This is a genomic window from Methylobacterium sp. E-025, assembly GCF_022829705.1.
GTDB lineage: Bacteria > Pseudomonadota > Alphaproteobacteria > Rhizobiales > Beijerinckiaceae > Methylobacterium.
Genome location: NZ_JAKSYR010000045.1, coordinates 1 through 54,278, shown reverse-complemented (window position 1 = coordinate 54,278; position 54,278 = coordinate 1). Strand labels below are relative to the sequence as shown.

General features: G+C 71.4%; 58 protein-coding genes (1 of these 58 running past the window's edge). 32 read left to right on the top strand and 26 right to left on the bottom strand.

The annotated features are described in order from the left end of the window. The 10 genes from tsf to MKK64_RS03930 all read right to left on the bottom strand — a co-directional run. Nucleotides 1-248, bottom strand: the 5' portion of a protein-coding gene (tsf, locus tag MKK64_RS03975; protein ID WP_147727745.1) for a translation elongation factor Ts. Its footprint begins 673 nt before the window's first position; the window shows 248 of its 921 coding nt (coding positions 1-248); it begins with the start codon at nucleotides 246-248; its stop codon lies off the left edge, out of view. Nucleotides 249-369: 121 nt separating this feature from the next. Next, nucleotides 370-1,437, bottom strand: a complete 1,068-nt coding sequence (locus MKK64_RS03970) for a 30S ribosomal protein S2 (RefSeq protein WP_147727746.1) — start codon at nucleotides 1,435-1,437, stop codon at nucleotides 370-372. A gap of 201 nt (nucleotides 1,438-1,638) precedes the next feature. Beyond that, nucleotides 1,639-2,382 carry a pseudouridine synthase gene (locus MKK64_RS03965; RefSeq protein WP_243932311.1) on the bottom strand — a complete coding sequence of 248 codons (744 nt, stop codon included), beginning with the start codon at nucleotides 2,380-2,382 and terminating at the stop codon, nucleotides 1,639-1,641. Further along, the gene (locus tag MKK64_RS03960) at nucleotides 2,379-3,299 is read right to left on the bottom strand and encodes a class I SAM-dependent methyltransferase (protein ID WP_147727748.1); all 921 of its coding nucleotides are present in this window, start codon (nucleotides 3,297-3,299) and stop codon (nucleotides 2,379-2,381) included. Before MKK64_RS03960 ends, MKK64_RS03965 begins: the two co-directional genes overlap by 4 nt. Nucleotides 3,300-3,472: 173 nt before the next feature. Beyond that, nucleotides 3,473-4,468, bottom strand: coding sequence for a GTPase Era (gene era / locus MKK64_RS03955; RefSeq protein ID WP_147841983.1), 996 nt, complete (start codon nucleotides 4,466-4,468; stop codon nucleotides 3,473-3,475). Continuing rightward, nucleotides 4,465-5,271, bottom strand: a complete 807-nt coding sequence (gene rnc, locus MKK64_RS03950) for a ribonuclease III (protein ID WP_147841982.1) — start codon at nucleotides 5,269-5,271, stop codon at nucleotides 4,465-4,467. The genes era and rnc overlap by 4 nt, the downstream gene beginning before the upstream one ends. An 8-nt stretch (nucleotides 5,272-5,279) precedes the next feature. After that, complete coding sequence (lepB, locus tag MKK64_RS03945) at nucleotides 5,280-6,077, bottom strand: signal peptidase I (protein WP_243932310.1); 798 nt, start codon at nucleotides 6,075-6,077, stop codon at nucleotides 5,280-5,282. Between the two features lie 126 nt (nucleotides 6,078-6,203). After that, on the bottom strand, nucleotides 6,204-6,617 hold the full coding sequence (gene acpS / locus MKK64_RS03940) for a holo-ACP synthase (protein WP_147725737.1): 414 nt from the start codon (nucleotides 6,615-6,617) through the stop codon (nucleotides 6,204-6,206). Beyond that, the gene (locus tag MKK64_RS03935; protein WP_147841980.1) at nucleotides 6,614-7,375 is read right to left on the bottom strand and encodes a pyridoxine 5'-phosphate synthase; all 762 of its coding nucleotides are present in this window, start codon (nucleotides 7,373-7,375) and stop codon (nucleotides 6,614-6,616) included. Before MKK64_RS03935 ends, acpS begins: the two co-directional genes overlap by 4 nt. A gap of 232 nt (nucleotides 7,376-7,607) precedes the next feature. Continuing rightward, nucleotides 7,608-7,871: a hypothetical protein gene (locus MKK64_RS03930; protein WP_243932309.1), complete on the bottom strand. Its 264-nt coding sequence runs from the start codon at nucleotides 7,869-7,871 to the stop codon at nucleotides 7,608-7,610. Nucleotides 7,872-8,395: 524 nt separating this feature from the next. On the opposite strand from MKK64_RS03930, the gene rpsF reads away from it, so the two are divergent. From rpsF to MKK64_RS03900, 6 genes are all read left to right on the top strand, one after another. Continuing rightward, nucleotides 8,396-8,866 (top strand): 30S ribosomal protein S6, encoded by a 471-nt coding sequence (rpsF, locus tag MKK64_RS03925; protein ID WP_147725734.1) that lies wholly within the window; start codon nucleotides 8,396-8,398, stop codon nucleotides 8,864-8,866. Between the two features lie 3 nt (nucleotides 8,867-8,869). Then, nucleotides 8,870-9,136, top strand: coding sequence for a 30S ribosomal protein S18 (gene rpsR / locus MKK64_RS03920; protein ID WP_147725733.1), 267 nt, complete (start codon nucleotides 8,870-8,872; stop codon nucleotides 9,134-9,136). A 139-nt stretch (nucleotides 9,137-9,275) separates the two neighbouring features. Next, nucleotides 9,276-10,328, top strand: a complete 1,053-nt coding sequence (locus tag MKK64_RS03915) for a hypothetical protein (RefSeq protein WP_243932308.1) — start codon at nucleotides 9,276-9,278, stop codon at nucleotides 10,326-10,328. A gap of 50 nt (nucleotides 10,329-10,378) precedes the next feature. Then, complete coding sequence (rplI, locus tag MKK64_RS03910; RefSeq protein ID WP_147725731.1) at nucleotides 10,379-10,951, top strand: 50S ribosomal protein L9; 573 nt, start codon at nucleotides 10,379-10,381, stop codon at nucleotides 10,949-10,951. A gap of 272 nt (nucleotides 10,952-11,223) precedes the next feature. After that, entirely contained in the window at nucleotides 11,224-12,711 is a 1,488-nt protein-coding gene (locus MKK64_RS03905) for a replicative DNA helicase (RefSeq protein ID WP_147725730.1), read from the top strand. A gap of 115 nt (nucleotides 12,712-12,826) precedes the next feature. Next, complete coding sequence (locus MKK64_RS03900) at nucleotides 12,827-13,534, top strand: DUF29 family protein (protein ID WP_279593024.1); 708 nt, start codon at nucleotides 12,827-12,829, stop codon at nucleotides 13,532-13,534. A gap of 33 nt (nucleotides 13,535-13,567) precedes the next feature. Here MKK64_RS03900 and MKK64_RS03895 read toward each other — a convergent pair whose 3' ends face one another. Next, on the bottom strand, nucleotides 13,568-13,885 hold the full coding sequence (locus tag MKK64_RS03895; protein ID WP_243932306.1) for a cupin domain-containing protein: 318 nt from the start codon (nucleotides 13,883-13,885) through the stop codon (nucleotides 13,568-13,570). A 106-nt stretch (nucleotides 13,886-13,991) separates the two neighbouring features. On the opposite strand from MKK64_RS03895, the gene alr reads away from it, so the two are divergent. The 7 genes from alr to MKK64_RS03860 all read left to right on the top strand — a co-directional run bounded on the left by alr (nucleotide 13,992) and on the right by MKK64_RS03860 (nucleotide 21,557). Continuing rightward, entirely contained in the window at nucleotides 13,992-15,167 is a 1,176-nt protein-coding gene (gene alr, locus MKK64_RS03890; protein ID WP_243932305.1) for an alanine racemase, read from the top strand. Nucleotides 15,168-15,213: 46 nt separating this feature from the next. Continuing rightward, a complete protein-coding gene (gene radA / locus MKK64_RS03885; RefSeq protein ID WP_147725726.1) occupies nucleotides 15,214-16,653 on the top strand; it encodes a DNA repair protein RadA in 1,440 nt (479 codons plus the stop codon). 219 nt (nucleotides 16,654-16,872) lie between these two features. Beyond that, the gene (locus MKK64_RS03880; RefSeq protein ID WP_147841975.1) at nucleotides 16,873-17,478 is read left to right on the top strand and encodes a CvpA family protein; all 606 of its coding nucleotides are present in this window, start codon (nucleotides 16,873-16,875) and stop codon (nucleotides 17,476-17,478) included. A gap of 186 nt (nucleotides 17,479-17,664) precedes the next feature. Then, nucleotides 17,665-19,143 (top strand): amidophosphoribosyltransferase, encoded by a 1,479-nt coding sequence (gene purF, locus MKK64_RS03875; RefSeq protein WP_147841974.1) that lies wholly within the window; start codon nucleotides 17,665-17,667, stop codon nucleotides 19,141-19,143. 10 nt (nucleotides 19,144-19,153) lie between these two features. Beyond that, entirely contained in the window at nucleotides 19,154-19,903 is a 750-nt protein-coding gene (locus MKK64_RS03870; protein ID WP_243932304.1) for an SDR family NAD(P)-dependent oxidoreductase, read from the top strand. Nucleotides 19,904-19,941: 38 nt separating this feature from the next. After that, complete coding sequence (locus MKK64_RS03865; protein ID WP_243932303.1) at nucleotides 19,942-20,349, top strand: dihydrofolate reductase; 408 nt, start codon at nucleotides 19,942-19,944, stop codon at nucleotides 20,347-20,349. Between the two features lie 86 nt (nucleotides 20,350-20,435). After that, the gene (locus tag MKK64_RS03860; RefSeq protein WP_243932302.1) at nucleotides 20,436-21,557 is read left to right on the top strand and encodes a carboxylate-amine ligase; all 1,122 of its coding nucleotides are present in this window, start codon (nucleotides 20,436-20,438) and stop codon (nucleotides 21,555-21,557) included. Between the two features lie 24 nt (nucleotides 21,558-21,581). Here the strand turns inward: MKK64_RS03860 and der are convergent, their stop codons facing one another. The 3 genes from der to MKK64_RS03845 all read right to left on the bottom strand — a co-directional run bounded on the left by der (nucleotide 21,582) and on the right by MKK64_RS03845 (nucleotide 24,461). Then, nucleotides 21,582-22,925, bottom strand: a complete 1,344-nt coding sequence (gene der, locus MKK64_RS03855) for a ribosome biogenesis GTPase Der (protein ID WP_147725718.1) — start codon at nucleotides 22,923-22,925, stop codon at nucleotides 21,582-21,584. A gap of 124 nt (nucleotides 22,926-23,049) precedes the next feature. Beyond that, entirely contained in the window at nucleotides 23,050-23,760 is a 711-nt protein-coding gene (locus MKK64_RS03850) for a tetratricopeptide repeat protein (RefSeq protein ID WP_243932301.1), read from the bottom strand. A gap of 95 nt (nucleotides 23,761-23,855) precedes the next feature. Beyond that, nucleotides 23,856-24,461 (bottom strand): NnrU family protein, encoded by a 606-nt coding sequence (locus MKK64_RS03845; protein ID WP_147728307.1) that lies wholly within the window; start codon nucleotides 24,459-24,461, stop codon nucleotides 23,856-23,858. Nucleotides 24,462-24,623: 162 nt separating this feature from the next. Here MKK64_RS03845 and MKK64_RS03840 point away from each other — a divergent pair, with 162 nt between their 5' ends. Next, the gene (locus tag MKK64_RS03840) at nucleotides 24,624-25,787 is read left to right on the top strand and encodes a hypothetical protein (protein WP_243932300.1); all 1,164 of its coding nucleotides are present in this window, start codon (nucleotides 24,624-24,626) and stop codon (nucleotides 25,785-25,787) included. Nucleotides 25,788-25,850: 63 nt separating this feature from the next. Continuing rightward, on the top strand, nucleotides 25,851-26,162 hold the full coding sequence (locus MKK64_RS03835; RefSeq protein ID WP_147844272.1) for a cupin domain-containing protein: 312 nt from the start codon (nucleotides 25,851-25,853) through the stop codon (nucleotides 26,160-26,162). A 64-nt stretch (nucleotides 26,163-26,226) separates the two neighbouring features. Here MKK64_RS03835 and MKK64_RS03830 read toward each other — a convergent pair whose 3' ends face one another. Further along, complete coding sequence (locus MKK64_RS03830) at nucleotides 26,227-26,676, bottom strand: hypothetical protein (protein WP_147844273.1); 450 nt, start codon at nucleotides 26,674-26,676, stop codon at nucleotides 26,227-26,229. 10 nt (nucleotides 26,677-26,686) lie between these two features. Further along, complete coding sequence (locus MKK64_RS03825; RefSeq protein ID WP_243932299.1) at nucleotides 26,687-27,265, bottom strand: hypothetical protein; 579 nt, start codon at nucleotides 27,263-27,265, stop codon at nucleotides 26,687-26,689. Nucleotides 27,266-27,610: 345 nt separating this feature from the next. Between MKK64_RS03825 and glyA the strand changes: the two genes are divergently transcribed. The 5 genes from glyA to MKK64_RS03800 all read left to right on the top strand — a co-directional run bounded on the left by glyA (nucleotide 27,611) and on the right by MKK64_RS03800 (nucleotide 31,579). Further along, a complete protein-coding gene (glyA, locus tag MKK64_RS03820; protein ID WP_243932298.1) occupies nucleotides 27,611-28,915 on the top strand; it encodes a serine hydroxymethyltransferase in 1,305 nt (434 codons plus the stop codon). Nucleotides 28,916-29,052: 137 nt separating this feature from the next. Further along, nucleotides 29,053-29,565 carry a transcriptional regulator NrdR gene (gene nrdR / locus MKK64_RS03815; protein ID WP_147858293.1) on the top strand — a complete coding sequence of 171 codons (513 nt, stop codon included), beginning with the start codon at nucleotides 29,053-29,055 and terminating at the stop codon, nucleotides 29,563-29,565. Further along, nucleotides 29,562-30,677, top strand: coding sequence for a bifunctional diaminohydroxyphosphoribosylaminopyrimidine deaminase/5-amino-6-(5-phosphoribosylamino)uracil reductase RibD (gene ribD, locus MKK64_RS03810; RefSeq protein WP_409567860.1), 1,116 nt, complete (start codon nucleotides 29,562-29,564; stop codon nucleotides 30,675-30,677). The genes nrdR and ribD overlap by 4 nt, the downstream gene beginning before the upstream one ends. A gap of 3 nt (nucleotides 30,678-30,680) precedes the next feature. Further along, entirely contained in the window at nucleotides 30,681-31,310 is a 630-nt protein-coding gene (locus tag MKK64_RS03805; protein WP_243932297.1) for a riboflavin synthase, read from the top strand. Continuing rightward, nucleotides 31,307-31,579 carry a hypothetical protein gene (locus MKK64_RS03800; RefSeq protein WP_243932296.1) on the top strand — a complete coding sequence of 91 codons (273 nt, stop codon included), beginning with the start codon at nucleotides 31,307-31,309 and terminating at the stop codon, nucleotides 31,577-31,579. The genes MKK64_RS03805 and MKK64_RS03800 overlap by 4 nt, the downstream gene beginning before the upstream one ends. 60 nt (nucleotides 31,580-31,639) lie before the next feature. Here the strand turns inward: MKK64_RS03800 and MKK64_RS03795 are convergent, their stop codons facing one another. From MKK64_RS03795 to MKK64_RS03780, 4 genes are all read right to left on the bottom strand, one after another. After that, nucleotides 31,640-32,062 carry a PaaI family thioesterase gene (locus tag MKK64_RS03795; RefSeq protein WP_243932295.1) on the bottom strand — a complete coding sequence of 141 codons (423 nt, stop codon included), beginning with the start codon at nucleotides 32,060-32,062 and terminating at the stop codon, nucleotides 31,640-31,642. Nucleotides 32,063-32,120: 58 nt separating this feature from the next. After that, complete coding sequence (locus MKK64_RS03790; RefSeq protein WP_243932294.1) at nucleotides 32,121-33,065, bottom strand: prephenate/arogenate dehydrogenase family protein; 945 nt, start codon at nucleotides 33,063-33,065, stop codon at nucleotides 32,121-32,123. Further along, a complete protein-coding gene (locus MKK64_RS03785) occupies nucleotides 33,058-34,173 on the bottom strand; it encodes a histidinol-phosphate transaminase (protein ID WP_147841311.1) in 1,116 nt (371 codons plus the stop codon). Before MKK64_RS03785 ends, MKK64_RS03790 begins: the two co-directional genes overlap by 8 nt. Nucleotides 34,174-34,273: 100 nt before the next feature. Next, nucleotides 34,274-35,152: a chorismate mutase gene (locus tag MKK64_RS03780; protein ID WP_147727141.1), complete on the bottom strand. Its 879-nt coding sequence runs from the start codon at nucleotides 35,150-35,152 to the stop codon at nucleotides 34,274-34,276. Nucleotides 35,153-35,393: 241 nt separating this feature from the next. Between MKK64_RS03780 and MKK64_RS03775 the strand changes: the two genes are divergently transcribed. The 3 genes from MKK64_RS03775 to MKK64_RS03765 all read left to right on the top strand — a co-directional run bounded on the left by MKK64_RS03775 (nucleotide 35,394) and on the right by MKK64_RS03765 (nucleotide 39,177). Further along, complete coding sequence (locus tag MKK64_RS03775; protein WP_187274668.1) at nucleotides 35,394-36,599, top strand: homoserine O-acetyltransferase; 1,206 nt, start codon at nucleotides 35,394-35,396, stop codon at nucleotides 36,597-36,599. Further along, nucleotides 36,596-37,306, top strand: coding sequence for a methionine biosynthesis protein MetW (gene metW, locus MKK64_RS03770; protein ID WP_147727140.1), 711 nt, complete (start codon nucleotides 36,596-36,598; stop codon nucleotides 37,304-37,306). Before MKK64_RS03775 ends, metW begins: the two co-directional genes overlap by 4 nt. A 179-nt stretch (nucleotides 37,307-37,485) precedes the next feature. Continuing rightward, nucleotides 37,486-39,177, top strand: a complete 1,692-nt coding sequence (locus tag MKK64_RS03765; protein ID WP_147727139.1) for a methyl-accepting chemotaxis protein — start codon at nucleotides 37,486-37,488, stop codon at nucleotides 39,175-39,177. A gap of 87 nt (nucleotides 39,178-39,264) precedes the next feature. Here MKK64_RS03765 and MKK64_RS03760 read toward each other — a convergent pair whose 3' ends face one another. Beyond that, nucleotides 39,265-40,275: an alpha/beta fold hydrolase gene (locus tag MKK64_RS03760; RefSeq protein WP_405043834.1), complete on the bottom strand. Its 1,011-nt coding sequence runs from the start codon at nucleotides 40,273-40,275 to the stop codon at nucleotides 39,265-39,267. Between the two features lie 345 nt (nucleotides 40,276-40,620). Between MKK64_RS03760 and MKK64_RS03755 the strand changes: the two genes are divergently transcribed. Together MKK64_RS03755 and MKK64_RS03750 are read left to right on the top strand one after the other, a co-directional pair. After that, on the top strand, nucleotides 40,621-41,940 hold the full coding sequence (locus MKK64_RS03755; protein ID WP_243932323.1) for an MFS transporter: 1,320 nt from the start codon (nucleotides 40,621-40,623) through the stop codon (nucleotides 41,938-41,940). A 76-nt stretch (nucleotides 41,941-42,016) separates the two neighbouring features. Further along, entirely contained in the window at nucleotides 42,017-42,814 is a 798-nt protein-coding gene (locus tag MKK64_RS03750) for an SDR family NAD(P)-dependent oxidoreductase (RefSeq protein WP_147858299.1), read from the top strand. Nucleotides 42,815-42,929: 115 nt separating this feature from the next. On the opposite strand, the gene MKK64_RS03745 is transcribed toward MKK64_RS03750, so the two are convergent. Beyond that, on the bottom strand, nucleotides 42,930-43,286 hold the full coding sequence (locus MKK64_RS03745; protein WP_147727136.1) for an SWIB/MDM2 domain-containing protein: 357 nt from the start codon (nucleotides 43,284-43,286) through the stop codon (nucleotides 42,930-42,932). A 215-nt stretch (nucleotides 43,287-43,501) separates the two neighbouring features. Between MKK64_RS03745 and MKK64_RS28040 the strand changes: the two genes are divergently transcribed. The 3 genes from MKK64_RS28040 (at nucleotide 43,502) to MKK64_RS03735 (ending at nucleotide 44,749) form a co-directional block, all read left to right on the top strand. Continuing rightward, nucleotides 43,502-43,624: a hypothetical protein gene (locus tag MKK64_RS28040; RefSeq protein WP_279593021.1), complete on the top strand. Its 123-nt coding sequence runs from the start codon at nucleotides 43,502-43,504 to the stop codon at nucleotides 43,622-43,624. 117 nt (nucleotides 43,625-43,741) lie between these two features. Then, nucleotides 43,742-44,224, top strand: coding sequence for a DUF2721 domain-containing protein (locus MKK64_RS03740; protein WP_147841307.1), 483 nt, complete (start codon nucleotides 43,742-43,744; stop codon nucleotides 44,222-44,224). Nucleotides 44,225-44,314: 90 nt separating this feature from the next. Next, entirely contained in the window at nucleotides 44,315-44,749 is a 435-nt protein-coding gene (locus MKK64_RS03735; RefSeq protein WP_243932293.1) for a PRC-barrel domain-containing protein, read from the top strand. 3 nt (nucleotides 44,750-44,752) lie between these two features. Here the strand turns inward: MKK64_RS03735 and MKK64_RS03730 are convergent, their stop codons facing one another. Next, nucleotides 44,753-45,190, bottom strand: coding sequence for a hypothetical protein (locus MKK64_RS03730; protein ID WP_243932292.1), 438 nt, complete (start codon nucleotides 45,188-45,190; stop codon nucleotides 44,753-44,755). 363 nt (nucleotides 45,191-45,553) lie between these two features. Between MKK64_RS03730 and MKK64_RS03725 the strand changes: the two genes are divergently transcribed. The 3 genes from MKK64_RS03725 to MKK64_RS03715 all read left to right on the top strand — a co-directional run bounded on the left by MKK64_RS03725 (nucleotide 45,554) and on the right by MKK64_RS03715 (nucleotide 49,635). After that, on the top strand, nucleotides 45,554-46,234 hold the full coding sequence (locus MKK64_RS03725) for a PRC-barrel domain-containing protein (protein ID WP_405043835.1): 681 nt from the start codon (nucleotides 45,554-45,556) through the stop codon (nucleotides 46,232-46,234). Beyond that, complete coding sequence (locus tag MKK64_RS03720; protein ID WP_405043836.1) at nucleotides 46,231-47,580, top strand: MFS transporter; 1,350 nt, start codon at nucleotides 46,231-46,233, stop codon at nucleotides 47,578-47,580. Before MKK64_RS03725 ends, MKK64_RS03720 begins: the two co-directional genes overlap by 4 nt. 288 nt (nucleotides 47,581-47,868) lie before the next feature. Beyond that, complete coding sequence (locus MKK64_RS03715) at nucleotides 47,869-49,635, top strand: ABC transporter ATP-binding protein (RefSeq protein WP_147844649.1); 1,767 nt, start codon at nucleotides 47,869-47,871, stop codon at nucleotides 49,633-49,635. Nucleotides 49,636-49,708: 73 nt separating this feature from the next. Here MKK64_RS03715 and MKK64_RS03710 read toward each other — a convergent pair whose 3' ends face one another. The 3 genes from MKK64_RS03710 to MKK64_RS03700 all read right to left on the bottom strand — a co-directional run bounded on the left by MKK64_RS03710 (nucleotide 49,709) and on the right by MKK64_RS03700 (nucleotide 52,815). Further along, on the bottom strand, nucleotides 49,709-50,389 hold the full coding sequence (locus tag MKK64_RS03710) for a glutathione S-transferase family protein (protein ID WP_243932320.1): 681 nt from the start codon (nucleotides 50,387-50,389) through the stop codon (nucleotides 49,709-49,711). A gap of 93 nt (nucleotides 50,390-50,482) precedes the next feature. Continuing rightward, on the bottom strand, nucleotides 50,483-51,973 hold the full coding sequence (locus MKK64_RS03705) for a M48 family metalloprotease (RefSeq protein ID WP_243932319.1): 1,491 nt from the start codon (nucleotides 51,971-51,973) through the stop codon (nucleotides 50,483-50,485). Nucleotides 51,974-51,981: 8 nt separating this feature from the next. Further along, the gene (locus MKK64_RS03700; protein WP_243932291.1) at nucleotides 51,982-52,815 is read right to left on the bottom strand and encodes a thermonuclease family protein; all 834 of its coding nucleotides are present in this window, start codon (nucleotides 52,813-52,815) and stop codon (nucleotides 51,982-51,984) included. Nucleotides 52,816-53,504: 689 nt separating this feature from the next. On the opposite strand from MKK64_RS03700, the gene MKK64_RS03695 reads away from it, so the two are divergent. Then, nucleotides 53,505-54,278 (top strand): PAS domain-containing protein (locus MKK64_RS03695; protein WP_243932290.1); only part of this gene is annotated, 774 nt, incomplete at its 3' end.

The following is a 54,278-nucleotide window of genomic DNA, read 5'->3' as shown; positions in this document are numbered from 1 at the left end:
ACGAAGTCGGTCTCGGAATTCACCTCGACGATGGCGGCGTGGTGTCCGGAGGACTCCACGGCGACGAGGCCCTCGGCGGCGACGCGGCCGGCCTTCTTGGCGGCCTTGGCGAGGCCCTTGGTGCGGAGCCAGTCGACGGCGGCCTCGAGGTCGCCCTGCGTCTCGTTGAGCGCGCCCTTGCAGTCCATCATGCCCGCGCCGGTCTTCTCGCGGAGTTCCTTCACCATCGCGGCGGTGATGTTGGCCATGGCCGGTCCTTTCGTCATCTCAGATGAGAGGAGCCCGACGTCCAGGGGTGAACGCCGGGCCCGAATGTGGTGGTGCGGATCACGGCGCCCCGGATGGGGCCGCCGCGATCCCGGCGGGCGATCAGGCAGCGGCCTGGGCCTCGACGAAGCCGCGGGCCTGGGCGACCCAGCCGTCGCGGCCGAAGCGGTCGTTGAGCTTCAGATCGGCGTCGACCTTGGCGACGTCTTCCGGGCTCATCGCGGCGATCTGCCAGTAGTGGTAGATGCCGGCGTCGTTGAGCTTCTGCACGATCTGCGGGCCGGCGCCGTGGAGCTTGGACAGGTCGTCCGGCGCGCCGCGGGGGGCGGCGAGCAGCTCGAAATGCTCGGTCGACTCGGCGAGCATCGCGACGTCGGCCGGATCGAGGGCCCCCGACTCCACCGAGACGGCGGCGGCCTCGTCCGACGGAAGCTCCTCGGCCATCGGCTCCTCGGAGGCGCCGAGGTCGACGCCCGACGAGCCCTGGCCGCGCGAGATGCCGTCGATGGCGGCGCGGGCGATCAGGTCGCAGTAGAGCGCGATGGCGCGGCCGGCGTCGTCGTTGGCCGGGACGACGTAGGTGATGCCGTCCGGGTTGCAGTTGGTGTCGACGATGGCGGCGACCGGGATCCCGAGGCGCTGGGCCTCCTTGATCGCGAGCTGCTCCTTGTTGGTGTCGATCACGAACAGCAGGTCGGGCACGCCGCCCATGTCCTTGATGCCGCCGAGCGCCTTCTCGAGCTTGTCCTTCTCACGGGACAGCATCAGGCGCTCCTTCTTGGTGAGGCCGGGGCCGCCGGTGTCGAGGGTCTCGTCGACCTTGCGCAGGCGCGAGATCGAGCCGGAGATGGTCTTCCAGTTGGTCAGCATGCCGCCGAGCCAGCGGGAGTTGACGTAGTACTGGGCCGAACGCTTGGCGGCCTCGGCGATCGTGTCGGCCGCCTGGCGCTTGGTGCCGACGAACAGCACGCGGCCGCCCTTGGCGACCGTGTCGCTCACCGCCTGCAGCGCGGTGTGCAGCGCCGGCACCGTCTGGGCGAGGTCGATGATGTGGATGTTGTTGCGGGTGCCGAAGATGTAGGGCTGCATCTTCGGGTTCCAGCGGTGCGACTGGTGCCCGAAATGGGCGCCGGCCTCGAGGAGCTGGCGCATGGTGAAATCGACGGCCATGAGTCTTTCGCTTTCTTTCCGGTTTATGCCGCCGCGGAGGTAGCGACCGGCCGACGGATCGGCCGATCACCGGAAACGCCCCATTCAGGCATGGGGCCGGCTCCGCGTGTGGAATGGGCGGGGCCTTAGCAGATGTTGGCCGCCAGGGCAACGGTATCGCCGGGGCGCCGGAAACCCCAGGCAGCGAACTCGAGGCCGGGATTAGGCGGCGGAAAAGACGTTCGCCACGTCCGCCGCGTCCATCACCCGATACGCCCCCGCCGGCAGGTCCGCCGGCAGGGCGAGGCCGCCGATCCGGTCGCGATGGAGCGCGGTGACGTGGTTGCCCATCGCCGCGAACATGCGGCGGACCTGATGATAGCGGCCCTCGTGCAGGGTCACGGTGGCATGCGTCGCGTCCTCGGCGGAGAAGCCCACCGGCAGGAGCGGCTTGTCGTCGTCCTCCAGCATCAGGGTCCCGGCGGCGAGGATCGCGCCCTCGTCGCCCTTCAGCGGGCGGTCGAGCGTCACGCGGTAGCGCTTGGCCACGTTGGCCTTGGGCGCGATGATCCGATGCAGCAGCGCACCGTCGTCGGTGAGCAGCAGCAGGCCCGAGGTCTCCTTGTCGAGGCGGCCGACGGTGGAGAGCGCCGGGTCGCGGCGGCGCCAGCGCTCGGGCAGGAGCCCGTAGACCAGCGGGCCGGCCTCCTTGTGCGAGCAGGTGACGCCGAGCGGCTTGTGCAGCATCAGCGCGAGGCCGGGGGGCGGGTCGATGCCCGCGCCGTCGACGGCCAGACGCGTGGGCAGGTCCGGCGTCACGGCGATGCGGGCGTCCGCGTCGGCGAGGGCCGCGCCGTCCAGAACGATGCGTCCGGCCCGCGCCAGGGCGGCGATCTCGCGGCGCGAGCCGTAGCCGAGGTTGGCCAGCAGCTTGTCGAGCCGGGCGGTCGGGGCCTTGGCGCTCATTTGCGCGCCTCGAACACCTTGTAGCCGTGGGCGGACGCCTTCACCGTCACGGCCTTGAAGGCCTCGGCGAGCACGCGCTCGTAGGGCAGGTGCGCGTTGGCCGTCAGCCACAGGCTGCCGCCGGGGCGCAAGGCCTCCGCGGCACGGCGGATGAAGACCTGCCCGAGCTTCTGGTCCTCGGCGCCGCCGTCGTGGAACGGCGGGTTGGTCACCACGAAGTCGAGGCGCGTCAGGCCGGGATCCGCCGCGCGGATGTCGGCCCAGCGGATGGTGCTGCGCGGGTCGCCGACGTTGCGGCGCGCCATCTCGACGGCGCGGCGGTCGATGTCGATCAGCGTGAGCGCGGTGACGGCGGGCGAGGCCAGCACCGCGCGCGCCAGGATGCCGAGGCCGCAGCCGAAATCGGCGCCGCCGCCCTTCAGCGCCGGCAGGGTCGCGAGCAGAAGCGCGCTGCCGGGATCGAGCCGGTCCCACGAGAAGATGCCGGGCTGCGTGCACAGGGAAAGGTTGTCGATGTGGCGCGGCGCCCCCTCCTCCAGCGCGGCGGCCAGCGGCAGGTCGCCCTCGGGCCGGACGACGCGGCAGATCCGGTGATGGCGACGGGCCTCCTCGGCGCTGGTGCAGCCGAGATCCGTCAGCTCGCGCGCCAGCCGCGCGCCGCCCCGATCCTTCGGGGCCATCGCCAGGAGCTCGCCGCCGGGCCGCAGCGCCCGCAGCGCCTGCGCCAGCACGAAGCGGCGTTCCACGGTGCCGGGCGGCGCCAGCATCCGAACCTGCGCGAGGCTCGCATCCGCGCAATCCTCCAGCCGGGCGGACCCGGGAACGAGGGGCGAGAGCTGGACGGCGTCCGGTGGAACCTCGGCGAGCTCGGCCGGCGGCAGGCCGTAGACGGCGTCGGAGATGGCGGTTTCGGGCATGGGTGACGGGAATTTCGGGACCGGGCCGCCGAAGCGGCCTTGGAGGATGGGGAAACGCCGCGCCTTGGGCGACCCCGCGCGAGCGGTTCGGGGGGGCGGCCGGATCGGCACGGGGAGCACGGCGCATCAACACGCGGTTTCGCGCGATTCGAGAAGCCGGAAACCGAAACGGATCAGCCGCGCGGGAATTCCAGGCCCATCTCGCGGTAGCGGGCCGGGTCGTCGGCCCAGTTCTCGCGCACCTTCACGTGCAGGAACAGGTGGACCGTGGTCTCGGCGACCTCGGCGATCTCGCGGCGGGCCGCCGTGCCGATCGCCTTGATGGTCTGGCCGTCCTTGCCGAGCACGATCGAGCGCTGGCTCTCGCGCTCGACGAAGATGGTCTGCTCGATCCGCACCGAGCCGTCCTTGCGCACCTGCCACTGGTCGGTCTCGACGGTGGAGCGGTAGGGCAGCTCCTCGTGCAGCCGATCGTAGAGCTTTTCGCGCGTGATCTCGGAGGCGAGCATGCGGATGGGGGCGTCCGAGACCTGGTCCTCCGGGTAGAGCCAGGGGCCGGAGGGCATCAGCTTGGCGAGCGCCTGCTTGAGCGTGGCAATGCCGTCGCCGTTCAGCGCCGAGATCATGAAGGTGTCGGCGAACGGGATGCGCTTGTTCAAGTCCTCGGCGAGCGCGAGCAGCTTCTCGCGCAGGATCAGGTCGATCTTGTTGAGGATCAGGATCTTGTGGCGGCGCACGTCCGGCAGGCGCGCCAGGATCGTCTCCAGCTCCTCGTCGATCCCCTTGCGCGCGTCGACCAGCAGGCAGACCGCGTCGGCGTCCGCCGCCCCGCTCCAGGCGGAGTGGACCATCGCCCGGTCGAGCCGGCGCTTGGGCTGGAAGATGCCGGGGGTGTCGACCAGCACCACCTGGGCCGAGCCCTCGATCAGGATGCCGCGCACCAGCGCCCGCGTGGTCTGGACCTTGCGCGAGACGATCGAGACCTTGGTGCCGACGAGGCTGTTCAGGAGCGTCGACTTGCCGGCGTTCGGCACGCCGATCAGCGCCACGAAGCCGGCCTTGGCATCGGCCGGGGTGCCCGGCAGCAGGCTCGGGGGGGCGCGCTCCGGCACCGCCTCGAATTCGTCCCGCGGGCCGTCCTCGGGTTCGTCGTGGGGCATCGCGCTCATGTCCGGTCCTCGCTCGGCCGCTCGCCGGCCCCCTGGCCGGCATCCCGCCCTGCCCCGTCTCCGCCCGGGCCGGCGCCGTCGCCGATGCCCTCGCGCGCCAGCACGGTGCGGGCGGCGTCCTGCTCGGCGAGGCGCTTCGACGGCCCCTCGCCGACCCCCGGCTCGAGCCCTTCGACGCGGGCGGCGATGCGGAAATGCGGCGCGTGGTCGGGGCCGGAGCGCTCGACGACGTCGTAGGCCGGAATCGCGAGGCCGCGGCCCATCGCCCATTCCTGCAGCGCCGACTTCGCGTCGCGGCCGCGCGGCGCGCCGGTCGGCTCGGCCGGGCGGAAGGCGGATTCGATCAGCGCCCGGGCGGCCTCGTAGCCGGCATCCATGTAGACCGCGCCGAGGATCGCCTCGCAGACGTCGGCCAGGATGGTCTGGTTGCGGCGGCCGCCGCCCAGCACCTCGCCCTGCCCGAGGACGAGGTGCGGGCCGACGTCCCAGGCGGTGGCGACGGCGGCGCAGGTCTCGCGCCGGACCAGCCCCGCCAGCCGGCGCGAGAGGTCGCCCTCGTCGGCCTGCGGAAAGGCGGCGTAGAGCCGATCGGCGATGGCGAGGCCGAGGACGCGGTCGCCGAGGAATTCGAGGCGCTGGTAGCTGCCGGCGCGGCCCGCCGCCTTGCTCACATGCGTCACCGCGCGGGCGAGCAACGACGGATCGGCGAAGCTGTGGCCGATGCGCGCCTCCAGCACCGACAGGTCGGGCTTCGGGCGGGTGATGCGCCGTGCGCGGGCGGAGGGGCGCGCCTCGTCGGGCAAGGCGGGGGTCAGTGGATCGTCGAGAACAGGCGGCCCCAGCGCACGTGGGCCGGCCAGTTCCAGATCTGCCAGGCGGGCGTGCCCTCGTCGATCGAGAAGAAGATCATCTCGGCGCGGCCGACGAAGTTCTCGAACGGCACGTAGCCGACGTTGGCGAGGTCGCGCGAGTCGGTGGAGTTGTCGCGGTTGTCGCCCATCATGAAGAAGTGCCCCGGCGGCACGGTGTAGAGCTCGGTCTTGTCCCAGAACCCGTTGTCGCCGTCGCGCTCGATCGTGTGGTGCACGACGCCGTTCGGCAGCGTCTCGTTGTACTGCGGCACCTTGGTCGCCTGGCCGTACGGGTCGATGGTCTCGTAATCGGCGATGCGCTCGCGCTTGACCGGCTTGCCGTTGATGTTAAGCACGCCGTCGATCATCTGGATCTTGTCGCCGGGCAGGCCGATCACCCGCTTGATGTAGTCGGTGGCGTTGTCCTTGGGCAGCTTGAACACCGCGATGTCGCCGCGCTTCGGCTCGGCGGCCCAGATGCGCCCTTCCGCCTTGGTCGGCAGGTATTCGCTCAAGGGCAGCGAGTACTTCGAGTAGCCGTAGGAATATTTCGACACGAACAGGTAGTCGCCGATCAGCAGCGTCGGGATCAGCGATCCCGAGGGGATGTTGAACGGCTGGAACAGCAGCGTGCGCACCACCAGCGCGATGAGCAGCGCCTGGATCCCGACCTTCAGGGTCTCGCGGATGCTGGCCCAGGTCCCCGGTTGCGCCCGGACCTCGTGTTTGCCGTCCCGATCCAAGCGCGCGCGTTCCATCTGTCGATCCGTCTGGGACGAGGCCGACGGCCCGCGCGGGCGCTGCCCGCGGCGCCCCACCGTGTCCGTTGCGTCGCGGCGGTCTAGACCAAGCCGGGTTCCCCCGCAACGCGGCGGGAGGTGGCGTCAACCCCGCCCGGTGCCCTCCGGCACGGCCTCGATGATCACGAAAGCTTGTGCCATCGGCGGGTCGTCGGTGAGGGTGACGTGCAACCGCGCCGCGTGCCCGGCCGGCAGCATCGCGGCCAGCCGGTCCAGGGCTCCGCCGGTGAGATGCAGCGTCGGCTGCCCGCCGGGCAGGTTCACGACCTCCATGTCGCGCCAGAACACCCCGTGCGCGAGGCCGGTGCCGAGCGCCTTGGCGCAGGCCTCCTTGGCGGCGAAGCGCCTTGCGTAGGACGGCGCGCGGGCCGCCTTTCGGTCGCACCGGGCCCGCTCGCCGTCGGTGAACACCCGGTGCGTGAAGCGCTCGCCGAAGCGCGCGAGCGAGCGCTCGATCCGGCGGATGTCGCAGAGGTCGGAGCCGATCCCGAGGATCATCGGCCCCGGCTCCCCGCCCGGGCCGCCTCCATCGCCGCACGCATGTCGCGGATCGCCCGGGGCAGCCCGACGAAGATCGCGTCGGCGATGAGCGCGTGGCCGATGTTGAGCTCGCGGATCTCCGGGATCCGCGCGATCGGCCCGACGCTGTCGGTGGTCAGCCCGTGGCCGGCATGGATCTCCAGCCCGAGCCCCTGCCCGTGCTCGGCGGCACGGACGATCCGGGCGAGCTCGTGCGCGGTCGCGGCCGCATCGCCCGCGACCGCGGCCTCGCAGTAGCTGCCGGTATGGAGCTCCACGACCGGCGCGCCGAGCGCGTGGGCCGCCTCCATCACCGCCGCGTCCGGCTCGACGAACAGCGACACCCGGATGCCGGCCTCGGCCAGCGCGCGGATGCGAGGCGCGAGGTGATCGCGCCCGCCGACGATGTCGAGGCCGCCCTCCGTGGTGCGCTCCTCGCGCTTCTCGGGGACGAGGCAGGCGGCATGCGGCTTCAGCGTGCGGGCGAGCGCCACCATCTCGTCGGTCGCCGCCATCTCGAAGTTGAGCGGCACGGTCAGCGTCCGGGCGAGCGCGGCCATGTCGGCGTCGCGGATGTGCCGCCGGTCCTCGCGCAGGTGGGCCGTGATCCCGTCGGCACCGGCCTCCACCGCCAGCAGCGCCGCCCGCACCGGGTCGGGATAGCTGCCGCCGCGGGCGTTCCGGACGGTGGCGACGTGGTCGATGTTCACGCCGAGGCGGAGAGGATGTGCCGACATGCGCCGATCTTTTCGCGTGGCTTCGAGGTGATCGCGTCGTGCTTAGCCCAGATCGGGCCGCCCTGGCGCCTCGCCGCCGCGAGAAATCGCCCGACCCGTGCTGTTTCGAAGGCGACGCGGCGCGGGTCGGATGGTCGCGGCCTCCTGCGAAGGGCCCTCGAACGCGGAAAGGCCGGGCACGACGGCCCGGCCTCCCTTCGACGAAGCCCGAAGGCTCGTCCGTCGTTGGTGCTCAGCGGACCGGGTTGGCGCCGGCGTTGCCCGGAACCGTGCGGGCGCCGTCCTCGCGGCCGGCCGGCATCGCGTTGGCGGCGCCCGGAGCGGTGCCGGTTGTGGCCGGCATGTCGCCCCGCATCGTGCCGCCCTTCTCCATCGTCTTCTTGGACGGGCTCTTCACGCTGCCGGGATTGTTCATGTTGCCGGTCGCGGACTGCGCGAACGCCGCACCCGAGAGTGCGAGCACGAGCGCCGTGGCGGAGATGAGTGTCTTACGCATGGGACGGATCCTTCGTGTGGTCGGTGTGGGAGGAGGAACGTCGCGGCCCGGGGATGGTTCGGAGAAACTTCGCGCGGCCGACCTCCCGATGCGTGCGAGCCGCGCCCAGGGGCCTGGTCCCGTTGCGCTTTCCGGGGAACGGAAATCGTCGCCGCCCTCCGGAAGCGCGTCGCGGCGTTCGATCGCCAGCACGCAGGCGACGGGACGGCCCGACGTGCCCGGCCGTGCGATGCAGCCTTGCGATTCAGCCTTGCGATTTTTCCCGAAACCGACTATCCGCCGCCACTCGCGTTCGCTCCGGCTGGGGGCTGAACGGACGGTGCCGTTCGCGGCACAGGCTTTTTTCCGCGTCGCCTGGCGACGATCGAACGAGCCGTCGTCCCGTGTCTCCGCCTTCGATCAACCGCTCGGGCCCGTTGAAACGGCTCGGAGGGCTTGGCGCCGGGCGATCTCGCGAACCGAACCGGCCCGGAACTCATCGTGCATCTGCATGTCCGGGCCTCATTCAAGCTGAAGGGCCCGTAATGCCTCTCTACGAGCACGTATTCCTGGCACGCCAGGACGTGACGTCCCAGCAGGTCGAGACGATGATCGAGACCTACAAGGGCGTCATCGAACAGAACGGCGGACGTTTCGAGAAGATCGAGATGTGGGGCGTCAAGTCCCTCGCCTACCGGATCAAGAAGAACCGCAAGGCGCACTTCACCCTGCTCAACATCGACGCCCCCCCGGCCGCCATGGCCGAGATGGAGCGCCAGATGCAGATCTCGGAAGACGTGCTGCGCTTCATGACCATCCGCGTGGAGGAGCTCGAGCACGAGCCGTCCGCGATGATGCAGAAGCGCGACCGCGACGACCGCAAGGATCGCGAGCGCGGCCGTCGTCGCGACGACGAGGGCTTCGGTGGTGGCGGCGGCTTCGGCGGCGACCGCGACCGTGGCGACCGCGGCGACCGCGGCGACCGGCCCGAGCGCAACTTCGGCGGGGAGAACTAAGCCATGGCATTCGGTGCAAGTGCTGGTGGAGCCGCCGGCGGCGGTGGCCGTCGTCCGTTCTTCCGTCGTCGCAAGACCTGCCCCTTCTCCGGCGCCAACGCGCCGAAGATCGACTACAAGGACGTGAAGCTGCTGTCCCGCTACGTCTCGGAGCGCGGCAAGATCGTCCCGTCCCGCATCACCGCGGTCTCGGCCAAGAAGCAGCGCGAGCTCGCCCAGGCGATCAAGCGCTCGCGCTTCCTCGGCCTGCTCCCCTACGTCATCAAGTAGGCTCTTCGGAAACCTGCCGGCCCTGGTCCGCCAGGGTCGGCCACCATCCTTCGGGCGACGGTCTCCGCCGCCCGATCGTTGGGGCGCCTCGCCTCTAACCCCGCCCGCACTCCTGCGCGGCGGCGGGACAGCGGATCTCATGGTTCAGAACCTCGGCATCGGCATCGGCGCGGGCCTCGTCTCGGCACTCCTGTTCGGGATGCTGCTGAAGGCCACCCCGCTCGCGATCGTCCTCTATCTCCTGGCGCCCCTGCCGATCCTCATCGTGGGACTCGGTTGGAATTCCCGCGCCGCGCTCGCGGCGGCGGCTTCCGGCAGCCTCGCGCTCGCCCTCGTCGTCTCCCCCTATCTCGGCCTCGGATTCGCCGCCTACCTCGCCGTGCCGGCGTGGTGGCTCGCCTATCTCGCCCTGCTCGGCCGGCCGAACGCCGACGGCAGCCTCGAATGGTATCCGACAGGTCGCCTCCTCGGCTGGACCGGCGCGACCGCGGCGCTGGCCTTCATCGCCATCGCCGTCCTGTCCGCGCCGAGCCACGAGGCATTCGAGGGACAGCTGAAGAGCCTGGCCGGCACCATCGTCCGCGCCCAGATGCGTGGCCTGCCGAGCGCGCCGGCCAAGCCCGATGCCGCCCGCCCGGACGCCAACGAGCCCGTCGCTGACAAGCCCGTCGGCGAAAAGCCGGCGGCCCCCGAAAAGCCCAGCGACGCGGCCGATGCCACGCCTGCGGGATCCGAGGCGCATGACGACCTGGTCGATGCGCTGGCGCGCACCGTGCCGGCCTTCGCCGCCAACGGGCTCGCCCTGCTCCTGACCTTCTACCTCTGGGCCTCCGCCCGCATCGTCCAGCTCTCGGGCCGCCTGCCGCGGCCCTGGCCGGACATCCCGTCGACCGTGATGCCGCGCGCCATGCTCGGGCTGCTCGGCCTCGCCGTGATCCTCGCCTTCGCGCCGGGCTACGCGGGCGTGCTCGGCACGGCCCTGGTCGGCTCGGTGAGCGCGGTCTTCGCGCTGCAGGGGCTCGCCGCCTTCCACGACCGCAGCCGCGGCCAGCCGGCGCGCGGCATGATGCTGTTCGGCCTCTACCTGATCCTGTTCTTCACGCAGGGCATCGCCCTGATCGTGCTCACCCTGTTCGGCCTCGCCGACACCGCGCTCAACTGGCGCCGTCGCCCCGACGGCGCGACCCCTTGAGACCCCGGCCGGCCCTCATCGGCGGCCTTACCTGAAGAAGGACGAAGACCATGGAAGTGATCCTGCTGGAGCGCGTCGCCAAGCTCGGCCAGATGGGCGAGACCGTGAACGTCAAGCCGGGCTTCGCCCGCAACTTCCTCCTCGCCCGCGGCAAGGCGCTGCGCGCGACGGAAGGCAACAAGAAGCACTTCGAGACCCAGCGCGCGCAGCTCGAGGCGAAGAACCTCGACCGCAAGAAGGACGCCGAGGCGGTCGCCGAGAAGCTCGACGGCCAGACCTTCGTGCTCATCCGCCAGTCGGGCGAGTCGGGCGTGCTCTACGGCTCGGTCTCGACCCGCGACCTCGCCGAGGTTGTGACCAAGGAAGGCTTCACCGTCGAGCGCGGCCAGTTCACCCTGAACCAGCCGATCAAGACGCTCGGCCTGCACGTGATCCCGGTGGTGCTCCACCCCGAGGTCGACGTGAAGGTCACCGTCAACGTCGCCCGCAGCCCGGAAGAGGCCGAGCGTCAGGCCCGCGGCGAGTCGGTCACCGAGCGCGAGGCGTTCAACCTCGACGACCTCGGCCTGGAGGTCGGCATGGCGCTGGCCGAGGCCGGCGAAGGCGCCGACGACCGCGGCTGATCGCATCGCCCTGCCCCCTCCCCACGCGGGAGGGGCGGGCTGTGAATGGCGGTGACAGCGGGGAAGGCGGCCCGGGAGGGTTGACGCGTTCCTCGTTTGTTCCAAGATGGGCGCCCGTTCCTCGCACCGAGGGGCGGGCGTCCTCGCGTTCCGGGCACGGTGACGCGGACGCCGGCGGCTAAGCATCGGTCAACCCGACTGGTGCCATGGTCGTCGGATCATGTCTGGGATGCGGCGCCGGCCCGGCCCGCATCGATTCGGAGCGACCGCCGATGGCCCTGCCCAATGCCCTAGCGGCCAAGCTCGAAGCCGTGCAGGCGGAGTACCGCGTCGCGCCGCACAACATCGACGCGGAGCAGGCGCTGCTCGGCGCGATGCTGGTGAACAACGACGCCTACTACCGCGTCTCGGACTTCCTGCTGCCCGAGCACTTCATGGAGGACGCCCACCAGCAGATCTTCCAGGTGGCGACCTCGCTGATCAAGGCGGGCAAGCTCGCGACCCCGATCACCCTGAAGACCTATCTCGGCGACGCCGATTTCGGCGGCCAGACGGTGATGCAGTACCTCGCGCGGCTGGCGGCCGACGCCACCACCGTCATCAACGCCGGCGAGTATGGCCGCACGATCTACGACCTCGCGATCCGCCGCCGGCTGATCACCATCGGCGAGGACCTCGTCAACGGCGCCTACGAGGCCCCGGTCGAGCAGGCCCCGCGCGACCAGATCGAGGACACCGAGCGCCGGCTCTACGAGCTCGCCGAGGCCGGCAAGTACAGCGGCGGCTTCCAGAAGTTCTCGGACGCGCTCACCGCCGCCGTCGACATGGCGGCCAAGGCGTATCAGCGCGAGGGCAAGCTCTCGGGGCTGGCCACGGGGCTCTCCGACCTCGACGCCAAGATGGGCGGCCTGCAATCCTCGGATCTGATCATCCTCGCCGGCCGCCCGGCCATGGGCAAGACCTCGCTCGTCACCAACATCGCCTTCAACATCGCGAAGGCCTACCAGGGCGAGAAGCAGGCCGACGGCACGATCAAGACCAAGAACGGCGGCATCGTCGGGTTCTTCTCGCTCGAGATGTCGGCCGAGCAGCTCGCCACCCGCATCATCGCCGAGCAGTCGGGCGTGCCCTCCTACAAGATCCGCCGCGGCGACATCCGGCCGGAGGACTTCTACAAGATCACCGACGCCGCCCGCGACATGCAGACGATCCCGTTCTACATCGACCAGTCGGGCGGCATCTCGATCGCGCAGCTCGCCGCCCGCGCCCGGCGCCTCAAGCGCCAGAAGGGCCTCGACGTGCTGATCGTCGACTACCTCCAGCTGCTGGCGGGCTCCGGCAAGCGCTCGGACAACCGCGTGCAGGAGATGACCGAGATCACCACCGGCATGAAGGCGCTGGCCAAGGAGCTCTCGGTTCCGATCATCGCCCTGTCGCAGCTGTCGCGTCAGGTCGAGAACCGCGACGACAAGCGCCCGCAGCTCTCGGACCTGCGCGAATCGGGCTCGATCGAGCAGGACGCCGACGTGGTGATGTTCGTGTTCCGCGAGGAATACTACGTCAACAACAAGAAGCCCCGCGAGGGCACGGAGGAGTTCTTCGCCTGGGAGGCGGAGATGAACCGCGTCCACGGCAAGGCCGAGGTGATCCTCGGCAAGCAGCGCCACGGCCCGACCGGCACGGTGGAGCTGCAGTTCGACGCCAACATCACCCGGTTCTCGAACCTCGCGCAGAGCGACCGGCTGCCCGAGCAGATGTGATAGGGTGCGCGCTCCGCCCGATCGGAGACGCCCCATGGCGCTGGCGAAGCAGGCTCGGCCCCGCGAGACGACCACCCTGAACGACGTGTTCGAGGCCTAGCGCGGCCTCGTCGGGCTGATCCTCGCCGACCCTGCCACCGACGGAGTGATGGCCCAGATCCTCCGCGATGAGGATTGGACCCATCCGCTCCATCGCGGCGTGTTCGAGGTCGCGGGCGCCCTCGTGGCGGCCGGCGAGGCGATCACCCTCGCGGCCGTCCTGCCGCGGGTCGCCGACGTGGGGCCGGACGGAACGCCGGCCGAGGCCTATCTCGCGGCGCGGATCGCGGGCGCGCCTGCGGCATCGGAGGCCGAACCGCTCGCGCGGCGTCTCGCTGCCGCGGCCGACATCCGCGACCGCCCCGACCCCTATCTCCGCGACGTCTACGCATGGGCCTTCGCGCAGGCCGAGCGTCTCCGGCGCGGACAGTTCTCGTCCCTCGACGCACTCAACCTGGCCGAGGAGATCGAGGACTCGGGCACCGAGATCTACAACCGTCTGGAAAGCGCGCTCCGCATCACGCTGATCCATCTGCTGACATGGGATTTTCAGCCCGAGAAGCGGACGCGAAGCTGGGCGCTGTCGATCCGGACCGGGCGCCGGGCCGCAGTGAAGCTTCTCGAACGCAACCCCGGCCTCACGAGCCGCCTGTCCGGTGCCATCCGGGAAGCCTACGACGACGCCCGGATCGAGGCCGCGGGCGAGACCGGCCTCGACGAAACGGTCTTCCCCGATGCCTGCCCCTATTCCCACGAGGCGATCATGACCCGCGCGATCGCCTAGCCGCCCGAGCCGGAGGCGGGCTAGGCGCCGACGCTAGAGCGTCACCAGCGCGCCGGGCTGCTTGACCTCGATCTCGACGAAGGCGATCGGGTGGTCCGAGCCGTTCATCACGTCGTGGCGGATGCCCGCCGGGCGGCTGTAGGCCTGCCCCGCGGCGAGCGCGGTCTCGCCGACCTGCTCGCCGTCATGGACCCGGAGCGTTCCGGCCACCAGCATCACCACGAAGTAGGGCCAGCCGTGCTCGTGCCATCCGGTCACGGCGCCGGGGGCGAAATCCCAGCGGGTGATGCGAAGCGTCGCGTCGTCCAGCTGGACGGTGGGAATCGCCGGGATCGTGCAGGCGAACGCCATTGGCTGTCTCCTCGGAAGGCTGCGCGCGCCGCAAGCCCCGTGTTGCAGGTTTCGCGTCGCAGGTCCTGCGTTGCAGGCCCCGTGCCTTCCGGCCGCTGGCGCGGTAATGGCATGCCCTGACCCGTCAGGCTGCGCGGACGGCGACGCACGCGCGGCGGAACATCGGAGCCCGACGATTTCCCGAGACAGCACCGTCGCGACCGACGCCATCGGGCACGGCGCCCGCCTCATCGTCGATCTCGGCGCCATCGCGGAGAACTGGCGCCGCCTCTCGGCGGAGGCACCGGGCCGCGCCTGCGCCGCGGTGGTGAAGGCCGATGCCTATGGCTGCGGCGCCGAGCCGGTCGCCCGGGCGCTCTGGGCGGCGGGCTGCCGCACGTTCTTCGTCGCGCATCTCGGCGAGGCCGCACGCGTGCGGGGCGCGCTGCCCGAGGCCGCGATCTACGTCCTGAACGGGCTCTCCCCCGGCTCCGCCCCGGCCTATTTGGCGATGGACCTGCGCCCCGTCCTCGGCTCGGTCGAGGAGGTGTCGGACTGGGCGGCGGCCTCGCGCGGGATGCGTGCGGCCGCGCTCCACGTCGACACCGGCATGAACCGTCTCGGGCTCGCCGTCCCGGAGGCGCTGGCGCTTGCCGGCGATCCACGGATCGGGGCCGCCGGCATCGACCTCGTGATGAGCCACCTCGTCAGCGCCGAGCTGCCCGACGAGGCGGTCAACGCCCGGCAGATCGCCGACTTCGCGACGGTGCGGGCGGCGTTTCCCGGCATTCCCGGCTCGCTCGCCAACTCGTCGGGCATCTTCCTCGACGGGGCGACGCATCACGACCTGCTGCGGCCCGGCTACGCGCTGTTCGGCGGCAACCCGACTCCCACGCGCCATGCCAACCCGATGCGGCCGGTGGTGCGGCTGGAGGCGACGATCCTGCAGATCCGGCAGGTCGCCGCCGGCGCGCAGGCCGGCTACAACGGGTGCTGGACCGCGCCCGCGCCCCGGCGCCTCGCGACGCTCTCACTCGGCTACGCCGACGGCTATCCCCGGGCCGCGAGCGGGCACGGCCACGCGCTCGTCGCCTGCATTCCCTGCCCGATCCTCGGCCTCGTCTCCATGGACCTGATCATCCTCGACGTCACCGAGGCGGCGGACGCCCGGCGCGGCACCATCGCCACGCTGATCGGCGATGGGCTGGACGTCGACACGGTGGGACGCGCCGCCGGCACGATCGGCTACGAGATCCTGACGGGGCTGGGTTCTCGTTACGTTCGCACGTATATCGGGGCGTGACGCCGTCCGCCCGGAGCGGATCCGGCCCCGAACCCGCTGCGAGCGCATGGCAAAGATCCACCAGACCTTCATCTGCCAGGCCTGCGGCGCGGTCTACAACCGCTGGCGCGGGCGCTGCGAGGCCTGCAATGGCTGGAACACGATCGTCGAGGAGACGCCCGGGGGCTCCGGCCCGCAATCGGGCCCGGCCGCGACCCGGCCCGGCCGGGCCCGCGGGCGGGTGTTCCCCCTCGAGGGCCTGACCGGCGAGGCGCGGGAAGCGCCGCGCATCCCCTCCGGAATCGGCGAGCTCGACCGCGTCACCGGCGGCGGCTTCGTGCGCGGCTCGGTGATCCTGCTCGGCGGCGATCCCGGCATCGGCAAGTCGACCCTGCTGATGCAGGCCTCGGCCGCGATGGCGAAGACCGGCGAGCGCGTCGCCTACATCTCCGGCGAGGAGGCGGTGGGGCAGGTGCGCCTGCGCGCCGAGCGCCTCGGGCTGTCGGGCCACCCGGTGGAGCTGGCGGCCGAGACCAACGTCGAGGACATCGTCGAGACCCTGTCGCAGGGGCGCCCGCCGGCGCTGGCGATCATCGATTCGATCCAGACCATGTGGACCGAGACCGTCGAATCGGCGCCCGGCACGGTCACGCAGGTGCGCTCCTCCGCCCAGTCCCTGATCCGCTTCGCCAAGACCACGGGCACGGCGGTGATCCTCGTCGGCCACGTCACCAAGGACGGGCAGATCGCCGGCCCGCGGGTGGTCGAGCACATGGTCGACGCGGTGGCCTCGTTCGAGGGCGACCAGGGCCACCATTTCCGCATCCTGCGGGCGGTGAAGAACCGCTTCGGGCCGACCGACGAGATCGGCGTGTTCGAGATGACCGACATGGGGCTGGCCGAGGTGCCGAACCCCTCGGCGCTGTTCCTGGCGGGACGCGACCACCAGGCCGCCGGCACCGCGGTCTTCGCCGGCATGGAGGGCACGCGGCCCCTGCTGGTGGAGATCCAGGCGCTGGTCGCGCCCTCGTCGCTCGGCATGCCGCGCCGGGCCGTGGTCGGCTGGGACCCGAACCGGCTCTCGATGGTGCTCGCGGTGCTCGAAGCCCACGGCGGCATCCGCCTGGGCACGCACGACGTCTATCTCAACGTCGCGGGCGGCCTGCGCATCTCCGAGCCCGCGGCGGATCTGGCGGTGGCCGCCGCCCTGGTCTCGTCGCTGTCGGGCGCGGTGCTGCCGCCGGAAACCGTGTATTTCGGCGAGATCGGCCTGTCCGGCGCGATCCGGCCGGTGGCGCAGGCCGGCGCGCGCCTCAAGGAGGCGCAGAAGCTCGGCTTCGCCAAGGCGATGACGCCGCAAGGGCGCGGCGAGACCACCGACCGCGCGCTCGCCACGGAGTCGCTGCGCCACATCGCCGACCTCGTGGCCGGCATCGCCGCGAACGGGCCGCGCCGGGTCGCCTCGGGCAAGCGCCGCCATGCGGCCCACGACGAGGATGCGGATTAGGCGACCGGCTGGGCGCGGTTCTCAGGACGACCTGTGCGGCGCCGGCGGCTTGGGAAGGGCGGTGAAAGCCCGTCTGCAACCGGCGGGTTCCGGCGGCCGGCAGTCGCCACCGAGGGTGACGGCCGAGTTTGACCGCGATATAAGGCGCCCGCGGTCCAGGGGAGCCGCAGACCGCATCGCTTTCGTCGTGGCATCTCCCCATCCGATCCGAACCCGCAGATGCCGTTTTCCGTCCTCGATCTCGTGGTGCTCGGCATCGTCGTGGTGTCCGCCCTGCTGGCGGCCGTCCGCGGCGTCACGCGGGAGGTGCTGGCGATCATCGCCTGGGTCGCCGCCGCCGCGGTGGCGTGGTCGCTCTATCCGATGCTGCTGCCGACGGTGAAGCAGCACGTGACCAGCGACACCGTCGCCCTCGTCGCCTCGATCGCGGCGATCTTCCTCGGTACGCTGATCGTCGTCTCGATCATCACGGTGAAGATCTCCGACGTGGTGCTCGATTCGCGCATCGGCGCGATCGACCGCTCCCTCGGCTTCCTGTTCGGCGCCGCCCGCGGCTTCCTGATCTGCGTGATCGGCTGGGTGTTCCTGTCCTGGCTGGTGCAGGGCAAGGTCCCGACCTGGGCCGCCGAGGCGCGCACCCGGCCGATGCTGGAGAAGTCCGGCGACGCGCTGGTGGCGCAGCTGCCCGAGAATCCGGAAGGCTTCCTGAAGCAGTTCAAGAAGCCGAAGGTCGACACCCCGCAGAACGAACCTGTGGATGCACCGGCCGAGACCGAGGTGCCCCCGCGCCAGACCACGCCGGCCGTGCCCGCGCCGCGGCGCTGAGGGCGCGCGAAAGAAGGCCGGCTCAGCATATGTTGCCGCGGTGACCCTGACCTGCGTTCGATCCGGCTTGGTTGCGATGCCGCGAGGCCTCAGATAACGCCTTGACGACGGCGCCGCGGGGCCGGCCGCGCGGACGCGGTCCGGGCAGCTTGCGGGCGGACGGCAACCAGGGATCGACCTCAGGCCATGTCACACCGCGCCGCAACCGTGGATTCCGTGTTCGACCCCGAGACCGACGGCGATACGCTCCGCGAGGAATGCGGCGTCTTCGGCATCTTCGGGCATCCCGACGCCTCGGCGATCGTCGCGCTCGGGCTGCACGCCCTGCAGCACCGCGGCCAGGAGGCGGCGGGCATCGTCGCCTTCGACGGCGAGGTCTTCCATTCCGAGCGGCGCCCCGGCCTCGTCGGCGACTCGTTCTCGGACGGCGGCACGATCGCCCGGCTGAAGGGCCGCGCCGCGATCGGCCACGTGCGCTACTCGACCACCGGCGGCACCATCCTGCGCAACGTCCAGCCGCTCTTCGCCGAGCTCGCCGGCGGCGGCCTGGCGGTGGCGCATAACGGCAACCTCACCAACGCGCTCTCGATCCGACGCGATCTCGTGCGCGACGGCGCGATCACCCAGTCGACCTCCGACACGGAGGTGATCCTGCACCTGGCCGCGCGCTCGCGAAAGCCGCGGATCGTCGAGCGCTTCATCGACGCGCTGCAGGCGATCCAGGGCGCCTACGCCATCGTCGCGCTCACCAACAAGAAGCTGATCGGCGCCCGCGACCCGCTCGGCATCCGCCCGCTGGTGCTCGGCGAGCTCGACGGCCGCTACATGCTGGCCTCGGAGACCTGCGCGCTCGACATCATCGGTGCGAAGTTCGTGCGCGACGTCGAGAACGGCGAGGTCGTGGTGATCTCGGAGGACGGCATCGAGTCGATCCGCTTCGCCGACAAGGTGCCGATGCGGCCGTGCATCTTCGAGTACATCTACTTCGCCCGGCCGGATTCGGTGGTGAACGGCAAGAGCGTCTACGCCGTGCGCAAGAACATCGGCGTCGAGCTGGCCCGCGAGGCCGCGGTGCCGGCCGACGTGGTGGTGCCGGTGCCCGATTCCGGCGTGCCGGCCGCGCTCGGCTTCGCACAGCAGACCGGCATCCCGTTCGAGATGGGAATCATCCGCAACCACTATGTCGGCCGCACCTTTATCCAGCCGACCCAGTCGGTGCGCGAGCTCGGCGTGCGGATGAAGCATTCGGCCAACCGGGCGGCGATCGAGGGCAAGCGCATCGTGCTGGTCGACGACAGCCTGGTGCGCGGCACCACCTCGGTGAAGATCGTGCGGATGATGCGCGAGGCCGGCGCGGCGGAGGTGCACTTCCGCATCGCGAGCCCGCCGATCACCTATCCCGACTTCTACGGCATCGACACGCCGGAGCGCGAGAAGCTGCTCGCCGCCACCCACGACCTCGAAGGCATGCGCCGCTACATCGGCGCGGATTCGCTGGCCTTCCTCTCGATCCCCGGCCTGTACCGGGCGATGGGCGAGGCGGAGCGGATCGAGGCCTGCCCGCAATACACCGACCATTGCTTCACCGGCGACTACCCGACCGGCCTGACGGACCTCGCCATCGCCGGGCCGAAGCGCCTCGCGATGCTGGCCGAAGCGGACTGACCCCTCGCGCATGACCGACACGAAGACCTCACTCGACGGACGCGTCGCCGTCGTCACCGGCGCGTCCCGCGGGATCGGCCGGGCCGCCGCGCTGGCCCTGGCGGAGGCCGGCGCGCACGTCATCGCCGTGGCGCGCACGCAGGGCGCGCTGGAGGAGCTCGACGACGCGATCCGCAGGGTCGGCTCGACCGCGACCCTCGTGCCCCTCGACCTGACCGACTACGACGGCGTCGACCGGCTCGGCGCGGCGATCAACGAGCGCTGGAAGCGCCTCGACATCGTCGTCGGCAATGCTGGCATCCTCGGCAATCTCATGCCGATCGGGCACATCACCCCGAAGGTCTGGGGCCAGGTGATGGACGTCAACGTCACCGCGAACTGGCGGCTGATCCGCTCGTTCGACCCGCTGCTGCGGATGTCGGATGCCGGCCGGGCGATCTTCGTCACCTCCGGGGCGGCGGGCAAGTGCCGGGCCTACTGGGGGCCCTACTCGGTGTCGAAGGCGGCGCTCGAGGCGCTGGTGCGGACCTACGCCGCCGAGAACGAGACCACCAACGTCCGGGCGATGCTGCTCAATCCCGGCCCCCTGCGCACCGACATGCGCCGCGCGGCGATGCCGGGCGAGGACCCGGAGACGCTGAGGACGCCGGAAGACCTCGCCCCGCATTTCGTGCGGCTGGCGAGCCCCGCCTCGAGCGAAACCGGGCTGATCTACGACTTCCCCACCGACCGCACCGTGAGCCCGCAAGCGCCGCGCTGAGCGGTCGGGGCCGAGCCCGCACTTTTCCGGATATCCTGATGATCGACGTGCGCTGCATCTGCGCGATCGGCCAGCGCGGCCAGCTCGGGCTGAACGGCCAGCTCCCCTGGGAGGGCAACACCGACCCGCTCTTCGTGGAGGACGTGACGCGGTTCTTCGCGCTGACCATGGGCCATGTGCTGATCGCCGGCCCGAAGACGGTGGCCTCGGTGCCGGCCTTCGCGTTCAAGGACCGCACCATCGACGTGATCCGGTCGCACGAGGATCCGGAGGCGGTGCTCGCCCGCTATCCCGGTCGCCGCATCTTCGTCGGCGGCGGCATCGCGGTCTGGAACGTCTACGCGAAGTACATCCAGAACTGGGACGTCACCCGCCTGCCCTACGACGGCGAGGCCGACCGCTGGTTCGACCCGGCCTGGCTCGTCGGCGGCGCCCTGCGCGAATAGCCCCGGGCCGAGACATCGCTCGGTGGAACGGCACCCTCCGCGCGCCTGTTGCGTTTCCGCGCACGCGCCGAACGCGAAGGGATGCGATGACCGCCCACAGCTACCGCTTCGGCATCGAAGAAGAGTATTTCCTGGCCGATGCGGAGACGCGCGGCACGCCGCGGCGCTCGGTCAAGCCGTTCCACGTCGAGGCGGCCGAGCGCCTGCCCGAGGCGGGGCGCGAGCTGCTGCAGTGCCAGGTCGAGGTCTGCACCCCGCCCGTCACCGCCTTCGCCGAGGCGCGCGACTCGCTCGCCCGGCAGCGCGGCGCGCTCGCGGACCTCGCCGCCGAGCACGAGCTGCTGATCTTCGCCGCGGGCACCCATCCGGTGGCCGACTGGTCGCGGCAACTGCCGACCAAGGGCGACCGCTACCGCGGCATCCTGCGCGACGTCGGCCTCGCCGGGCGGCGCAGCCTGATCTGCGGCATGCACGTCCACGTCGAGGTGCCGGCCCCGGAGGCGCGGGTCGACCTGATGAACCGGCTGCTGCCGTTCCAGCCGCTGCTGTTCGCGCTCTCGGCCTCCTCGCCGTTCTGGCAGGGCAAGCCGACGGGGCTCACCGCCTACCGCCTGAGCGCCTTCGGCGAGCTGCCGCGCACCGGCCTGCCCGAGCTCTTCGCCGATGCCGCCGCCTATGCGCGCTACGTGCGGATCATGACGGAGGCCGGCTCGATCCAGGATGCCAGCTTCCTGTGGTGGTCGCTCCGGCCCTCGATCAAGTTCCCAACGCTGGAGCTGCGCATCGCCGACAGCTGCACGCGGCTCGCCGACGCGCTGACCATCGCCGCGCTGTTCCGCTGCCTCGTGCGCTGCGTGGTGCGCCGGCCGGACCTCAATGCCGGGCTCGACGGCGTCTCCCGAGCGCTCGCCGACGAGAACCTCTGGCGCACCCAGCGCAGCGGCGTCGGCGCCGAGCTGATCGACGAAGCCCGCGAGGCGGCCCTGCCCTTCGCCGACGCCCTGGAGACGGTGCTCGACCTCGTCGCCGAGGATGCGGCGGCGCTCGGCTGCGCGGCCGAGGTCGCGCATGCGCGGACCATCGTCTCGGGCGGCACCAGCGCCGACGGCCAGATCGCCGCGTTCGAGGCCGCGCGGGACGCGGGGCACAGCAACCGGCAGGCGCTGGACCAAGTGGTGGAATGGCTGGCGCGGACGACCCGGGGCTGAGGCGTCGTCGCGCGGGGCCGGTGCTCAGCCCTTGTCGAACGGGTTCGACGAGGTGCGCAGGGAGAGCCGGATCGGGGTGCCCGGCAGGGCGAACGCCTCGCGCAGCGAGTTCGTGAGGTAGCGGGTGTAGCTCTTCGGCATCGCGTTGAGCTGGTTGCCGAACAGGGCGAAGTGCGGCGGGCGGCTCTTCACCTGCGTGGCGTAGCGGATCTTGATGCGCCGGCCCGATACGGCCGGCGGCGGGTTGCGCTGCGTCGCCTCGGAGAGCCAGTCGTTGATCCGCGAGGTCGAGATGCGGGTGTCCCAGACCTCGGCCGCCTGCACCACCGCCTGCATCAGCTTGTCGACGCCGTCGCCGGCGAGCCCCGAGAGCGGCACCACCGCGACGCCGCGGACCTGCGGCAGCAGGCGGGTGCAGTCCTCGCGCAGCGACTTGAGCAGGCCCGGCTGGTCGGCGACGAGGTCCCACTTGTTGAGGCCGATCACCAGCGAGCGCCCCTCGCTCTCGACGAGGTCGACGATGGTGAGGTCCTGCTTCTCGAACGGGATCGTGGCGTCGAGCAGCACCACCACCACCTCGGCGAAGCGCACGGCGCGGATGCCGTCCGAGACCGCGAGCTTCTCGAGCTTGTCCTCGATCCGGGCGCGGCGGCGCATCCCGGCGGTGTCGTGCAGCTTGATCCGGCGCCCGCGCCATTCCCAGTCGAGCGAGATCGAATCGCGGGTGATGCCGGCCTCCGGGCCGACGAGCAGGCGGTCCTCGCCGAGCATCCGGTTGATCAGGGTCGACTTGCCGGCGTTGGGGCGGCCGACGATGGCGACCTTGAGCGGCTTGCCGCGCGGGTCGTCGTCGTCCTCGTCCTCGTCGGTCTCGGGCAGGGCTTCCTTCAGCGCCTCGTGCAGCTCGCCGATGCCCTCGCCGTGCTCGGCCGAGAACGGGATCGGGTCGCCCAGCCCGAGCCGGAACGACTCGTAGGCCCCGGCCATGCCCGCGCCGCCCTCGGCCTTGTTGGCGATGAGGATCACCTTGCAGCCGGCCCGGCGCACCAGCTCGGCGAAGGGCTGGTCGGCGGGCAGGATGCCGGCCCGCGCGTCGATGACGAACAGCACCACGTCCGCCTCGAGGATCGCGGCCTCGGTCTGCATCCGCATCCGGCCGAGCAGGGTGGCCGAATCGGCCTCCTCGAGACCGGCGGTGTCGATGATGCGGAAGTTCAGCCCGCCGAAGGCGACGTCGCCCTCGCGGCGGTCGCGGGTGACGCCCGGGCGGTCGTCGACCAGCGCCAGCTTCTTGCCGACGAGGCGGTTGAACAGGGTCGACTTGCCGACATTCGGCCGTCCGACGATCGCGACGGTCGGCAGTTCCATGGGGTGGTCCGTTCTATGTTCGGTCGAGCCGCCGGGCTGGCCGGGCGGCGAAGGTCCGGAGAATGCCCAAAACCTCCGGTGCGAGCCAGTCGCGCCGGAGGTTTTGGACTGGCGTGTCGAGCGATCAGCGCGTGATCGGCGGCGGGGGCGCGGCGGGCTCGGGCTTCGCCTCGGTCACCGTCACGGGACCGCCGGCGACCAGGGCGACGTAGACCTCGATGCGCTGGCGCAGGTTCTGCGGCGTCTCGGGGTCCATGTTGAGCTGGTCGAACCAGCGCCCGGCCTCGTCGTACTGGCCGTGCTTCAGGGCGGTCAGCCCGAGCATCTCGCGGGCGGTGAAGCGGAACGGCGTGCCGGCGGCCAGGCTCTGCAGGCTGGCGAGCGCGGGCGCCGGATCGGGCAGGTCGAGGCGGATCAGCGCCGCGCGGAGCCGCGCGAGGTCGCGCAGGCCGTCGCCGAGCGCCGTGTCGCCGGAGATCGCCTCGAACGCGGCGGCGCCCGCGGCCGGGTCGCGCTTGGCGGTCTCGGCAGCGGAGCGGAACTGGGCGAGCAGGCGGTAGCCGGCCGGCCCCTGCGCCTCGAGGGCGTCGAACGCCTTGTCGGCCTCCGCCACCTTGCCGTCGCGGGCCAGGCGGTTGGCCTCGTCGAACTGCTGCGAGGCGGCCTCGGCCGCGTTGCGCTGGGCCGTCTGCCAGTAGCGCCAGCCGCCGACGCCGGCGACCACCAGGATCGCCACCGCAATGATCACGCCGCTGTAGCGGCGCCAGATCTCGGCGACCTTGTCGCGGCGATAGTCTTCGTTGACCTCGCGGATGAACTCGTTGTTCTCAGCCATCGTATCCCGGTCCGGCGCGCGAGCCGGACGACCTGAAGCGTCTCGATTGGCCCCGCGCCTAGCACGCGGGCGCCGGTTTGGCGACCGGGCGGCGTCTACGCCTGGCCCGGCCAGGCGTAGACGCCGATCAGGATCGGGTGGAGATACTTGCCGAACACGAACCAGGCGACGACGCCGACGACCACCGCGATCGCGTCGTTGCGCCAGCCCGCAGGGGCCGCGGCGCCCCCGTGCTGCGCGACGACCTGACCCGCCGTGAGCGCGCGGCGCTTGGCGCTGATCCGGGCGATCACCGCCCAGGCCAGGAACGAGCCGAACAGCAGGATCGAGCCGAGGTCGCCGTTGGCGAGCAGGTGCGCCGTCGCCCAGATCTTCACGGCGAGCAGCATCGGGTGCTTGGCCTTCGCCCGGATGTGGCCCGGCAGGTAGGCCGAGGCCAGCACGATGAAGGCGAGCAGCACCAGCACCAGGGACAGGTGGCGCGTCCAGACCGGCGGATCCCAGACCGGGATGTACCCGTCGACGCGATAGTTGTGGAAGCCGACACCGATCAGCACGAGGCCGAGGACCGAGAGCAGGGTGTAGCCGAGCTTGTACTTGCCCTCGCCGACTTGGCCGACGACCTCGGAGCGCTTGGCGCGCAGCATCGAAAAGGCGTGGGTGCCGAGGAACAGCACCAGCCCGAGGATCAGGATCAGCATGGATGGGGACTCGGCTCGGGAGGATCGGGCCCCCGCACCGGCGGGAAGCCATTCTGTAACGGTTCTGAACAGAAACTCCCGTGGTTTGTCCAGGCGCGCGACCGTTGTCCGTGCGCGCTCCCCGTCCAAGTGCGCTTTCGGCGCACCCACCGGTCTCGTCCCATGCGGCTCCGCCTCGCGCTGTTTCTCCTGTCGCTGCCGGCGCTCGCGCAGGCGGCCGCCGAGCCGCCGCTGTCGAGCCTGACCCTGGTCGGGCCGCCGAGCATCGTGTTCAAGGCCGGGCGCGACGCCTGCGACGGCGCCGACGTGCCCGACGCCTCGGCCCGCGCGTTCCGGGATGCCACCGGTGCGGTCGCCCTGTTCGGCATGCACTACCGCAACCGGGCCCTGCGCGGGCCGGACCTCGACCACCTCAAGCTCGACTGCACGGTGGTGCTCGACTCGGGCGAGAAGGCCGACCCGGCGCTCTACGACGACCGCTCCTGGATCACCGCCACCTGGACCGAGGACGGCGCCCGAATCGCCGCGCTGGTGCACCACGAGTACCAGGCGAACGAGCATCCGGGCCGCTGCACGGCCGAGACCTACGAGGCCTGCTGGTACAACACGATCACCACCGCCGCCTCCGCGGATGGCGGCCGCAGCTTCCTGCGCACGACCCCGCCCGCGGTGGCGATGGCGGCCCCGTTCCGGCAGGAGGTCGGCCAGGGGCGTCACCGCGGCTTCTTCAACCCGTCGAACGTCTTCGCCGACGGGCGCTTCCGCTACGTCTTCGTCTCGACCACCGGCTGGGACCGGCCCGGGGATCAGGAGGCCGGGGTGTGCCTGTTCCGCACCGCCACGCCCGGCGATGCGGCGAGCTGGCGCGCCTGGACCGGCACCGGCTTCACCGCGTCCTTCCCGGATCCGTACCGCACCAAGGGCGCGCGGGCCGAGGCCTGCAAGCCGGTGGCGCCGTTCCCGACGCCCGTCGGGGCGGTGGTCCGCCATCGCGGCACCGGCGCCTTCGTCGCCCTGTTCATGGCCAAGGCGGGTGACGGGTTCGCGCAATCGGGCTTCTACTGGACGAGCTCGCGCGACCTTCTGACCTGGGACGTGCCGCGGCTGCTCGTCGCCGGGGCGACGCTCTACGACGACCCCTGCGCGGCGCCGGGCGGCCTGATCGCCTACCCGTCCCTCCTCGACCCCAGGGCCGAGGGCCGGAACTTCGACGACGTCGGCGACACCGCGATCCTCACCTACGTGACGCTGCGGACGGAGGGCTGCACCATCACCTCGGACCGCGACCTGCTGCGGCGGCCGGTGGCGATCAAGGTGTGGCCGTGAGCGCATCGTGCGTTGACCGGGACCGCGCCTGCATCATCTTCGAGGGCTGACCACGAGGCCGCCATGACCGACCACCTGCTCGCCTGGGACGAACGCGACGAGACCGTCGCGGAAAACGGCGTCGCCAAGCGCACGATCCCGGGCGCGGGCGCCAGCCTCGTGCGGATCGTCGTCCCAGCGGGCACCTCGGCGGCGCGGCACAGCCACGCGCACGAGCAGTTCGTGCAGGTGCTCTCCGGCTCAGGCATCCTGGAGACCGAGCAGGGCCGTGCGGCATTCGGCCCCGGCAGCGTGTTCCACTTCCCCGCGGAGGCGTGGCACGCGGCGGAGTTCGAGACGGAGACGGTGCTGGTGGAGACCAACGTGTCGGCGTGAGGCCGGCGGATGGGTCCGTCGTTCGACGCGACCCATGTCGGCGGGCCCCTCCAACCTTCGACATCTATGAAGGCGTGCGACCGACCTCCCCTGACTCGATCCGATCGACCTCGTTCTCGGTATCCCGCGCATAGCGTGCGGCCTCTCCGGGTCGAAGAATTCTTCCCTCTTGCGGGTCGAAAGCCACGCCGTCGGTCAGCGTCAGGCAGGCGGCCAGCGCCAGCCATGTGCCGACGCAACTCGGCAAAGCCGCGAAATAGAAGGCGTAGGCGTAGGGCCACGGCCCGCCGAGATCGATGTCGTCGTACGTTTCCGCCAGTTCCGCGAACGCGCAAGCGCCGAACTCGAACCCGGCTTCTCGGCCACGCCAAAGCGCCGGAAGGTGCCCCCGATGATCCGCGAGATCGCGAGCCGATCTCAATCTCAGATCGAACCCGAGGGCATCGATCGACGCTTGCCAGTCTTCGATCGATTTGATCGGACGGGCGCAGAACGCGTAGGCTTCCATCGTCATGTTCTGTCCCTCAAAACCAGTGGATGTCGGCAAAAACGCTTATCTTCGTCGTGGCGGCATGTGATTTGACCGCGACACCGCGTCGAACATGGATTTCGATCACCGGCACATCGGAGCCGACCCCGAGACCTTCACGGATCTCCCGGACGCGCGCTGGTGTCAGACGCGCATTTCCCGTCTTGAAGTCCCATACCGCCAATATCGGGGCCGAGGATGTTCTTCCATCGCGCAAGACCACGTCGGTCCGCACGCTTCCCTCCAGCCCATAACCAACACTATCGCCCAGGCTGAAGCTTTGCTCGACGCCGTGCCGGCCGATACCTGGAATATCCAGATTGCGAATCAATCGAGCGGTCGCAGCATGCAGTCGGACGCCGTAGGCCGGCACACGGACATCTCCCGAGATCGAGATTGCCTCCTTGACGACATCCACAAGAAGCTCGGTCTTCGCGTCGATCCTTGCGTTCCCGGTTTTCTCTATCTGGCTGCGCACGATCTGACCGGCGCCGCCGGTCCAGCGACCATCCTGGCCTCGGGGTTGATCCGGGCGAAAGCCGGCTTTGAGGGAATGGCTGAGCACGGACAGCATCGCAATCGCAGGCGGATCTCTGCAACTCTGTGCGCGAATCGAAGCTGGTCTCGACGTTCGTTCATGCCAAAGCTCCCCCGAAGAGGCCTTGCCATATATTCCTAATAAAGTCAATTTTCCTATAGCGTTGCGGAGCGAGGCACGGCCGATCGCCCAGTCTTGCTTTCAGCGTGCAGTTGACGCTGCCGGGCGCCCGGCCTCAACTTTTCTTGCCCCCGCGGCAAAAAGGCCTGTGTTGGCGGCTTCCACGCACGCGTGTAGAGAGTAGCGCTACGAAGGCTCGCCCGTGCACGCCGACGGGACGAGCGCGCCGATTTCGCCCGCATACAAGAACAGAGGCCATCCATGAGCGCCGGTACCGCTTCCGACAAGCATTTCTCGAACTCCTTCTTCGCGGCCCCGCTGAGCGACGCGGATCCGGAGATCGCCAAGGCCGTCGAGCAGGAGCTCGGTCGGCAGCAGCACGAGATCGAGCTGATCGCCTCCGAGAACATCGTCTCGCGCGCCGTGCTCGAGGCGCAGGGCTCGGTGCTGACCAACAAGTACGCGGAGGGCTATCCCGGCCGTCGCTACTACGGCGGCTGCCAGTTCGTGGACATCGCCGAGAACCTCGCCATCGAGCGCGCCAAGCGCCTGTTCGGCGTCGGCTTCGCCAACGTGCAGCCGAACTCCGGCAGCCAGGCGAACCAGGGCGTGTTCATGGCCCTGATGCAGCCGGGCGACACCTTCCTCGGCCTCGACCTCGCCGCCGGCGGCCACCTCACCCACGGCGCGCCCCCGAACGTCTCGGGCAAGTGGTTCAAGCCGGTCTCCTACACCGTGCGCCGCGACGACCAGCGCATCGACATGGAGCAGGTCGAGGCGCTGGCCCACGAGCACAAGCCGAAGGTGATCATCGCCGGCGGCTCGGGCTATCCGCGCCATTGGGACTTCGCCAAGTTCCGTGAGATCGCCGACGCGGTCGGCGCGTACTTCTTCGTCGACATGGCGCACTTCGCTGGCCTCGTCGCCGCCGGCGTGCACCCGTCGCCGTTCCCGCACGCCCACGTCGCCACCACGACGACCCACAAGACGCTCCGCGGCCCGCGCGGCGGCATGATCCTGACGAACGACGAGGCGCTCGCCAAGAAGTTCAACTCGGCGATCTTCCCCGGCCTGCAGGGCGGCCCGCTCATGCACGTCATCGCCGGTAAGGCCGTGGCCTTCGGCGAGGCCCTGAAGCCCGAGTTCAAGATCTACGCCCGCCAGGTGATCGAGAACGCCAAGGCGCTGGCCGACACCCTGATGTCGGGCGGCTACGACATCACCTCGGGCGGCACCGACAACCACCTGATGCTGGTCGACCTGCAGCGGAAGGGCCTCACCGGCAAGGCGGCGGAAGCCGCGCTGTCGCGGGCCGACATCACCTGCAACAAGAACGGCGTCCCCTTCGACACGCAGAAGCCGACGATCACCTCGGGCATCCGCCTGGGCACGCCGGCCGGCACCTCGCGCGGCTTCGGCGTCGCCGAGTTCAAGCAGATCGGCGGCTTCATCGTCGAGGTGCTCGACGGGCTCGTGGCGAACGGCGAGGCCGGGGATTCCGCGGTCGAGGCCTCGGTCAAGACCCGCGTCCACGCCCTCACCGACCGGTTCCCGATCTACGGCTGATCCGGACGCCGCCGGAAGGGAAGCCTTCCGGCGTGCACTGCAACACGATAGAGACGGCCGCGGATCGCCTCGATCCGCGGCCGTTCTCGTTTCCCGAGAGGCCGCCGTCTTTCCGGCTCGATGAGAAGGTCCGCCCGATGCGGTGTCCCTATTGCGGCGGCTCCGACACGCAGGTGAAGGATTCGCGGCCGAGCGAGGACGGCGCCGCGATCCGCCGCCGCCGGGTCTGCCCGGACTGCGCCGGCCGCTTCACCACCTTCGAGCGCGTGCAGCTGCGCGAGCTCGTGGTGCTCAAGCGCTCGGGCAAGCGCGTGCCGTTCGAGCGCGACAAGCTGCAGCGCTCGATCGGCGTGGCCCTGCGCAAGCGCGCGGTCGACCCCGAGCGGATCGAGCGGCTGGTCAGCGGCATCACCCGCCAGCTCGAGAGCGGCGGCGAGGCCGAGATCACCTCGGAGGCGATCGGCGAGCTGGTGATGGAGGGCCTGAAGGGCCTCGACGACGTCGCCTACGTGCGCTTCGCCTCCGTCTACAAGAACTTCCGCGAGGCCAAGGACTTCGAGGACCTGCTCGGCACCTTGGCGGAGGCCGGCGTCGAGCCGCCCGAGGGCGTCGCGGCGGGCAAGCCGCGCACGGCACGGTCGCGCTCGTGACGGCCGACGCGCGCTTCATGCGCCTCGCCCTCGCGCTCGGGCAGCGCAACCTCGGGCGGACCTGGCCGAACCCCTCGGTCGGCGCCGTGGTGGTCGCGGGCGGGCCGGGCGCCGAGCGGATCGTCGGCCAGCGCGTCACCGCCCCCGGCGGCCGCCCGCACGGCGAGCCCCTGGCGCTCGCCGATGCCGGCGCGGCGGCCCGGGGCGCGACCCTCTACGTCACGCTGGAGCCGTGCTCGCATCACGGCCGCACGCCGCCCTGCACCGACGCGATCGTCGCGGCAGGCATCGCGCGGGTCGTCAGCGCGATGGAGGATCCCGACACGCGGGTCTCCGGCCGCGGCCACGCGCTCCTGCGGGCGGCCGGCATCCGGGTCGAGACCGGGCTGCTGGGCACCGAGGCCCGGCGCGACCATGCCGGGCACGTGGCGCGGATCACCCACGGGCGGCCCCACCTCCACCTCAAGCTCGCCCGGACGCGGGACGGGTTCGCCGCCGCCTCCGACACGGCGCGCCTGCGCATCACCGGCGCGATCGCCGACGGCGCGGTGCACCTGTGGCGGGCCCATGCCGACGCGATCCTGATCGGCATCGGCACGGCGCGCGCCGACGACCCTTCGCTCACCGTGCGCCTGCCCGGCCTCGGCGGTCGCTCGCCGCTGCGGGTGGTGCTGGATTCGCAGCTGCGGCTGTCGCCGTCGAGCGTGCTCGTGCGCGGCGCCCACGACGTCCCGACGCTGGTCGTGACGACGCGGATCGCCCCGGCCCATGCCAAGCGGATGCTCGAATCGCTCGGCGTCGCGGTGGTGCGCGTCGCCGCCGATGCGCGCGGGCGGGTCGACCTGCACGCGGCGCTGGCGATGCTCGGCGAGCGCGGATTGACGCGGCTCTGCAGCGAGGGCGGCCCTCACCTTGCCGACGCGCTGGCCGAGGCCGATCTCGTGGATTCCTGCACCCTGATCACCGGGCCCGGCACCTGCGGTCCGCAGGGCGGCCTGCCGGCGGTCGGCCCGCATCTCGGGCAGGCGCTGGAGAGCGGACGGTTCCGGATCGCCCAGTCCCTCGACCTCGGGGCGGACCGGGCCGTGACCTACGAACGGAGTGAGGCTTAAGCGATGTTCACGGGTCTCGTCAGCGACGTCGGAACGGTGCTCTCGGTCTCGGGCGATGCGCGGATGCGCCGCCTCACGATCCGCGCCGCCTACGATGCGGCCACGATCGCGCTCGGCGCCTCGATCGCCTGCTCCGGCCCCTGCCTCACGGCGGTGTCGATCGAGCCGGCCGAGGGCGGCTGCGTCTTCGCAGTGGACGCCGCCGCCGAGACGCTGGCGCTGACCACGGTCGGCGGGTGGGAGGCCGGCACCCGAATCAACCTGGAGCGCTCGCTGAAGATCGGCGACGAGCTCGGCGGCCACCTCGTCACCGGCCACGTCGACGGCGTCGCCGAGATCCTCGCCCGCGAGACCGTCACCGCCGGCGCCTGGGGCGCGAGCGAACGGTTCACCCTGCGGGCGCCCGCCGGGGTCGCCCACTTCATCGCCAAGAAGGGCTCGGTCTGCCTCGACGGCACGTCGCTGACCGTCAACGCGGTCGAGGGCGACACCTTCTCGGTCCTGCTGATCCCGCACACGCTGGAGGTCACCACCTGGGGCGAGCGCCGCGCCGGCGACCGGCTGAACCTCGAGGTCGACCTGATCGCGCGCTACGCGGCGCGGCTCGCGGAGAGCCGCGAAAGCGCGGCGTGAGCCTGATTTCGAACGAGCGGATCAAGCTCTCCGCCGCCTACCTGAACACCGCCGCGGGCGGCCTGTTCACCGCGGGCGCCGTCGCGCCGCTCGTTGCGACCGTCTTCGGGGTTTCGGGACGGTCCAACCTGTCGGCGTTGACGCTGTCGGAAGGCATCGCGATCTTCTTCCTTGCGAGCATCGCCCTCCACGGGTGCGCGCGCATCATTCGTGGAAGGCTGCAGCCATGGCCGACATTCAGATCGTGGCCTTCGTCGTCGCGCCGCTGATGGCGGTCGCCGTCGGCTTCGGCGTCATGCTGTGGTCCCGCTACGCGGAGCGGTAGGCCCTCACCGCGGCGGGATCGAGTACGTGCCGTTCGCCTGGGCAACGAGGTCGTCCGAGCCCGGCGCCGTGATCCGCACCTCGCCGACGACGAGGCGCCGGCCGAGCTTCAGCAGCGTCACGTCGGCGATCAGCACCAGCCCCGCGGGCTTGCGCAGGAAGTTGAAGGTCAGGCTCGTGGTCACCGCGAGCGCCACCGGGCCGATCTGGGCGAGGATGGCCGCGTAGAGCGCATAGTCGGCCAGCGCCATCATCGACGGGCCGGACAGCGTGCCGCCCGGGCGCAGGAAGCGCGCGTCGCCATGAAGCCGCATCCGCGCGGTCAGCGGGCCGACGGCCTCCAGGTGGTAGGCGCGCCCGCCCGCCTGCATCTGCGGGAACTCCCGGTCGAGGAAGTCGCAAGTCTCGGCAAGCGTCATCGCGGTCATGACGGCCGTTCCAGCATGGCGGTGCGCCGGCGGCAAGGCGGGCGACCGGGATCGTGAATCACCCCGCCTTGGGAATGCCCTCGGCCGCGCGCGCGCGGCCGAAATCGGCCTCGGCCGTCTCCTGCCCCTGCGCGACGATGCCCCGGCGGATCGCGCGGGTGCGGGTGAACAGGTCGTGCAGGGCCGCGCCGTCGCCGTAGCGGATCGCGCGGGTCAGCACCGAGAGGTCCTCGCTGAAGCGCCCGAGCATCTCCAGCACCGCCTCGCGGTTGCTCAGGAAGATGTCGCGCCACATCGTCGGATCCGAGGAGGCGATGCGGGTGAAGTCGCGGAAGCCGCCGGCCGAGAACTTCATCACCTCGGACTGCGTCACCTGCTCGAGGTCGGCGGCGGTGCCGACGATGTTGTAGGCGATCAGGTGCGGCACGTGGCTGGTGATGGCGAGCACGAGGTCGTGGTGCTCCGGCGTCATCGTCTCGACGACGGCGCCGAGCCCCTGCCACAGCGCGCGCACCCGCGCGACGGCGGCCTCGGGCGCGTCCTCCGGCGGGGTCAGGATGCACCAGCGGCCGGAGAACAGCGTCGAGAACCCTGCATCCGGCCCGGAATACTCGGTGCCGGCCACCGGATGGCCGGGCACGAACACGATGCCGTCGGGCAGGTGCGGGGTGACGGCCGCGACGACCGACGCCTTCACCGAGCCGACGTCCGAGACGACGGCACCCGGCTTCAGGTGCGGCGCCATCGCGGCGGCGACCGGGCCGATGGCGCCGACGGGCACGCACAGGATCACGAGGTCGGCCTGCGCCGCGCCTGCGGCGGCATCGCCGGTGACGTCGTCGGCGATGCCGAGATCGAGCACCCGCGCGCGGACGGCGGCGTCCGCGTCGATCGCGACGATGCGCTCGGCCAGCCCGTAGCGGCGGGCGCCGCGGGCGATCGACGAGCCGATCAGGCCGAGGCCGACGATGGCGAGGCAGTCGAGCGGCGCGGCCTCAGGCATGGTCGCCTCGGACGAAGGCGCCGAGCGCGCCGAGGAAGGCCTCGTTGCTCTCGATGCTGCCGATCGTCACGCGGAGCGCATTCGGCAGCCCGTAGGCCGCCACCCGGCGCACGATCACCCCGCGCCCGGTCAGGAAGGCGTCGGCGTCGGCTGCCGTGCGGCCGGGCACGTCGGGAAAGTGCACGAGCATGAAGTTCGCCACGCTCGGCGTCACGGTCAGGCCGAGCGCGCGGGCGCCCGCGATCATCCGCGGCAGCCATTCGGCGTTGTGGGCGGCGGCCGTCGCGGCGTGCGCCTCGTCGGCGAGCGCCGCCGCCCCGGCCGCCATGCCGGCGGTGGACAGGTTGAACGGCCCGCGGATGCGGTTGACCGCGTCCATCACGTGGGCCGGCCCGACCATCCAGCCGACGCGCAGGGCGGCGAGCCCGTGGATCTTCGAGAAGGTGCGGGTCATCACGACGTTGTCGGCGTCGCGCGCGAGCTCGAGCCCGGCCGCGTAGTCGTCCGCCTGGACGTACTCGGCGTAGGCGCCGTCGAGGACCAGCAGCACGTCGCCCGGCAGGCCGGCATGCAAGCGCCGCACCTCGGCCAGCGGCAGGTAGGTGCCGGTCGGGTTGTTGGGGTTGGCGACGTAGACGATCTTCGTCCGCGGGGTCACGGCGGCGAGGATCGCGTCGACGTCGGCGGTGAGGTCGCGCTCGGGAGCGACCACGGCGGTGCCGCCCGCCGCCAGGATGGCGATGCGGTAGACCAGGAACCCGTGCTCGCAGAAGACGCCCTCGTCGCCGGGGCCGATATAGGCGTAGGCGAGCAGCGAGAGCAGCTCGTCCGAGCCCGCGCCGCAGACGACGCGGCCCGCGTCGATGCCGTAGCGCGCCGCGATGGCGGTCCGCAGCAGCGTGGAGGTGCCGTCGGGATAGTTCTCGAGCTTGGCCGTGGCCGCCTGCATCGCCGCCATCGCCGCCGGGCTCGGGCCGAGCGGCGTCTCGTTCGACGACAGCTTGTGGATCTTGGCGTGACCCGGCGCCCCGCTCTTGCCGGGCACGTAGGGGTCGATCGCCAGGACGCCCGGACGGGGCACCGGGCGGAGACGGGGAGAGGCGGACATTGGTGTTCGCAGCCTGCAGAAGAAACGCGGGTGGCGCCCGTCTACAGCATTTCGCGCCGCGATGAAGCGGGGCGCGACCGGATCGGGCGCCCGGCGGCCCTCACACCCGGAACCGTGCCGCGTGGCTGCCGGTCTCGTCGAGGCTCGACACCGCCGCGCCCGCCCCGTCCAGGGCCTCGGCGAGCTGCCGCGTGCCGACGCCGCCCGGCACCGCCAGCAGCAGGCGCTCGACCTCGCCCTTGGGCTTGGCCCGCGCCACCACCTCGCCGTAGAGCCCCTGCACGGCGCGCTCGGCCTCCTCCGTCCAGGCGCCGCAGCGCACCGCCCACAGCACCCAGTCGCGCTGCGCCGCCGCCGGATCGTCGAGGGGCTTGGCCACCACGAAGACCGGCGTGCCGGCCGGGTGGGCCGGCCGCTCGATGAAGGGCAGCCGGGCGATCACCTTCGGCCGGCCCGCGCCGATCAGGCCCTCCCACCAGGCCTCTCCCTTCGCCGCCCCCTTCGCGGGCACCTGGGCGGCGCGCGGGTCGAAGCGGAAGATGCCGAGGTCGCCGCGCGAGGCCGCCACCGCCTCGATCACCGCCGCGCAGGTCGGGTGGGGCCGGTAGGGCACGGTGAAGCCGAAGTGGAAGCGGGCGGAGTCGCGCATCGCCGGATCGCCGGCGGAGATGTCGGCATGCACCGAGAACGGCGCCTGGACGTAGGTGAAGGTCGCGATGATGACCCGCCAGATCCCCTCGACGGTGTCGAGCGGCAGCAGCCCGCGGTGGCGCTCGGCGACGCGCCGCATCATCGCGGCCTCGCGACCGGGACGGAAGGCGGAGCCCGAGGCCGAGGTGCCCTTCACCGCGATCAGCCGGTCGATGATCCCGCCGCGCTGGATCAGCAGCGCGTGCATCTCGGCGTCGATCCGATCGATCTCGGCCCGGAGGGCGGCGAGGTCTTCCATCGGCGGCGCGGCTCGTTTGGGGAAGCGCATGGTTCGACAAGCTGAGGACGGGGCTGCTCGCGCGTGTTTACGGCCCGCCGCGCCGAAGGGCCAGCGCAGCAGGGCCGTGCGATCGACAACGGAGGGCGGATGAACGGCCTTCCGGCGGCCCCTTTCGTTGACGCTCGGCGGCGGGCACACTACGTCCGGTGCAGCGGCGGGCGCGGGAAGCGGGCGGCCTCGCGATTCCTTCGGCCCCTTCGGCGCGCGAGAAGCCGTTTCCAGACGCCTCATGGACAATCCACTCGATACGGCCGTCACGGCCGCCTCCGCGACGGAGCCCGAGATCCGCAGCCGCGAGCCGTCGCAGGCGCGCGACCCGGCGGGGCTCGTCGCGCGGTTCGAGGCCGGGCAGCCGCTGACCATGGATTCGGGCGCCGCGCTCGCGCCGTTCCAGGTTGCCTACCAGACCGCCGGCACCCTCAACGCCGCGCGCACCAACGCGGTGCTGATCTGCCACGCGCTCACCGGCGACCAGCACTTCGCCCACCCCCATCCCGTCACCGGCAAGCCCGGCTGGTGGACGACGCTGGTCGGCCCGGGCAAGCCGATCGACACCGATCGCTACTTCGTCGTCTGCTCCAACGTGATCGGCTCGTGCATGGGCTCGACCGGCCCGGCCTCGATCGACCCCGCGACGGGCTCGGCCTACGGGCTCGACTTCCCGCTGGTCACGATCCGCGACATGGTCCGCGCCCAGGCGATGCTGCTCGACCATCTCGGCATCGCGGACCTGTTCCTGTGCATCGGCGGCTCGATGGGCGGGATGCAGGTGCTGCAATGGGCCTCGCTCTACCCTGAGCGCGTGTTCGCGGCGATGCCGATCGCCACGGGCGCGCGCCATTCGGCGCAGAACATCGCCTTTCACGAGGTCGGCCGGCAGGCGATCATGGCCGACCCCGCCTGGGCCGACGGTCGCTATCTCGAGGCCGGCACGCGCCCCTCGAAGGGCCTCGGCGTCGCGCGGATGGGCGCGCACATCACCTACCTGTCCGAGCCGGCTTTGCACCGGAAGTTCGGGCGGCGCTTCCAGGGCGGCTCGGCGCCGACCTTCTCGTTCAACGCCGACTTCCAGATCGAGAGCTACCTGCGCCACCAGGGCCTGAGCTTCGTCGAGCGGTTCGACGCCAACGCCTACCTCTACCTGACGCGGGCGATGGACTACTTCGACCTCGCCGCCGACCACGGCGGCGTGCTCGCCAACGCCTTCAAGGGCACGAAGACGCGGTTCTGCGTGATCTCGTTCACCTCCGACTGGCTGTTCCCCACGGCCGATTCCCGGGCGATCGTGCACGCGCTGAACGCCGCCTCGGCCCCGGTCGCCTTCGTCGAGGTCGAGAGCGACAAGGGCCACGACGCGTTCCTCCTCGACGAGCCGACGCTGTTCTCGGCGGCCCGCGGGTTCATCGACGCGGCCGCCCGGGCGCGCGGGCTGTGAGCGGGCGCGAGGACCTGTCCTTCGGCGACGCCGCCTCCGGCACGCCCTGGGAGGCGGCGGACGACCTGCCGCGCACGCCCGAATCCGGCGGCGCCCGTGTCGACCACCTCGTGGTCCTCGGGCTGGTGCCGCCCGGCGCGCGCGTCCTCGACATCGGCTGCGGCGACGGCTCGCTGCTGGCGCTGCTGCGCGACCGGCGCGGCGTCGACGGGCGCGGCATCGAGCTGTCGCGCGAGGGCGTGAACGCCTGCCTCGCGCGCGGCCTGCCGGTGATCCAGGGCGACGCCGACACCGACCTCGAGAACTACCCCGACGACGCGTTCGACGTGGTGGTCCTGTCCCAGACCATCCAGGCGACGCGCAACCCGCGCATCGTGCTGGAGCACCTGCTCCGCATCGGCCGGCAGGTGGTGATCTCGTTCCCGAACTTCGGTCATTGGCGGGTGCGGGCCGAGCTTGCCTTCCGCGGGCGGATGCCGATCACCGAGATCCTGCCGGAAGCCTGGTACGAGACGCCGAACATCCACCACTGCACCATGCGCGACTTCGTCGAGCTGTGCCGGGCGGTCGACGCCCACATCGAGAAGGCAGCGGCGCTCGACGCGCGCGGACGGCCGATGCGCTTCTCGATGCCGTGGTGGTTCTGGAACCTGATCGGCGCGCAGGGGGTGTTCCTGCTCAGGCGAGGCCGCCTCGGAGCCGGCTGATCGGTCGACCGCGCCGGGCGGCATCGAGCCGAGGCGGACATCGATCGCGTCGATCGCGCATCTTCTCACGAACCCGTGAGCATTCGTGAGCCCGCCTCAAGATCTGCAGAGGTATTGGTTAACCGCGATTTAAGCGATCTCGGGCGATCTTCGGCTGTCCAACGTGATCGGATAGATCGATGCTCCGTCTTTCAAACATCAAAATCCTGCCGAAGCTCATTGCCGTGATCGCATCGATCGCCGTCGTCGTCGGTGGATGCGTCTGGTATGCGCAGGCGCGCATGACCACGATCGACGACGCCTACAGCCTCCTGATCGTCCACGAGGCGAAAGGTGTCGCGAGCGCGCGCCGGGCAAACGGCCTGATGTTCGAGCTCAACTACTGGGTCTACCGCATCATCGCCGAGACCGACGAGGCCCAGATCAAGAGCGCCAATGCGGGCTTCGAGGCGGTGCTGCCCAACATGAGGCAGGCGCTGGCCGACCTCCGCGAGCAGGCGCCTGCCTTCGGCGCGCGCGTCGAGGCGCAGAACGCCCGGGTCGACCGGTTCCTCAAGGACGTGACCGAGGTGCGCAGGCTCGGGACCGCGAACGAGAACGCGGACGCCATAGCCCTCGTGCACCGCGCCATCGATCCGACCTTCGCCACCATGACGGACGAAGGCAGCAGGCTCGCGCACGACATTGCCGCCTATATGGAGCATCAATCCGACGTCCTGAGCGATCAGACGAATGCGACGCGCTACACCCTGATGGCGCTGGCCGCTCTCGGCCTCCTGGTCGGCCTCGTCGCCGCGACCCTGGTGTCGATCGTCGGCATCACGCGTCCGCTGGGTCGGCTGGTCGTCGTCCTCCGACGTATGGAAAACGGCGAGATCGATGCGCAGATCGCCGAGGCGCGCCGCGGCGACGAGGTCGGCTCCGTCGGCCGGGCCGTCGAAGGCATCACGGCCATGGTTGCCCGGAAGGCCGCCGAGCAGGCGGAGATCAAGGGCATCGCCGACGCGGCGGCGGCCTCCGAGCGCAAGCGCGTCATGACGGAGCTGGCCGACGGGTTCGAACGGGCGGTCGGCGGCATCGTCGGCATGGTGTCCTCCTCCGCCACCGAGCTGCAGGCCACCGCTCAGACGATGACCGCGACCGCACGGGAGACGGCCAGCCAATCGTCCACCGTGGCGGCCGCCGCCGAGGAGGCGGCCTCCAACGTGAATACCGTGGCGGCGGCGGCGGAAGAGCTCGGCTCGTCGGTCCAGGAGATCGGGCGGCAGGTCTCCGGCTCGGCCGACCTCGCGCAGACGGCGGTCTCCGAAGCGGAGCAGACCGGACGCCTGGTTCACGAACTGAGCCAGGCGGCCGCCAAGATCGGCGACGTGGTGGGGCTGATCTCGAACATCGCCGGCCAGACCAACCTGCTGGCGCTCAACGCCACCATCGAGGCGGCGCGCGCCGGAGAGGCCGGGCGCGGCTTCGCGGTGGTCGCCGCCGAGGTGAAGGAGCTTGCCAACCAGACGGCCAGCGCCACCGCCGAGATCGGCAGCCAGATCGCCCAGATCCAGACCTCGACGCAAGGGGCGGTGCAGGCGATCGGGACCATCTCGACGCGCATCCGTGAGATCGACGCGGTCGCCGCGTCGATCGCGGCGGCGGTGGAGGAGCAGGGTGCGGCGACCCAGGAGATCGTGCGCAACGTCGCGCAGGCCTCCGCCGGCACGAGCGAGGTCACCGGCAACATCGCCGGCGTCGCGCAGGCTTCGGAGGAGACCGGCGCCGCGGCCGCGCAGGTGCTGGCCTCGGCGTCCGAACTGTCGCGTCAGTCGGAGCATCTTGGCGCGGAGGTCGCCCGCTTCCTCGCAACCGTTCGTGCCGCCTGAGCCGCCGGGCTTTCCGGGGCGGCTCCGAGGCCGGGCATCGTTCCCGGCCTTCCTCCGTTCGCGGGCCTTCGCCGCGACACCGGGCGGTCAATGCCCGTCGAGGAACTCCAGCATCGCGGCGTCGAAGCGGTCGGTCGCCTCCATGTGGACGAGGTGGCCGATGCCCGCGAACACGATCGCCCGGCCGTTCGGCATCCTCGCGGCCAGCGCCGTCGCGTTGTCGGCGTTGCGGCCCATCCTCGCGGCGAGGTCCGGCGGGGCGTAGGGCTTGCCCGGCGCGTTGTGGTCGGCGCCGCCCATGACGAACAGGGTCGGCATCGGGAGCAGCGGGATCTCGTGCACCACCGGCTGGCCCCAGATCATGGTGTAGGAGTTCACGAACGATTGCAGCCAGCGCGGATACTCGCCCGCTCCCTTCACCCGCTCGCGCACCTCGACGAACGGCTCGATCGCCGATTCCGGCAGCGAGAGCGCGTAGCTGGTCATCAGCTGCCGGCGGTAGGCGGCCGCCGTGAGCTCGCCCTCGCGCTTGAGCAGGGTGTCGTTGGCGACCGGCGGCACGCTGAAGCGGTAATCCTCCAGGCCGAGCGGCGCCTCGAGGACGAGGCTGTTGACCCGGTCGGGGGCGTTGCGTGCCAACCGCACGGCCAGCATCCCGCCCATCGAGTGGGCGACCACGTCGACCCGGCGCAGGTTCAGGTGATCGAGCAGCGCGACGGTGTCGGCGGCCATCGCGTCGAAGGTGAACGGGCCGATGGGCTTCGAGGACTTGCCGAAGCCGAGCTGGTCGGGCGCGACCACGCGGTAGCCCGCGCCCGTCAGCGCCGCGACGACCGGCGCCCAGTAGCTCGCCGGGAAGTTGCGGCCGTGCAGCAGCAGCGCCGTGCGGCCGTTGGCCGTGCCGGTCGGCGCCACGTCCATGTAGGCGAGGCGCTGGGCCTCGCCGTCGCGCGACAGCGCGAGGAAGCGCACCGGATACGGGTAGGCGAAGCCTTCCAGGCCGATCCCGAGCGGCGGTGCCTCCTGCGCCGGCGCCGCCATCGGCATCAGCGGCAACAGGGCGAGCAGCAGGGCGGTGGTCCGCGTCATCGTCGGCATCGGGGCGTCATCCGTCGGATCGAGGCGACGACGCGATGGCGCGTCGCGAAGGCGGAAAAGCGGCGCACGGGCGAAGGATCCCGCGGCCATGTCACCGGCGCGCTGCTCAAGCCTGCGTGAAGCCGCTATGTGCGGGCGCAAGCGCCAGGCGGACCCACGGCGGCCGGCGGCCGGGGTCGGCCCAGAACGAGGTTTTCGACGATGACCGAGACGGCCGGATCGTCCGGACGACGCGCGATCCGCGGGGCGGAGGAGGAAGCGCAGGCGGCAAGCGGCCTCGGCGACGGGAGCCCGGCCGCCGCGAGGCCGGCCGACGGGCTTCCCCCGCGCGAGCGCCTGCTGGCGATGGCGGCGGTGTCGCTCGCCATGACCATGGCGGTGCTCGACGGGGCGATCGTCAACGTGGCGCTGCCGGTGATGGCCAAGGACCTCGCGGTCGATCCGGCCGCGGCGATCTTCGTGGTCAACGGCTACCAGATCGCGGTGACGGCGGCGCTCCTGCCCTTCGCCTCCCTCGGCGACATCCTCGGCTACAAGCGCGTGTACCTCGCCGGGCTGGCGGCGTTCGTCGCGGCCTCGCTCGCCTGCGCCTTCGCGCCGAGCCTCGGCTTCCTGATCGCCGGGCGCCTGGCGCAGGGGCTCGGCGCCGCCGGCGTGATGAGCGTCAACATCGCGCTGGTGCGGTTCATCTATCCCCACCGGATGATCGGCCGCGGCGTCGGCAACGTGGCGCTCGTCGTCGCCGTCGCCTCCGCGGCCGGCCCGACGGTCGCCGCCGCGATCCTCTCGGTGGCGTCCTGGCCGTGGCTGTTCCTGGTCAACCTGCCGGTGGGCGGCCTCGCCTTCCTCGTCGCCTCGCGGACGCTGCCGGCGACGCCGCGCAGCGGCGCGCGCTTCGACGCGTTGAGCGCGGTGCTGAACGCGCTGACCTTCGGCCTGCTGATCGTCGGCGTCGACCGCCTCGGCGACGCCGACGGGCGGGCGATCGCCTTCGCCGAGATCGCGGGCGCCGTGGCGGTCGGCGCGGTGTTCGTGCTGTACCAGCTGCGCCTGCGGGCTCCGCTGCTGCCGGTCGACCTCCTGCGGATCCCGGCCTTCGCGCTGTCGATGGCGACCTCGATCGCCTCGTTCGCGGCGCAGATGAGCGCCTACATCGCCCTGCCCTTCTATTTCCAGGACGTGCTGCACCTCTCGGGCACGCAGACCGGCTTCCTGATGACGCCCTGGCCGATTGCGATTGCGGCGATGGCGCCGGTCGCCGGGCGGCTGGCCGACCGCTACCCGCCGGGGCTGCTCGGCGGCATCGGCCTCGCGCTGATGGCGTCGGGCATCGCCGCGATGGCGCTGCTGCCGGCGCACCCGGCGACCCTCGACATCGTCTGGCGGCTGACGCTGAGCGGCCTCGGCTTCGGCCTGTTCCAGACGCCCAACAACAAGGTCATCATCACCGCCGCCCCGCGCGAGCGCAGCGGCGGGGCGAGCGGCATGCAGTCGACGGCGCGGCTCACCGGCCAGTCCCTCGGCGCGGCGATGGTGGCGGTGATCTTCGGGATGACCCAGGGCGCCGGGCCGGAGCGGGCGGTGTCGCTGGCGCTGTGGTCCGCGGTGGCGCTCGCCGTGTTCGGCGGCTGCGCCAGCGTTCTGCGGCGGGGCAGAGCCGGATAGGCTGCATGCCACCCGGGGCCGGACCGGCGCGTTGATCGGCATCGCGAGACATCGCGGCAACCAGGGATCGACCGAAATGGACATGAACCTGAAGGGCCGCCGCGCCCTCGTCACCGGCTCCACCGGCGGCATCGGCTTCGGGATCGCCCAGGCGCTCCTCGACCTCGGCGCCAGCGTCGGCATCAACGGGCGCACCGCGGAACGGGTCGAGGCGGCCATCGCGGCCCTGCGCGGGAAGACCCAGGCCGGCGAGGCCTTCGCGGCGGTCGGCGACGTGGCGACGGCCGATGGGGTCGCCGCGCTGGTCGCGGCGCTGCCGGACGTCGACATCCTGGTCAACAACACGGGGATCTTCGAGCCGAAGCCGTTCTTCGACATCCCCGATGGCGACTGGCAGCGCTTCTTCGACGTCAACGTGATGAGCGGCGTGCGGCTGTCGCGCGCCTACGCGCCGGGGATGGTGGCGCGGGGCTGGGGCCGCGTGGTCTTCATCGCCAGCGAGTCGGGCATCAACATCCCGGTCGAGATGGTCCATTACGGGATGACGAAGACGGCGCAGCTCGCGGTCTCGCGCGGGCTCGCCGAGACGGTCTCGGGCACCGGCGTCACGGTCAACAGCGTGCTGCCGGGGCCGACCCTGTCTGAGGGCGTCGCCGATTTCATGAAGCAGATGGCCGGAGGATCGGGCGAGGCCGATCTCGACGCCCTCGGCCGCCAGTTCGTCGCCGAGCACCGCCCGACATCGCTGATCGGACGGCTGGCCAGCGTCGAGGAAGTGGCCAACATGGTGGCCTACGTCTGCAGCCCGGCGGCGAGCGCGACCAGCGGCGCGGCGCTTCGAGTGGATGGCGGCGTCCTGCGCAACATCGCCTGACGCCTGATCGGGTCGCGCGGGGCGGCGTGGCGCCGCCCCGTTCGAGCGCACCGTCGAAGCAGGACGATCCGGGAACCGCGTCTCCGGATCGACCCGACGACGGGTCCGGCGCGGCTCAGGCCTTGAGGTGGGCGGCGAGGTGCTTGTTCATCTCGAACATGCTGCACTTGTCCTTGCCGAAGACCTTCTTGAGCTTGTCGTCGGCGAGGATCTCGCGCTTGTTCTCCGGGTTCTGGAGGTTGTGCTTCTTGATGTATTCCCAGACCTTGCTGACGACCTCGCCGCGCGGGATCGGGCTGGTGCCGACGATGGCGCCGAGATCGGCCGAGGGCTTCAGCGGCTGCTGCAGGGCGTTCGGCTTGGCGCCGGCGGCGGCCTTGGTCGCCTTGGGGGCTGCAGCCTTCGCGGGCTTGGCGTCCTTGGTCTCCTTCGCAGCCTTCGGGGCGGCCTTTTCCGTCGTCTTGGTTGCCATGGGGTTCCTCCGGTTCTCGCTGCGAGCGTGAACGTGACATCCCCGCAGCAGGGGTGAGCATAGCAGCAAGAACTAAGGGCTAGCGCAGCCGTTCCAAGGGAAAACTGGAACAGTTCCCTTCATCATCCACAGGGTGTGGCGCCGGCGGGCGGGTTCGGCACCGGTTTTCGCGCCGCGAAACCCTTTCTTCACCCAACCGGAGGACAGATCCGGGCATGGTCAGCACCGCCCTCGCCCTCGCTTTCGTCTCCGCGTTCGCCCTGGTCCTCGGGCTCGGCATCGGCATCGCCGCCGAGCCGAATGCTTGCGATCACCCGCATGGCGGCGGATTGATCTGAGGGCGCGAAGGCCGGAGCGGACGCCGGATCCTCGCGAACCGTCCGGCCGCCCGGACGTTGGCGGCGTCGGAGGACGGCCCTCCCGCCTTCCTCCTCGCGCCGCGGAAACCTCTGCCCATGTCGAGCCTCGAGCCGAACACCCTCGACGGCATCGCGCACATCATCCAGGTGGCGCTGACGCCGGTGTTCCTGCTGTCCGGGGTGGCGACCCTGCTCAACGTCTTCGGCGCGCGCCTCGCCCGCGTGTCGGATCAGGCGGAGCGGGCGTCGAGCCTGCTCGCGGGCGCGAGCGAGGCGGAGCGCCGCCGCCTCGGCCACCGGCTCGACCGCCTGCGGCTGCGGGCGCTGCTGCTCGACGCGGCCGTGGTGCTCGCGGCGCTTTCGGGGGTCTCGACCTGCGGCGCCGTCCTGACGCTGTTCGTCGGCGCGCTGCGCGACGCCACCGTGGCCGGCGTGTTGTTCGCGTTGTTCGGCACGGCGATCCTGTGCACGCTCCTGGCGCTGGTCGCCTTCGGGACCGAGATGCTGTTCGCGAGCCGCGGCGTGCGCAACCGTGTCGCCCTGCGGCGCGCTGAGGCGGAAGCCGGCCCGGAAGGCTGAAGGGGCCCGCGGAACCCATCGCGGGTCCGAGCTTTCCCCTGCGAACGCCCGGGATGCCGGGTCCGTGCAGTCCTGCGAAAGGGTATCGCGATGCCGACAGATCTTCCCAACGAGCGCAGCATCCGCAAGGCCGGCTCGATGGAGCTCGACCCCTCGGCCGAGGGCGTCGCCATCGACGAGACCGTCCGGCTGATCGCCTCCAACAAGGTCGAGGGCACGGCGGTCTACGATGCCGCCGGCAAGCACCTCGGCGCGGTGCACAACTTCATGGTCGACAAGGTCTCGGGCCAGGTCGCCTACGCGGTGCTCGCCTTCGGCGGGTTCCTGGGGCTCGGCGAGAACCACCACCCGCTGCCGTGGAAGGCGCTGACCTACAGCGTCGCGCTCGGCGGCTACGTGGTGGATATCGACGCGGCGACGCTCGCCGGCGCGCCGAGCCACGGCGCCGGCGAGGACGGCTTCGCCGATCCGGCCTATGGCGGCCGGCTCGACGACTATTACGGTCGCGGCCCGAAAGCGGCCTGACGATCAGAACTTGCCGCCGAGGCCGACGCTGCCGCCGGGCGTCAGGGACGGCGTCATGCCGCCCGACGACCCGCCGCTGGTGGGCTCGCCGTCGATCTCCTCGCGGCGGATGCGGCGCGCGCCGTCGTTCGCGGCGCGCGCGTCGTTGCGCTTGTCCTTGGGCAGGTCGAGCGTCCGGGTCGGCGCCGTCGCCAGCGGGCGCCCGTCGGCATCGACGTTGGCCATGCGCGCCTCGCGGCCCGGAAGGGCGCCGCGCAGCGACGGCGGCGGCCCGACCTCGGCCGCCGGCATCACGCCGCCGCCGCCGCCCAGCGCCCCGCCGAGCGCCTGGCATCCGGCCAAGGCCGCGCCGAGGCAGAGGGCGGTGGCCGTCAGCGCGAGCGGGCGGCGGAGGCGACCCGCGGCGGTCGAAGGCGAGGCAGGCAGAGGCGAGGCAGCCATGGGCGGTGAAGTCCTGTCTTCTCGTGGCGGCCATGGTGGGACCGGGCCGCCGTCATGTCGTTGACGGCCTCTCTACGATGCAGTTTGGGCGAAAACCAGACGCCGCCGCGTCCATCCCGGGACGCGGCGCGAAGCCCTCGCCGATCGATCGGGGGCATCGGAGCGGATGCACGCGGCCCGAAACGTGCGGCGCGAAACCTGCACACCAAAACGTGCGGGTCGGGCGACCGGACGCGATTCACAACTTCGCCTTGGTCGAACGGCATGCGAAGGTCGTGCTCTCGTAACCCGTGACGATGCGGCGGAGACACCCGCGCGTCGCCACGGCCGCGCCGCGCCGACGCCAGCACTTGAGGACCTTGCGTGACCACACCGATCCGGATGATCGCGACCGCGACGATCACCCTCTGGACCGCCCTCCTCGGGAGCGCGTCCGTCATGGCTCAGGCGCCGATGGCGCAGACGCCCGCGCCGCAGACCCCGCCGGCCGGCAGCGAGACCGCGCCGGCGACACCGGCCGCGCCGCCCCCGGTCGCCCCGACCGCGCCGCCGCAGGCCCAGCAGGGCACCCCCGCCACCGTCCTCGACACCCAGGATTACGAGAGCGTGCTGGGCAAGAGCGTGCGCAGCGCCAACGGCGACGAGCTCGGCCGGGTGATCGACCTGATCATCGACAAGGAGGGGCGCCCGCGCGCGGCGATCATCGATTTCGGCGGCTTCCTCGGCGTCGGCTCGCGCAAGATCGCGGTCGACTGGCGGGCGCTCCGCTTCACCTCCGACGGCAAGGTCGGACGGCTGTCGTTGCAGCTGAGCCGCAATCAGGTCCGCGTCTCGCCCGAGTACAAGGCCGGCGAGCCGATCGTGGTCCTCGGCCCGGCGAGCCCCGGCCCGGACGGCGAGCAGGCGACGGCACCGGCCGCCGCCCAGCCCGCGCCCGCCCCCACGGCCGCACCGGCGCCTGCCGCCGTGCCGGCGCCGCCCGCGCCCGCGCCCGCCGCGAAGCCCGCGGACAAGCCGGCCGCCGAGAAGGTGCCCGATAAGTGACGGTGGCGCGACCGAAGGACCGCCGCGTCATCCCCCCCCGCGAGGCGCAGCGCCAGGCGAGGCTCGACCACGAGGTCCGCGCCCGTCCGGTCCGGCTGCGCGAGCCGACCGTCGAGCCGGCGCCCGCGGCCGCCGGCGCGGACGGGCTGTCGCGCGCGAGCCGGCGCGGGCTCGATCTGTTCGCCTTCTTCGTCGCCAACCTGCAGACCGGGTTCGGCCCGTTCCTGGCGGTGTACTTCACCCAGTCGAAGTGGACCCAGTCCGACATCGGCTTCGCGCTCACCGTCGGCAGCCTGGTCAGCCTGCTCGGCCAGGTCCCCGGCGGCGCCTTCGTCGACGCGATGCGCTCGAAGCGGTTCGCGGCCGGCGTGTCGGTCGCCGCGATCTCGGCGAGCGCTCTGGCGCTGGCGCTGTGGCCGAACTTCCTCATCGTCCTGCTCGCGATGGCGGTGCATTCGGCCGCGAGCTGCATCCTGACGCCGGCGATCGCCGCGATCAGCATCGGCCTCGTCGGCCATGCCCGCGCCGGCGAGCGCCTCGGGCGCAACGCCAGCTTCCAGGCGATGGGCAACGCGGTCGCCGCCGCCGGCATGGGCGCCTGCGGCTACTACCTGTCGAACGACGCGGTGTTCTACCTCACCGCCGCCCTGGTGGTGCCGACGATCATGGCGCTCTCGGCGATCCGCGCCGAGGAGATCGATGCCGGCGTGCGGACGCAGGAGGCCGAGCCCCGCAGCGGCGACGCGGCGGCGGGCGGCGTGAAGGCCCTGCTGACCAACCGTGCGCTCCTCAGCTTCGCGGCCTGCATGACGCTGTTCTTCCTGGCCAACGCCGCGATGCTGCCGCTCGTCGGCAGCGTCCTGACGCTGCGGGCGAGCGAGACCGCGACGGCGCTCGTCGCCGCCTGCATCATGGTCCCGCAGGCGGTGCTGGCGGTCCTGGCCCCCGCCGTCGGCCGGGCGGCGGAACGCTTCGGCCGCTATCCGGTGCTGCTGGCGGGGTTCGCCGCGCTTCCGATCCGCGGCCTGCTCTTCGCCTACACCGACAACCCCTACATGCTGGTCTCGATCCAGGTCTTTGACGGCATCTCGGCCGCGGTGCTCGGGGTGATGGTGCCCCTCGTCGTCTCCGACCTCACCCGCGGCACCGGTCGGTTCAACCTCGCGCTCGGCGCCGTCGGCACCGCCATGGGGATCGGGGCCGCGCTCTCGACCTCGCTCGCCGGAATCCTGGCCGACCGGCTCGGCAGCCACACCGCCTTCCTCGGGCTGGCGCTCGTCGGGGCCGGCGCCTTCGCCCTTGTCGCGCTGATCATGCCCGAGACCCGGCGCGGGGCGGCACGATGAGGATTCTCGAGCCCTGCACGGGGCGGTCCGGCACCGGAATCGCATACCGGTCAAACGGCGTTCAGCTTCGTGCGATAAAAGCGCGGCGCAGGAACGGGCTCACGCAACGGTTGACGAGGCTGTTGCGTTGCCCCGCCGGCGCTTATTTTTATCCGCGTCCCGTCGTAGTGCCATCCGCCAACGCATTCCTCGTGTCGACCGCCCCGTCGCTCACCGCGTCATCACCCCCTTCGCCCCTCCCCCTTCCGCCGGCCCTCCGCGTCGCCTGAAATCGAGATGCTCATCGCGATGGAAGACCTCTGCCAATACGCCGACCGGCCCTTCGCCTTCGTGGGCCGCTACCTGCGGCGCCGGGCGTTGCCGCATGCGGTGATCCTGATCGCGGTGCTCGGCGCCGTCGGCTTCTCGGTCTCGACCGACTACGCGCTGAAGGGCGTGGTCGACGCGCTGAGCAAGGGGCCGCAGGCGAACCTCGTCTGGGGGGCGCTCGCGGTCCTCATCGCCTTCATCGCCGCCGACAACATGCTCTGGCGCGTGGCCTCGCTCGTCGGCTCGTTCACCTTCGTCGGCGTCACCGGCGACATCCGCCGCGACCTGTTCCGGCACATGACCGGGCACTCCCCGAGCTTCTTCGCCGACCGGCAGCCTGGCACGCTGGCCTCACGCATCACCGCGACCTCGAACGCGATCTTTACGGTCGAGAACATGTTCGTGTTCAACGTGATGCCGCCCTGCGTCGCGGCCTTCGGCTCGATCCTCTACATCGGCAGCGTCAACGTCACGATGGCCCTGGTGCTGGCCGGCATCTTCGCCGCCGTGGTGGTGCTGATGTTCAAGATGGCGGCGGCCGGCAAGCCGCTGCACCACGACTTCGCCTCGAAGGCCGCGAGCGTCGACGGCGAGATGGTGGACCTCGTCGGCAACATGCCGCTGGTGCGCGCCTTCTCGGCGTTCAAGCGCGAGGGCGTGCGCTTCGAGGGCACGATCGCCCAGGAGATGCGCGCGCGCCGCTCCTCGCTGCTCTACCTCGAGAAGCTCCGCATCGTGCACGCGATCCTCACCGTGCTCGCGGTGCTCGGCCTGCTCTACTGGGCGATCACCATGTGGGAGGCGGGGCAGGCGACCAACGGCCAGGTGGTGCTGGTCTGCACGCTGGGCATCCGCATCCTCGCCGCCACCCGCGACCTCGCCGTGGCGCTCGTCGACGCGACCCAGCACACCGCCCGCCTCTCGGAGGCGCTGCACACCCTGCTGCAGCCGCACGACCTGATCGACCACCCCGAGGCGGTGCCGCTCTCGGGCACCGGCGCGCGCATCGAGTTCCAGCACGTCGCCTTCGCCTACCCGGACGGGCGCTCGGTCTTCACCGACTTCGACCTCGTGCTCGAGCCCGGCCAGCGCGTCGGCCTCGTCGGCAAGTCGGGCGGCGGCAAGTCGACCCTGTTCTCGCTGATCCAGCGCTTCTACGAGGCCAAGGGCGGCAAGATCCTGATCAACGGCCAGGACATCGACCGGGTGACGCAAGAATCCCTGCGCGAGGCGATCACGGTCGTGCCGCAGGACGTGTCGATGTTCCACCGCACCCTGCGCGAGAACATCCGCTACGGCCGGCCGGAGGCCTCGGACGAGGACGTGTGGAAGGCGGCCGACGCGGCGCACTGCACCGACTTCATCAACGCCCTGCCGGAGGGCTTCGATACCATCGTCGGCGACCGCGGCGTCAAGCTCTCGGGCGGCCAGCGCCAGCGCATCGCCATCGCCCGCGCGATCCTCAAGGATTCGCCGATCCTGCTCCTCGACGAGGCGACCTCGGCGCTGGACGCCGAGTCGGAGGAGGCGATCCGCCACGCGCTCGCCAACCTGATGAAGGGCCGCACGGTCATCGCCATCGCCCACCGGCTCTCGACCCTCAAGGACTTCGACCGGATCGTGGTTCTGGAGGGCGGCCGAATCATCCAGGACGGCTCGCCGGACAAGCTGACCCATCTCGACGGCTTCTACCGCGAGCTGATGAAGAAGGAATCGATGTCGATGGGCGCGCTCGCCGCGGCCTGAGGCGGACGTCCCCTGCCCTCCCCCGCAGAGGGGGAGGGAAAGTGGAGGTCGGCGTCTCGATCGCCGCCGGAACTCAGCCGACCTTCATCGACCGGAACAGGAAGCGCCGGGCGTCGTCGTCCACCTCGGCCTTGAACGCGTGCCGGCCCTTGAGGCTTTCCGCCCGCTGCGCCGCCGGGCGGGCGCTCACCGTGTCGAGCAGCTGCTTCACGTTCGGGAATTCGAGGATCGCGTCCTCGCCGAGCATGAAGGGCAGCATCCGCGCCCAGCCCCAGACCGCCATGTCGACGATGCCGTACTCGGCGAGCACGAAGCTGCGGCCGGCGAGGTGGGCGTCGAGCACGCCCCAGTGGCGCCGCGCCTCGAACACGTAGCGCTCGGCGGCGTATCCCGTCCGCTCGGCCTCCGGCGCGAAGTGGCGGAAATGCACGCACTGGCCGGAGAACGGCCCGATCCCGGTGGCCACGAACATCAGCCAGGACAGCATCTGGCCGCGGGCCGCCTCGCCGTGGGGCAGGAAGGCCCCGGCCTTCTCGGCCAGATGCAGGAGGATCGCGTTCGAATCGAACACCGTGGCGTCGCCGTCGACGATCGCCGGCACCTTGGCGTTCGGGTTGATCGCGGCATAGGTCTCGGCGAACTGCTCGCCCCTGCGCGTGTCCACCGGGATCGGCTCGTAGGCGAGCCCGGTCTCCTCGAGGCACAACGCCACCTTCATCGGGTTCGGCGCGAGGTTGTAGTAGAAGCGGATCATCGGGTGCGCATCCTGCGTGTCGGCCGGGTCGGGCATCGCGCGAACGCCGCACCGGTGGCAAGGCCGGCGCGCGCCGGAGGGCGGTGGGCCCGCTTACTCCACCACCACCTTGTAGCTCTGCCCCGTCTTCAGCGGCACGCCGCGCTCCAGACCGTTGAGCACCAGGAACCGATCCAGCGCGCGGTCCGGCACCGCCATCCGCCGGGCGAGGTCCTCGGCGTTCGACGAGGCGGCGACGACGATCTGTAGGCGCAGCGGCTTGAGCGAGGCGGTCTCGGCCGGCGAGACCGAGGCCAGGCTCGCGATCCAGCGGCGGAAGGCCGGGTCGGGGTCGGTCGCGCCCTTGGCCGCCATGATCAGGCGGAAGGTGGCGTCGCCGACGCGGATCGCGGCGAGCCGGAAGGTCCAGTCCTTGCCGCGGGACAGGGCGGTCGCCGCCGGATGGTCGGCGATCGGCTGGACCTCGATCGAGGCCGGGTCGATCGCGTCGTTCCACGTCGCCTTGAGGATCGCGTCGAGGGTCTGGCCGTCCTTGGCCTCGACCTGGTCGAACAGCAGGCGCCGGCTGCCCTCGTTGGTGGTGCCCAGCACCGCGTTGCGGGTGTTCTCGATCGAGAAGCCCTCCGGCACCTCGAAGGCGATGCCGAGGCTCGGATGCACGAAGCGGTGCCCGCGCACCGCGCCCTCGCCGGGGTTGTCGCCGTAGGCCAGCCCGTCGATCGCCGCGAGGTAGGCTGCGCGGTCGTCGGTGCCGACGCCCGGGGCCCCGGTGCGCCGCGCGGCACGAGTGACGAGCCCGATGCGCTCGGCCGTGCCCGGATGGGTCGCGAGCATGTCAGGCTCGGCCGCGGTGCCGCCGCCGGCCTTCAGCGCCAGGGTCCGGTTCAGCGCGGTGAGGAAGCGGCCGGCGCCGTAGGGGTCGTAGCCGGCCTTCGCCAGGGTGCGCACGCCGGCCGCATCGGCTTCGAGCTCCTGCTCGCGGGAGAAGCGGGCGAGCGCGAAGCGCGACTGACTCTGGAGCTGGGCGCCGGTGGCCGGATCGTTCAGCACGTCGGCGACCACGCGGCTGACGAGCTGCGAACGCAGCTCGAGCTCGGTCCGGGCGGTGGCGTGGTTCAGCGTGACGTGCGCGATCTCGTGGGCGAGCACGGCCGCGATCTCCGAGGTGTCGCTCGCCAGCGCGACGAGGCCGCGGGTGACGTAGAGGCGGCCGCTCGGCAGGGCGAAGGCGTTGACCACGGGCGAATCGAGCAGCGTCACCGCGTAGGTTTGGTCGGGCCGGTCGCTCGCCCTGACCAGCCGGTCGGTCACCTCGGTGAGCAGGCGCAGGGTGGCCGGCGACCGGTATTCCCCGCCGAAGGAGGCGACGAGCTTGGCGTGGTCGGCATCCGTGACGTTGGCGGGACGGCCGGTGGTGCGCGGCGCCTCCGGCGGCACGGAGACGACGGCCGGAACCAGCACCGCCCCGGTCTGCTCGCCGGCGCAGGCCGAGAGCGCGAGCAGCAGGGCGAGCGCCGGCGCGCGACGCGCCTGCGCGCGGCCGCCCTGCCCAATTCCCGTTCCGCTCCGCGTCGTGCCGCCCATCATGCCGTTCAGCGCCGCAGCGCCCGCTCCCCATCCGTGCTCGCGCCGGCGATCGCCGTGGGCGCCTCCAGCACTTCGATCGTCTCCGGCACCGCGATGTCGAGGGTCGGACCGCGACGGATCTCGACCACCCCGCGCACCCGCACCCGCGCGTTCTTGAGCCTGTCCGCACTCAAACCATGTTCGCGCATCCTGCGCCAAGTGCGTTTCGACACGGTGACCGTGAGCCCGTCCTCCCCCCGGGCCGCGAAGTCGAGATAGGTCCGGCTCGGGCGCTCGCCGACATGGCTGATCGTGCCCTGGACCACGACGAACCGCCCCGCCGCCGCGCGCGGGCCAGGACCGTCCGAGGCCTCGAGCGACGGCTGGTGCCAGAGCCCGAGTCCGGCCGTGCGCGCGGCCTCCTCGACGGCGAGCAGCCCCGGGCGGCACAGGGCGTCGCCCTCGCCGGCATCGACCTGGGCGAGACCGGCACCGACGAGGTCGCCCGCGAGGTCGACCGGTCCATCCGCCTCCGACAGGGCGTCGATGCGCAGGCGGCCCCAGCGGTCGGCCTCGCCGCGGGCGACGACGGTCAGCGGGCGGCCGCGCAAAGCCAGCAACCTCTCGGTCGCGGCCTTGGCGATCTCCGGGTCGTCGGGCCAGCGCACCGATCCGAGCACCGCGCGAGCGCCGGAGGCCAGCGCGAGCTCGCCGCGGGGCTCGACCGCGGACAGGGTCTCCGTCCGTCCGTCCCCGGAAAGGCACTCGGCCGTGCCGGATCGCGGCGCCGCCGCGACGCGGGCGGCCGAGGCGGCGAGCGCGCAGGCGGCGACCGCGAGCATCCGCCCCGTCCATCCCATCGCCACGACTCCCGCTCCGACGTCCGCTGCAGCATGCCCCGGATCGACGCGATCCGCACAGGGCAATCCGGCCACACCGGCGAAGCCGCGGTTGCCCAGTGGACTCGCACGGCGACGATGGTACAAACCTCCGGTACGTCTCCGTAGCTCAGCTGGACAGAGCACAGGTTTCCTAAACGCAAATTGGGCGCCGCATCGGGAAACCGCGCGGCGGATCCGCTCAAATTCGGGGAACGCTTCCGGTCCCGGCGATCCAGGTCGCCGGAATCCTGCCGATCCCGAGCCAAGCCCGCGCAGTGCCATGCGCGGGAAGGTGTAGAGACTAGACGGGCGGCACCTAAGGGCGCCTTCGGGCGCCTAGGGCGAAGGGATAGTCCAGGCCACGAACGCAGGCACCCGCCCGCGGCGGCGAAAGCCGAAGTGGTATGAAACCTGGGGTCGCAGGTTCGAGCCCTGCCGGGGACGCCACGCATTCCACCTGATGCGACGCGGCCGATCGGCCGGTCCGCGACGGACGTTGCCGACGCGCCGGATCGATCGCGGGGGCCCTGCACCAGGCCGGGTCACTAACGCGGCGTGACGATCGTACCAGTGAAAACAACCGAGGCCGGGAACCAGTTGCATTCGCAACTGTTGCTGCCGGGATCGTCCAACCCTGGGTCGATCCCTTGGTAGGACGTGCCCCACCCGTGACCGCAGGCGTCGACAGATCGGAACTCCGGCAGATCATCGCCGGCCTGACCGAAGGGGTGATCCTCGTCGAGCCCGATCAGCGCATCGTCTGGGCGAACGAGGCCGCGCTCGCCATGCACGGGGCCGAGAGCCTCGCCGAGCTCGGCGCGACGGTGGACGAGTACCGGGCCCGGTTCTCCCTGCGCTACCGCAACAACCGCCCGCCGGACCAGTACCCGATCGAGCGGGTGGTGCGCGGCGAGACCTTCCACGACGTCATCGTCGACGTGCGCCGCACCGACCGGCCGGACGTCGACTTCGTCCATTCGCTCCGCAGCATCGTCGCGACCGACACGTCCGGGACGCCGAGCTGCCTCGCGCTGATCCTTCAGAACGTGACCCCGCAATTCGAGGCGGAGGAGCGGTTCGAGAAGACCTTCAACGCCAACCCGGCCCCGGCGGTGATCACCCGCCTGTCCGACCTGCGCCACGTCAAGGTCAACACTGGCTTCCTCGAGATGACCGGCTACACCCGCGACGCCGTGATCGGCCGCAGCGTCTACGAGGTCGACGTGCTCGCCGGCGCGCGCAGCCGCGACCTCGCGATCGCCCGCCTCAACGCCGGCACCACGGTCCCGCAGATGGAAGCCTGCCTCGGGCTGCCGGACGGCGGCACACGGTTCGTGATCGTCGCCGGCCAGCCGATGGAGCTGGGCGACGAGCCGTGCATGCTGTTCACCTTCGCCGACCTCGAGCTGCGCAAGAAGGCCGAGACGGCGCTGCGCCAGAGC

Coding starts and splice junctions, on each gene's coding strand:
- radA (WP_147725726.1), top strand. CDS start 15,214: ATGGCAAAGATCCACCAGACCTTCATCTGCCAGGCCTGCGGCGCGGTC.
- MKK64_RS03850 (WP_243932301.1), bottom strand. CDS start 23,760: ATGGCTGAGAACAACGAGTTCATCCGCGAGGTCAACGAAGACTATCGC.
- MKK64_RS03865 (WP_243932303.1), top strand. CDS start 19,942: ATGATCGACGTGCGCTGCATCTGCGCGATCGGCCAGCGCGGCCAGCTC.
- MKK64_RS03960 (WP_147727748.1), bottom strand. CDS start 3,299: ATGCCCGAAACCGCCATCTCCGACGCCGTCTACGGCCTGCCGCCGGCC.
- nrdR (WP_147858293.1), top strand. CDS start 29,053: ATGCGGTGTCCCTATTGCGGCGGCTCCGACACGCAGGTGAAGGATTCG.
- MKK64_RS03845 (WP_147728307.1), bottom strand. CDS start 24,461: ATGCTGATCCTGATCCTCGGGCTGGTGCTGTTCCTCGGCACCCACGCC.
- MKK64_RS03860 (WP_243932302.1), top strand. CDS start 20,436: ATGACCGCCCACAGCTACCGCTTCGGCATCGAAGAAGAGTATTTCCTG.
- MKK64_RS03805 (WP_243932297.1), top strand. CDS start 30,681: ATGTTCACGGGTCTCGTCAGCGACGTCGGAACGGTGCTCTCGGTCTCG.
- MKK64_RS03780 (WP_147727141.1), bottom strand. CDS start 35,152: ATGCGCTTCCCCAAACGAGCCGCGCCGCCGATGGAAGACCTCGCCGCC.
- MKK64_RS03765 (WP_147727139.1), top strand. CDS start 37,486: ATGCTCCGTCTTTCAAACATCAAAATCCTGCCGAAGCTCATTGCCGTG.
- rplI (WP_147725731.1), top strand. CDS start 10,379: ATGGAAGTGATCCTGCTGGAGCGCGTCGCCAAGCTCGGCCAGATGGGC.
- MKK64_RS03740 (WP_147841307.1), top strand. CDS start 43,742: ATGTCGAGCCTCGAGCCGAACACCCTCGACGGCATCGCGCACATCATC.
- MKK64_RS03755 (WP_243932323.1), top strand. CDS start 40,621: ATGGCGGCGGTGTCGCTCGCCATGACCATGGCGGTGCTCGACGGGGCG.
- MKK64_RS03790 (WP_243932294.1), bottom strand. CDS start 33,065: ATGCCTGAGGCCGCGCCGCTCGACTGCCTCGCCATCGTCGGCCTCGGC.
- MKK64_RS03930 (WP_243932309.1), bottom strand. CDS start 7,871: ATGCGTAAGACACTCATCTCCGCCACGGCGCTCGTGCTCGCACTCTCG.
- MKK64_RS03775 (WP_187274668.1), top strand. CDS start 35,394: ATGGACAATCCACTCGATACGGCCGTCACGGCCGCCTCCGCGACGGAG.
- MKK64_RS03870 (WP_243932304.1), top strand. CDS start 19,154: ATGACCGACACGAAGACCTCACTCGACGGACGCGTCGCCGTCGTCACC.
- MKK64_RS03715 (WP_147844649.1), top strand. CDS start 47,869: ATGGAAGACCTCTGCCAATACGCCGACCGGCCCTTCGCCTTCGTGGGC.
- MKK64_RS03825 (WP_243932299.1), bottom strand. CDS start 27,265: ATGCTGTCCGTGCTCAGCCATTCCCTCAAAGCCGGCTTTCGCCCGGAT.
- glyA (WP_243932298.1), top strand. CDS start 27,611: ATGAGCGCCGGTACCGCTTCCGACAAGCATTTCTCGAACTCCTTCTTC.
- MKK64_RS03710 (WP_243932320.1), bottom strand. CDS start 50,389: ATGATCCGCTTCTACTACAACCTCGCGCCGAACCCGATGAAGGTGGCG.
- purF (WP_147841974.1), top strand. CDS start 17,665: ATGTCACACCGCGCCGCAACCGTGGATTCCGTGTTCGACCCCGAGACC.
- acpS (WP_147725737.1), bottom strand. CDS start 6,617: ATGATCCTCGGGATCGGCTCCGACCTCTGCGACATCCGCCGGATCGAG.
- MKK64_RS03880 (WP_147841975.1), top strand. CDS start 16,873: ATGCCGTTTTCCGTCCTCGATCTCGTGGTGCTCGGCATCGTCGTGGTG.
- MKK64_RS28040 (WP_279593021.1), top strand. CDS start 43,502: ATGGTCAGCACCGCCCTCGCCCTCGCTTTCGTCTCCGCGTTCGCCCTG.
- MKK64_RS03830 (WP_147844273.1), bottom strand. CDS start 26,676: ATGACGATGGAAGCCTACGCGTTCTGCGCCCGTCCGATCAAATCGATC.
- lepB (WP_243932310.1), bottom strand. CDS start 6,077: ATGGAACGCGCGCGCTTGGATCGGGACGGCAAACACGAGGTCCGGGCG.
- MKK64_RS03750 (WP_147858299.1), top strand. CDS start 42,017: ATGGACATGAACCTGAAGGGCCGCCGCGCCCTCGTCACCGGCTCCACC.
- MKK64_RS03705 (WP_243932319.1), bottom strand. CDS start 51,973: ATGGGCGGCACGACGCGGAGCGGAACGGGAATTGGGCAGGGCGGCCGC.
- MKK64_RS03785 (WP_147841311.1), bottom strand. CDS start 34,173: ATGTCCGCCTCTCCCCGTCTCCGCCCGGTGCCCCGTCCGGGCGTCCTG.
- MKK64_RS03895 (WP_243932306.1), bottom strand. CDS start 13,885: ATGGCGTTCGCCTGCACGATCCCGGCGATTCCCACCGTCCAGCTGGAC.
- MKK64_RS03795 (WP_243932295.1), bottom strand. CDS start 32,062: ATGACCGCGATGACGCTTGCCGAGACTTGCGACTTCCTCGACCGGGAG.
- alr (WP_243932305.1), top strand. CDS start 13,992: ATGGCATGCCCTGACCCGTCAGGCTGCGCGGACGGCGACGCACGCGCG.
- rpsF (WP_147725734.1), top strand. CDS start 8,396: ATGCCTCTCTACGAGCACGTATTCCTGGCACGCCAGGACGTGACGTCC.
- MKK64_RS03935 (WP_147841980.1), bottom strand. CDS start 7,375: ATGTCGGCACATCCTCTCCGCCTCGGCGTGAACATCGACCACGTCGCC.
- MKK64_RS03700 (WP_243932291.1), bottom strand. CDS start 52,815: ATGGGATGGACGGGGCGGATGCTCGCGGTCGCCGCCTGCGCGCTCGCC.
- MKK64_RS03745 (WP_147727136.1), bottom strand. CDS start 43,286: ATGGCAACCAAGACGACGGAAAAGGCCGCCCCGAAGGCTGCGAAGGAG.
- MKK64_RS03965 (WP_243932311.1), bottom strand. CDS start 2,382: ATGAGCGCCAAGGCCCCGACCGCCCGGCTCGACAAGCTGCTGGCCAAC.
- MKK64_RS03970 (WP_147727746.1), bottom strand. CDS start 1,437: ATGGCCGTCGATTTCACCATGCGCCAGCTCCTCGAGGCCGGCGCCCAT.
- MKK64_RS03735 (WP_243932293.1), top strand. CDS start 44,315: ATGCCGACAGATCTTCCCAACGAGCGCAGCATCCGCAAGGCCGGCTCG.
- MKK64_RS03840 (WP_243932300.1), top strand. CDS start 24,624: ATGCGGCTCCGCCTCGCGCTGTTTCTCCTGTCGCTGCCGGCGCTCGCG.
- MKK64_RS03760 (WP_405043834.1), bottom strand. CDS start 40,275: ATGCCGACGATGACGCGGACCACCGCCCTGCTGCTCGCCCTGTTGCCG.
- era (WP_147841983.1), bottom strand. CDS start 4,468: ATGAGCGCGATGCCCCACGACGAACCCGAGGACGGCCCGCGGGACGAA.
- rpsR (WP_147725733.1), top strand. CDS start 8,870: ATGGCATTCGGTGCAAGTGCTGGTGGAGCCGCCGGCGGCGGTGGCCGT.
- der (WP_147725718.1), bottom strand. CDS start 22,925: ATGGAACTGCCGACCGTCGCGATCGTCGGACGGCCGAATGTCGGCAAG.
- MKK64_RS03905 (WP_147725730.1), top strand. CDS start 11,224: ATGGCCCTGCCCAATGCCCTAGCGGCCAAGCTCGAAGCCGTGCAGGCG.
- MKK64_RS03835 (WP_147844272.1), top strand. CDS start 25,851: ATGACCGACCACCTGCTCGCCTGGGACGAACGCGACGAGACCGTCGCG.
- MKK64_RS03915 (WP_243932308.1), top strand. CDS start 9,276: ATGGTTCAGAACCTCGGCATCGGCATCGGCGCGGGCCTCGTCTCGGCA.
- MKK64_RS03730 (WP_243932292.1), bottom strand. CDS start 45,190: ATGGCTGCCTCGCCTCTGCCTGCCTCGCCTTCGACCGCCGCGGGTCGC.